The 49,979-nt window shown below is 72.6% G+C and carries 36 protein-coding genes (1 of these 36 only partly in view); 19 read left to right on the top strand and 17 right to left on the bottom strand.

Translation table 11 applies throughout. From position 1 onward, the window contains the following. Nucleotides 1-503, top strand: a 503-nt coding sequence (locus LNK82_RS33875) for an IS30 family transposase (RefSeq protein WP_230570987.1), incomplete at its 5' end; no start/stop codon positions are given. 223 nt (nt 504-726) lie between these two features. Here the strand turns inward: LNK82_RS33875 and LNK82_RS33870 are convergent. Beyond that, nucleotides 727-5,172 carry a hybrid sensor histidine kinase/response regulator gene (locus LNK82_RS33870; RefSeq protein ID WP_372470716.1) on the bottom strand — a complete coding sequence of 1,482 codons (4,446 nt, stop codon included), beginning with the start codon at nt 5,170-5,172 and terminating at the stop codon, nt 727-729. A 95-nt stretch (nt 5,173-5,267) separates the two neighbouring features. Between LNK82_RS33870 and LNK82_RS33865 the strand changes: the two genes are divergently transcribed. Further along, entirely contained in the window at nt 5,268-6,668 is a 1,401-nt protein-coding gene (locus LNK82_RS33865) for a PP2C family protein-serine/threonine phosphatase (protein ID WP_230570986.1), read from the top strand. 8 nt (nt 6,669-6,676) lie between these two features. Here LNK82_RS33865 and LNK82_RS33860 read toward each other — a convergent pair whose 3' ends face one another. After that, on the bottom strand, nt 6,677-7,510 hold the full coding sequence (locus LNK82_RS33860; protein WP_230570985.1) for a septum formation family protein: 834 nt from the start codon (nt 7,508-7,510) through the stop codon (nt 6,677-6,679). A gap of 101 nt (nt 7,511-7,611) precedes the next feature. On the opposite strand from LNK82_RS33860, the gene LNK82_RS33855 reads away from it, so the two are divergent. Next, nucleotides 7,612-8,298, top strand: coding sequence for a maleylpyruvate isomerase family mycothiol-dependent enzyme (locus LNK82_RS33855; RefSeq protein ID WP_230570984.1), 687 nt, complete (start codon nt 7,612-7,614; stop codon nt 8,296-8,298). A 19-nt stretch (nt 8,299-8,317) separates the two neighbouring features. On the opposite strand, the gene LNK82_RS33850 is transcribed toward LNK82_RS33855, so the two are convergent. The 3 genes from LNK82_RS33850 to LNK82_RS33840 form a co-directional block, all read right to left on the bottom strand. Continuing rightward, nucleotides 8,318-9,661, bottom strand: a complete 1,344-nt coding sequence (locus tag LNK82_RS33850; RefSeq protein ID WP_230570983.1) for a nickel/cobalt transporter — start codon at nt 9,659-9,661, stop codon at nt 8,318-8,320. Then, a complete protein-coding gene (locus tag LNK82_RS33845; RefSeq protein WP_230570982.1) occupies nt 9,658-10,920 on the bottom strand; it encodes a tetratricopeptide repeat protein in 1,263 nt (420 codons plus the stop codon). Before LNK82_RS33845 ends, LNK82_RS33850 begins: the two co-directional genes overlap by 4 nt. Nucleotides 10,921-10,981: 61 nt before the next feature. Further along, on the bottom strand, nt 10,982-12,550 hold the full coding sequence (locus LNK82_RS33840; RefSeq protein ID WP_230570981.1) for a DUF4331 domain-containing protein: 1,569 nt from the start codon (nt 12,548-12,550) through the stop codon (nt 10,982-10,984). Between the two features lie 186 nt (nt 12,551-12,736). Between LNK82_RS33840 and LNK82_RS33835 the strand changes: the two genes are divergently transcribed. From LNK82_RS33835 to pcaC, 7 genes are read left to right on the top strand one after another with little or no spacing between them, the layout of a single operon-like run. Next, the gene (locus tag LNK82_RS33835) at nt 12,737-13,534 is read left to right on the top strand and encodes a CoA transferase subunit A (RefSeq protein ID WP_230570980.1); all 798 of its coding nucleotides are present in this window, start codon (nt 12,737-12,739) and stop codon (nt 13,532-13,534) included. Nucleotides 13,535-13,557: 23 nt separating this feature from the next. Next, nucleotides 13,558-14,280 (top strand): CoA-transferase subunit beta, encoded by a 723-nt coding sequence (locus tag LNK82_RS33830; RefSeq protein ID WP_230570996.1) that lies wholly within the window; start codon nt 13,558-13,560, stop codon nt 14,278-14,280. Nucleotides 14,281-14,316: 36 nt separating this feature from the next. Continuing rightward, nucleotides 14,317-15,039, top strand: coding sequence for a protocatechuate 3,4-dioxygenase subunit beta (gene pcaH / locus LNK82_RS33825; protein WP_230570979.1), 723 nt, complete (start codon nt 14,317-14,319; stop codon nt 15,037-15,039). Continuing rightward, on the top strand, nt 15,032-15,604 hold the full coding sequence (gene pcaG / locus LNK82_RS33820; RefSeq protein WP_230570978.1) for a protocatechuate 3,4-dioxygenase subunit alpha: 573 nt from the start codon (nt 15,032-15,034) through the stop codon (nt 15,602-15,604). The genes pcaH and pcaG overlap by 8 nt, the downstream gene beginning before the upstream one ends. Continuing rightward, nucleotides 15,579-16,967, top strand: a complete 1,389-nt coding sequence (pcaB, locus tag LNK82_RS33815) for a 3-carboxy-cis,cis-muconate cycloisomerase (protein WP_230570977.1) — start codon at nt 15,579-15,581, stop codon at nt 16,965-16,967. Before pcaG ends, pcaB begins: the two co-directional genes overlap by 26 nt. Then, nucleotides 16,964-17,713, top strand: a complete 750-nt coding sequence (gene pcaD, locus LNK82_RS33810) for a 3-oxoadipate enol-lactonase (RefSeq protein WP_230570976.1) — start codon at nt 16,964-16,966, stop codon at nt 17,711-17,713. The genes pcaB and pcaD overlap by 4 nt, the downstream gene beginning before the upstream one ends. Beyond that, nucleotides 17,710-18,072 (top strand): 4-carboxymuconolactone decarboxylase, encoded by a 363-nt coding sequence (gene pcaC, locus LNK82_RS33805; protein ID WP_308257386.1) that lies wholly within the window; start codon nt 17,710-17,712, stop codon nt 18,070-18,072. The genes pcaD and pcaC overlap by 4 nt, the downstream gene beginning before the upstream one ends. An 85-nt stretch (nt 18,073-18,157) precedes the next feature. On the opposite strand, the gene LNK82_RS33800 is transcribed toward pcaC, so the two are convergent. The 9 genes from LNK82_RS33800 to LNK82_RS33760 all read right to left on the bottom strand — a co-directional run bounded on the left by LNK82_RS33800 (nt 18,158) and on the right by LNK82_RS33760 (nt 26,825). Then, complete coding sequence (locus tag LNK82_RS33800; protein WP_230570975.1) at nt 18,158-18,856, bottom strand: DUF3618 domain-containing protein; 699 nt, start codon at nt 18,854-18,856, stop codon at nt 18,158-18,160. Further along, nucleotides 18,832-19,347 carry a phage holin family protein gene (locus LNK82_RS33795; protein ID WP_230570974.1) on the bottom strand — a complete coding sequence of 172 codons (516 nt, stop codon included), beginning with the start codon at nt 19,345-19,347 and terminating at the stop codon, nt 18,832-18,834. The genes LNK82_RS33800 and LNK82_RS33795 overlap by 25 nt, the downstream gene beginning before the upstream one ends. Then, a complete protein-coding gene (locus LNK82_RS33790) occupies nt 19,334-20,008 on the bottom strand; it encodes a hypothetical protein (RefSeq protein ID WP_230570973.1) in 675 nt (224 codons plus the stop codon). Before LNK82_RS33790 ends, LNK82_RS33795 begins: the two co-directional genes overlap by 14 nt. A gap of 205 nt (nt 20,009-20,213) precedes the next feature. Continuing rightward, the gene (locus LNK82_RS33785; RefSeq protein ID WP_230570972.1) at nt 20,214-20,588 is read right to left on the bottom strand and encodes an SSI family serine proteinase inhibitor; all 375 of its coding nucleotides are present in this window, start codon (nt 20,586-20,588) and stop codon (nt 20,214-20,216) included. Nucleotides 20,589-20,712: 124 nt separating this feature from the next. After that, entirely contained in the window at nt 20,713-21,462 is a 750-nt protein-coding gene (locus LNK82_RS33780) for an SDR family NAD(P)-dependent oxidoreductase (RefSeq protein ID WP_230570971.1), read from the bottom strand. A 28-nt stretch (nt 21,463-21,490) separates the two neighbouring features. Then, complete coding sequence (locus tag LNK82_RS33775) at nt 21,491-23,101, bottom strand: vWA domain-containing protein (protein WP_230570970.1); 1,611 nt, start codon at nt 23,099-23,101, stop codon at nt 21,491-21,493. After that, nucleotides 23,098-24,159 carry an AAA family ATPase gene (locus LNK82_RS33770; protein ID WP_230570969.1) on the bottom strand — a complete coding sequence of 354 codons (1,062 nt, stop codon included), beginning with the start codon at nt 24,157-24,159 and terminating at the stop codon, nt 23,098-23,100. The genes LNK82_RS33775 and LNK82_RS33770 overlap by 4 nt, the downstream gene beginning before the upstream one ends. 140 nt (nt 24,160-24,299) lie before the next feature. Beyond that, the gene (locus LNK82_RS33765) at nt 24,300-26,180 is read right to left on the bottom strand and encodes an ATP-binding protein (protein ID WP_230570968.1); all 1,881 of its coding nucleotides are present in this window, start codon (nt 26,178-26,180) and stop codon (nt 24,300-24,302) included. Nucleotides 26,181-26,285: 105 nt separating this feature from the next. After that, nucleotides 26,286-26,825, bottom strand: coding sequence for an MOSC domain-containing protein (locus tag LNK82_RS33760; protein WP_230570967.1), 540 nt, complete (start codon nt 26,823-26,825; stop codon nt 26,286-26,288). An 84-nt stretch (nt 26,826-26,909) separates the two neighbouring features. Here LNK82_RS33760 and LNK82_RS33755 point away from each other — a divergent pair, with 84 nt between their 5' ends. From LNK82_RS33755 to LNK82_RS48420, 4 genes are all read left to right on the top strand, one after another. Further along, the gene (locus LNK82_RS33755; protein WP_230570966.1) at nt 26,910-27,146 is read left to right on the top strand and encodes a hypothetical protein; all 237 of its coding nucleotides are present in this window, start codon (nt 26,910-26,912) and stop codon (nt 27,144-27,146) included. Between the two features lie 157 nt (nt 27,147-27,303). Next, nucleotides 27,304-28,290, top strand: a complete 987-nt coding sequence (locus LNK82_RS33750) for a LacI family DNA-binding transcriptional regulator (RefSeq protein WP_230570965.1) — start codon at nt 27,304-27,306, stop codon at nt 28,288-28,290. Nucleotides 28,291-28,392: 102 nt separating this feature from the next. After that, entirely contained in the window at nt 28,393-28,542 is a 150-nt protein-coding gene (locus LNK82_RS33745) for a hypothetical protein (protein WP_230570964.1), read from the top strand. 130 nt (nt 28,543-28,672) lie between these two features. Then, nucleotides 28,673-28,993 carry a hypothetical protein gene (locus LNK82_RS48420; protein ID WP_372470714.1) on the top strand — a complete coding sequence of 107 codons (321 nt, stop codon included), beginning with the start codon at nt 28,673-28,675 and terminating at the stop codon, nt 28,991-28,993. Between the two features lie 185 nt (nt 28,994-29,178). Here the strand turns inward: LNK82_RS48420 and LNK82_RS33735 are convergent, their stop codons facing one another. Both LNK82_RS33735 and LNK82_RS33730 read right to left on the bottom strand, forming a co-directional pair. Continuing rightward, complete coding sequence (locus LNK82_RS33735) at nt 29,179-30,906, bottom strand: ABC transporter ATP-binding protein (protein ID WP_230570994.1); 1,728 nt, start codon at nt 30,904-30,906, stop codon at nt 29,179-29,181. A gap of 70 nt (nt 30,907-30,976) precedes the next feature. Then, a complete protein-coding gene (locus tag LNK82_RS33730; RefSeq protein WP_230570963.1) occupies nt 30,977-32,653 on the bottom strand; it encodes an ABC transporter ATP-binding protein in 1,677 nt (558 codons plus the stop codon). 140 nt (nt 32,654-32,793) lie between these two features. On the opposite strand from LNK82_RS33730, the gene LNK82_RS33725 reads away from it, so the two are divergent. From LNK82_RS33725 to LNK82_RS33710, 4 genes are all read left to right on the top strand, one after another. Then, nucleotides 32,794-34,122 (top strand): lysine N(6)-hydroxylase/L-ornithine N(5)-oxygenase family protein, encoded by a 1,329-nt coding sequence (locus tag LNK82_RS33725; protein WP_230570962.1) that lies wholly within the window; start codon nt 32,794-32,796, stop codon nt 34,120-34,122. Between the two features lie 82 nt (nt 34,123-34,204). Next, nucleotides 34,205-35,215: an iron-siderophore ABC transporter substrate-binding protein gene (locus LNK82_RS33720; RefSeq protein WP_230570961.1), complete on the top strand. Its 1,011-nt coding sequence runs from the start codon at nt 34,205-34,207 to the stop codon at nt 35,213-35,215. Nucleotides 35,216-35,302: 87 nt separating this feature from the next. Beyond that, the gene (locus tag LNK82_RS33715) at nt 35,303-48,619 is read left to right on the top strand and encodes a non-ribosomal peptide synthetase (protein WP_230570960.1); all 13,317 of its coding nucleotides are present in this window, start codon (nt 35,303-35,305) and stop codon (nt 48,617-48,619) included. Further along, complete coding sequence (locus LNK82_RS33710; protein ID WP_230570959.1) at nt 48,616-48,810, top strand: MbtH family protein; 195 nt, start codon at nt 48,616-48,618, stop codon at nt 48,808-48,810. The genes LNK82_RS33715 and LNK82_RS33710 overlap by 4 nt, the downstream gene beginning before the upstream one ends. A gap of 169 nt (nt 48,811-48,979) precedes the next feature. Here the strand turns inward: LNK82_RS33710 and LNK82_RS33705 are convergent, their stop codons facing one another. After that, nucleotides 48,980-49,552 carry a snapalysin family zinc-dependent metalloprotease gene (locus LNK82_RS33705; protein WP_230570958.1) on the bottom strand — a complete coding sequence of 191 codons (573 nt, stop codon included), beginning with the start codon at nt 49,550-49,552 and terminating at the stop codon, nt 48,980-48,982. Between the two features lie 150 nt (nt 49,553-49,702). On the opposite strand from LNK82_RS33705, the gene LNK82_RS33700 reads away from it, so the two are divergent. Then, nucleotides 49,703-49,979 carry the 5' portion of a GNAT family N-acetyltransferase gene (locus LNK82_RS33700; RefSeq protein ID WP_230570957.1) on the top strand. It continues 209 nt past the right edge of the window, so only the first 277 of its 486 coding nucleotides appear in the window; its start codon is at nt 49,703-49,705; the stop codon falls past the right edge of the window.

The following is a 49,979-nucleotide window of genomic DNA, read 5'->3' as shown; positions in this document are numbered from 1 at the left end:
GCGACCGGCCGGCCGAGGTCGAGGACCGCGCCGTCCCCGGCCACTGGGAAGGCGACCTGATCATCGGCGGCGGCCGCACCTCCGCGATCGGCACCCTGGTCGAACGCGCCACCCGCTACCTGCTGCTGGTCCACCTGCCCGCACGCCACGACGCCGAGACCGTCCGCGACGGCCTGGTCTCGACCATGACCACCCTGCCCGCACACCTGCGCCGCTCGCTGACCTGGGACCAGGGCTCGGAGATGGGCCGCCACCACGAGTTCACCCTGGCCACCGACATGCCCGTCTACTTCTGCGACCCGCACAGCCCCTGGCAACGCGGCAGCAACGAGAACACCAACGGCCTGCTCCGCCAGTACTTCCCCAAAGGCAGCGACCTGTCCGTCCACACACTCGAACACCTCGCCGCCGTCGCCGCCCAACTCAACCGCCGCCCACGCAAGACACTCGACTGGGACACCCCAGCCGAGCGCCTCACTAAACTCCTCACCGACAGCAGTTGACCACCGTGATGCGACGACCGCTGGAATCCACCTGTCAAATCGAGCCGGACAGGACCACCCGCCCCGAACGTTCAACTCGGCTATCCCGAACGTAGGACTCTCGCGCCCTGAACGTAGGACTCTCGCGCCCTGAACGTAGGACTCTCGCGTTCTGAACGTTCGACACGCGGGACCTGAGCGTTCGACACGCGGTACCGGAAGGTTCGACACGCGCGGGTGCGGGTTAGTCGGATTGGTCGACGCCCAGGTAGAAGGCGATCAGGCGCAGCAGGTGTTCGGTGTCCACCGGCTTGGTCACGTAATCGGTGGCGCCCGAAGCCAGCGACTTCTCCCGGTCACCCTTCATCGCCTTGGCCGTCACCGCGATCACCGGCAGGTCGGCGTACCGCGACATCGCCCGGATCGCGGCCATGGTGGCGTTGCCGTCCAACTCCGGCATCATGATGTCCATCAACACCAGCGTCACGTCGTCGTACTGCTCCAACGCCCGCACACCGGTGATCCCGTTGTCCGCGTAGATCACCTGCAACCCGTGCAGCTCCAACACGCTCGTCAGCGCGAACACGTTCCGCAGGTCGTCGTCGACGATCAACACCTTCTCGCCGTGGAAGCGCATCGGCGCGGGCGGCAGCTCCGACGGCGCGACCAGTTGCTGCGCCGGGTCGTCGGCGGGCGTCAGCAGCTCCGGCACGACCTCCGGCTCCACCGGAACGGGCGGCACCAGGCCCTGCTCCGCCAACGGCAGGTACAGCGTGAACGTCGACCCGACGCCCGGCTCGGACCGCACGTCCAACCGGCCGTCGAGCAACGCCGCCAGCTCCCGGCTGATCGACAGGCCCAACCCGGTGCCGCCGTACTTCCGCGACGTCGTGCCGTCCGCCTGCTGGAACGCCTCGAAGATCACCGACAGCTTCTCCGACGGGATGCCGATGCCGGTGTCCTGCACGTCGAACGCGACCGAGCCCTCGACCACCCGGATCCGCAGCTTGATCTCACCGTCGTGCGTGAACTTCACCGCGTTCGACAACAGGTTCCGCAGGATCTGCTGCAACCGGTGCTCGTCGGTGTGCAGGGTGGGCGGCACGTCCGGCTCCACCACGACCTCGAACGCCAGCCCCTTCTCCGCGGCCAGCGGCGAGGTCATCGCCTCCACGTACCCGACGACGTCGGACACGTGCACCGGGTCCGTCTGCACCTGCATGTGACCGGCCTCGACCTTGGTCAGGTCCAGGATGTCGTCGATCAGCTGCAGCAGGTCGGTGCCCGACGAGTGGATCGTCTTGGCGAACTCCACCTGCTTGGGGTTCAGGTTCCCGTCCAGATTGTCCGCCAGCAGTTTCGCGAGGATCAGCAGGCTGTTCAACGGCGTGCGCAGCTCGTGCGACATGTTCGCCATGAACTCCGACTTGTACTTCGACGCCGACGACAGCTGCCGCGCTCGCGCCTCCAGCTCGACCGACCCGGCCCGCAGCTCCTCGGTCAGCCGCTGCGACTCCACCAGCAGGGTGTCCGTCCGCGCGTTCGCCAGCATCGTGTTCAGGTTGACGCCGATGTTCTCCTTGAGCTGGTCCAGCAGGTCCAGGTGCACCTCGGTGAACTCGCCGAACGACCCCAGCTCGATCACGCCGAGCGTCTCGCCCTGGAACACGATCGGCAGTATCACCAGGTTCGCCGGCGGCGCCGAACCGAGCCCGGAGCCGATCTCGATGTACCCCGGCGGCACGTCGGTGACCAGCACCGTCTTCTTCTCCACCGCGACCTGCCCGACCAACGACTCGCCGCGCGTGAACCGCGTGGGCCGACCGCCGCGCGGCGTGTACCCGTAGGACGCGGTCAGGTCCAGGGCGTTCGACTCGGGGTCGGCCAGGAAGAACGCGCCGTGCTGCGCCGACACCAGCGGTGTCAGCTCGCTGATCACCAGCGACGCCATGGCGTTGAGGTCCCGGTGCCCCTGCATCTGGCCGGACAACCTGGCCAGGTTCGTCTTCAGCCAGTCCTGCTCCTGGTTGGCGCGGGTGGACGCCCGCAGGTTGCCGATCATCCGGTTGATGTTGTCCTTGAGGTCGGCGACCTCGCCGGAGGCGTCGACGGTGATCTGCCGGGTCAGGTCGCCCGCCGTCACCGCCGTCGCCACCACCGCGATCGCGCGGACCTGCCGGGTCAGGTTCCCGGCCAGCTCGTTGACGTTCTCGGTCAGCCGCTTCCAGGTGCCCGAGACGCCTTCCACCTCGGCCTGGCCGCCGAGCTTGCCCTCGGTGCCGACCTCCCTCGCCACGCGCGTGACCTCCTGGGCGAACGAGGACAGCTGGTCGACCATCGTGTTGATGGTGGTCTTCAGCTCCAGGATCTCGCCGCGCGCGTCGACGTCGATCTTCTTCGACAGGTCGCCCAGCGCCACCGCCGTCGTCACCTGGGCGATGTTGCGCACCTGCGACGTGAGGTTGTTCGCCATGAAGTTGACGTTCTCGGTGAGGTCCTTCCAGGTGCCCGCCACGTTCGGCACGCGGGCCTGACCGCCGAGGATCCCTTCGGTGCCGACCTCGCGCGACACGCGGGTGACCTCGTCGGCGAACGCGCGCAGCGTGTCCACCATGCCGTTGATGGTGTCCGCCAGCGCCGCGACCTCGCCCTTCGCCTCGACCGCGATCTTCTTGGACAGGTCGCCGCCCGCGACCGCCGTCGCCACCGCCGCGATGGACCTGACCTGCGTGGACAGGTTGTCGGCCATGACGTTGACGTTGTCCGTGAGGTCCTTCCACGTGCCGGCGACCCCCGGCACCCTGGCCTGACCGCCCAGCCGTCCGTCGGTGCCGACCTCGCGAGCCACGCGGGTGACTTCGTCGGCGAACGAGGACAGCTGGTCGACCATGGTGTTGATGGTCGACTTGAGCTCCAGGATCTCGCCGCGCGCGTCGACCGTGATCTTCTGGGACAGGTCGCCGCCGGCCACCGCCGTCGTCACCTGGGCGATCGACCGGACCTGGGCCGTCAGGTTGTTGGCCATGAAGTTGACCGAGTCGGTCAGGTCCCGCCAGGTGCCCGCGACCCCCGGCACCTGCGCCTGACCTCCCAGCCGTCCGTCGGTGCCGACCTCGCGGGCCACGCGGGTGACTTCGTCGGCGAACGAGGACAGCTGGTCGACCATCGTGTTGATGGTGTCCTTCAACTCCAGGATCTCGCCCCGCGCGTTGACGGTGATCTTCTGCGACAGGTCACCCCGCGCCACCGCCGTCGCGACCTGCGCGATGTTGCGGACCTGCGATGTCAGGTTGCCGGCCATGAAGTTCACGGAGTCGGTCAGGTCGCGCCAGGTCCCGGCCACCCCGGGCACCTGCGCCTGACCGCCCAACCGCCCGTCACTGCCGACCTCGCGCGCCACCCGCGTGACCTCGGCCGCGAACGACGACAACTGGTCGACCATCGTGTTGATGGTGGTCTTGAGCTGCAGGATCTCGCCGCGCGCGTCGACGTCGATCTTCTGGGACAGGTCGCCCTGCGCGACCGCCGTCGTGACCTGCGCGATGTTGCGGACCTGCGATGTCAGGTTGCCGGCCATGAAGTTCACGGAGTCGGTCAGGTCCCGCCAGGTGCCCGCGACGCCCGGCACCTGCGCTTGACCGCCCAGCCGTCCGTCCGTGCCGACCTCGCGGGCCACGCGGGTGACTTCGTCGGCGAACGAGGACAGCTGGTCCACCATCGTGTTGATGGTCGACTTCAGCTCCAGGATCTCGCCGCGCGCGTCGACCGTGATCTTCTGCGACAGGTCGCCCTGCGCCACCGCCGTCGCCACCTGCGCGATGTTCCGGACCTGCGATGTCAGGTTGTTCGCCATGAAGTTGACGTTGTCGGTCAGGTCGCGCCACGTGCCGCCGACGCCCGGCACCTGGGCTTGACCGCCCAGCCGTCCGTCCGTGCCGACCTCGCGGGCCACGCGGGTGACCTCATCCGCGAACGACGACAGCTGGTCCACCATCGTGTTGACGGTGTCCTTCAGCTCCAGCATCTCGCCCGCCACCGTCACGGTGATCTTCTGCGACAGGTCGCCCTGCGCCACCGCCGTCGCCACCTGCGCGATGTCGCGGACCTGCTTGGTCAGGTTGTCGGACATGAAGTTGACCGAGTCGGTCAGGTCCTTCCACGTGCCCGCCACGCCCGGCACGACCGCCGTGCCGCCCAGCCGCCCGTCGGTGCCGATCTCGCGCGCCACCCGCGTGACCTCGCCCGCGAACGTCCGCAGCGTGGCCGTCATCGAGTTGAAGCTCTCCACGAGCACGGCGACCTCGCCGCGCGCGTCCACCACGATCTCCTGCGAAAGGTCGCCCTCGGCGACCGCGGCGAGCACGCGGCTCAGCTCGGCGGTCGGCCTGGTCAGGTCGTCGATCAGGCCGTTCACCGAGTCGGCCGCCGTGGCCCAACCACCGGTCGCGGTGCTCGGGGCCAGCCGCTCGCCCAGCCTGCCCTCCTGGCCGACGGACTGCCGTACCCGGACCAGCTCGCCCACCAGCCACTGGTTGCGCTCCGCGATCTCGTTGAAGACCTCGGCGATCTCGGCTGTCACCCCGTCGCGTGGTACTACGAGACGACGGCGGAAATTGCCGTCCTTCATCTCACGCATCGCGGTCAGCAGTCGGGACAGGGTCACGTCCGTGTCGTCCTGGGCGGTCGTCACACGAGCCTCCGATGTCAGCGGAACTGCGCCAAGCCTGCCACTGTTGGAGGCAACTTGTCCGATAGGTTGGGTCGACCCGACACACAGGAGCCGTGATGGCCCAGGGCTACCGGCAAGGCGCCGACACGGGCCTCGACCTCGACGCGTGGCGTCGTGTGGTCGACGGCTTCCACGAGGCCGTCGTCGTGCTGGACCCGGAAGGTGTCGTCCGGTTGGTCAACCCTCTCGCCTCCGCCCTGTTCCCGCAGGTCCGAACGGGCTCGGTGCTGGCCGACGACGGCACCGGTCGCGGGCGGCGCCACGACCTCGGCGACGGCTGGGTCGCCCTGTACCGGGGCGTGGACGACTTCCTGGACGACGCCGCGCGCCGGCTGGTGTCGCTCACGGACCGCGCGGCGACGCTGCGCGCCGTGGTCGAGCTGGCGCCCGCCGAGCACACCGTCCTGGTGCTGCCCGGCCTCCGAAACCGTCTCGAATGGTGGCGGCGCACGCCCGCGGGGGACGTGGCCGTGGCCCGCACCACCCGCCAGGTCGCCGGCACCGCGCCCGGCCTCACCGCCGTGCTGGAACGGCTGGTCGAGCACGCCGAGCTGACCGAACTGGGAGAGGGCCCGTGGGGCGCGTCCGGTGTCGGCGTGGCCGTGCCGCTGACCGAGGGCGCCGCGCTGGTGTGCTTCGGCGGCACGTGGCAGGTCGACCTGCTCAAGCGGTACGCGGCACGGGCCGCCGCGGCGGTCGAGGCGAGCACCCGGTTCAGCGAGCAGCAGCAGACCGTGGAGGCGCTGCGGGCTGACCTGCTGCCCGTGCCCCTGCCCGAGGTCCCGGGCGTCCACCTGGCCTGCGTCTACGAGCCGGCGCACCGGCGGGTGCTGGTCGGCGGCGACTTCTACGACGTCCACCCGCGTGAGGACGGCAGCGCGGCGTTCGTGCTCGGCGACGTGGCAGGCAACGGGCTGGAGGCCGCCGTGCACAGCAGCCGGGTGCGGCGCAGCCTGCACACCCTGCTCGTGGTCGAGCAACGGCCCGCGCAGCTGTTGTACCTGCTCAACGCCGCTCTGCGCGCCGCTGGCAGCCGCCTGTTCACCACCCTCGTCGTCGGCACGGTGATGCCGGTCCAGACCGGCGGCCTGCGGCTGACCCTGGCCGCCGGCGGCCATCCCGCGCCGCTCGTGCTGCGCGCCGACGGCCGGGTGGACGAGATCGCCGTGCACGGCGGGATCGTCGGCGTGCTGCCGGAGGTGCGGTTCAACCAGACGTCGGTCGCCCTGGCGCCGGGGGAGACGTTGCTGCTCTACAGCGACGGGTTGACCGAGGCGCGCCAGCACGACGACCGGCAGGAGCTGTTCGGCGACGTGCGGCTGAAGGCGGCGCTGGCGGACTGCGCCGGGCTGTCGGCCGAGGCGGTGTCGGACCACCTGCGGCGCGTCGTGTTCGACTGGCTCGGGCAGGGGGAGCACGACGACCTGACCCTGCTGGTGCTGCAAGCGGCGTCCTGAGGGAGCGGCTAGCGCGCGCCGAGCGTGCCGGTCACCGGTTCGGCGCTGATGGCGTAGCAGACGGCGTAGGTGGCGCCGGACGACCAGTACTCCGGGGCCGGCATGACCGAGTGCGCCGTGACACCGGGCCGTGACCCGCCCAAGTAGGCCTCGACCGCCCGGGTGCAGGGGGCCAGCGACAGCTCCATCATCGTCCGGTAGCTCGGCACGGGATCGGTGTGGGAGCCCAGCCGGACCACCCCGGGCACGGCCTCGCTGCGGTGCGGCTGGTCGCAGGGCACGACCCGGGCCGGTTCGTCCAGCGGCTCGCCGGCGTAGCACCGCCGCAGCGCGCCGAGACCCGCCGAGAGCGCGCCCTTGAGGCTCCCGGTCCGCGTCGCCGCCTTGTTGTCCGGCCCGCGTTCCAGCATCGCGCAGGCGAACCACCGCTCACCGGCGGCCCACTGCTCCCGGGTCGGCCACAGGACCCGGTGTTCCAGCCGCGTGGCCTCGGCGTCCGGACCGGCCAGGTACGCGGCCAACGCGGTCCGGCACGTGGGCGAGATCGTCGTGCCGACCGGCGGGAAGTCGGCCGGGAAGCCGTGCGGCAGGTGGTCGGACAGCACCACCTCCGCCTCGTGCTCCCGCTCGCAGCCGACGGGCTGGAAGGCGTTGTCCACGATGGCCAGGCAGTCTCCGGGTCCGTAGGTCCCCACCCGCTTCGGCGGTGGCTCGGCGGACGTCGTGGTCACCACCGACGGCACCGCTCTCGGCGTGCCGGGCACGGGGTCGCTGCCGCAGGCACTCGGCAGCACGAGCGCGAGCACCCCGGCAACGCCGCGCCACCACAGGGAATCCACCACCGGGCCAACGTAAGGTCCCGCCACCCGCACCGGCGCTGTCGTGGCAGCAACCTGCCTGCGGCACGGCGCACCCGGCCTCCCGGGTCCCTAGGATCGGTGCGGTGGAGCCACCCCTCGACGAGATCGCGCGAGCCCACCGCCGCCTGCTCGACGCGATCGCCGACCTGACCGACGCGCGGGTCGCGGAGCCGTCGCTGCTGCCGGGCTGGACGCGCGGGCACGTGCTGGCGCACCTCGCCGACGCCGCCCGCGCGCGCAGCCGGGTGATCGAGCACCGTTCCCGTGGCGAGCGGGTCGCGATGTGGGAGCCCGGAGAACGGGACGCGATCATCGAGGCCACCGCGTCCCGCAGCGCTGACGAGCACCGTGCCGCGACCGCCGAGCAGTCCGAACGCCTGGAGCGGGCGTGGGCGGGCATCGTGGACTGGTCGGAGCCGGTCGACCCCGACGAGGCCGACCCGGTCCCGCCGGTGTTCACGCGCTGGCGCGAGGTGTGGATCCACCTGCTGGACCTCGACCTCGGCGTCCGGCCCGCCGAGTGGGGCGCGGACTTCGCCGTGCACACCATCGGCGTGCTGCTGCCGCGGTTGCCCGCCGGCGTGTCCCTGCGGGCGACCGACGTGCCGAGGACGTGGGGCGCGGGGACGGAGGTGGCCGGCGGGGTGCGCGACCTCGCCGCCTGGCTCGCCGGCCGCGTGCCCGACGAGCCGCCCACCTCCGCCGCGCCGCTGCCGGAACTCGGCCCGTGGCCGGCGTACCCGGTGCGCCGTCAGGATCTGCCGGACTGATCCAGCGTCCGCGAGGTGCTCACAGCCCCGATCCCGCCCGCACGGCCAGCCCCACGCCGACGGTCAGCACGAGCGCCGCGGTGATCACGGGCAGGGCGGTCAGGCGGTCGCGCAGGCGTTCCACGGCGGCCAGCCGGTCCCGCAGGCGGACCAGGACGAGGCCGACGGCGGTCAGCGTGGCGGCCATGCCGAGGCCGTAGCCGAGGACGAGCAGCACGCCGAACCAGGTGCGGCCCAACGCCACCGCGCCGAGCAGCACGACCAGCGCGGACGGGCTCGGCACCAGACCACCGGCCACACCCATGCCGACGAGACCACGCGGCCGGACACCATGCCCATGCCCATGCCCATGCCCATGCCCGTGGCCGTGCCCGTGCCCGTGGCCGACGAGCACGGGCCGACGCTCCCTCAGCGACGTGCGCAGCAACCCGACGCCGATCGCCGCCACCAGCAGGCCGCTCGCCACCCCGGCCCACCGCAGCGCCGCATCACCCGCCACCGCACTGGTCGCGCTGATCAGCAACCCCACCACCAACACCCCGGCCGTGTGCGTCACGGTCACCGTCGCACCCACCACCAAGGCGTCCCGAGGCCTGCCCGCCCGACCCGCCAGGTACGCCGCGATCACGGTCTTCCCGTGCCCCGGCAACGCCGCGTGCCCCGCGCCCAGGACCAGCGACAACAGCACCGCCGACACCCCGACCAACGGCGTCAGGTCCCGAACGCCGGCGAACGACGTGAACGCCCGCGTGGCCGCACCCCACACCGACGACCCGCCCACCGCCGTGCCGACCACCGGCGCGGACGACCCCGCCCCGACCTCCAACACCACCGAACGCACGTCCAGCGGGTCCGCCAGCAGGTCGTCCGGGTACTCCCGCAACTCACCCGTCACGCTCACCGCCGGCACCGGCGGGTCGAGCAGCGCCACGCCGTCACCCACCGCCGTCATCTCCCGCCAGCCGACTCGGTCGTCCCGGTACCCGGACCGCACCGCCACCGTCGACCCCGACGCGCCTGCCTCCACCACGCACGTCAGCCGGGTGGTCGCCAGCCCCGCGTCACCGGGCGGGAACTCGACCGCGCTCGACCGCACGTCGACCGGCACGGCCCGGCCGTCCACCTCGACCGACGTGGCCCGCGACAGGGCGGTGCACTCGCGTGCCGCGTAGTCGGACACCTCCGCCGGCCGCTCCTGCACCGTGGGTATCTCGGCGATGTCCACCACCGCGCGCACGGTCACGCGATCCGGGTGCACGGTGATCCCGTGGTAGTGGTTGACCGTGAAGTTGCCCAACGGGTGCGCCCCCGCCTGCGCCGGGAACAGCAGCAACCCCAGCAGCACCAGGCCGAGGACCTTCACCGCAGACCGTCCAGCGCCGCACGCGCCCGCGGGGCGTCCACGAACGAGAAGTGCGGGTTGATCCGCAGCGCCTCGTCCAACACCCCCGCCGCCTCGTCACCGCGTCCCAGCGCGGCCAGGATCACGCCCCGGTGGTAGAGGAAGGCGGCGTTGTGCCACCCGGTCGAGACCGCGCGGTCGGCGAACGCCAACGCCTCCTCGTGCCGACCGTTCAGGTGCAACGCCCACGCCAGGGCGTCCGCCACCAGCACGTGCTGCCGCCGTCCCCACTCGGCCTCCGCCAGCCGCAACGCCGACACCGCGTCACCCCGGTCCGCCGCCACCGCGGACGCCGCCAGGTCGTCCGGCACCAGCGCGAACTGCCGTTCCAGCACGGCGTACTGCGGAGAGGGGTCACGTCCCGCCGCACGCAGCATGGTGGCGTACTCGTGCACGAATTGCGGCAACGGCGCGCGCTGCACCAGTTCCGAGTACAGCCGCAGCGCCTCGTCCACCGAACCGCGCGCGAACAGGACCTTCGCCTTGCCCTGCGACGACATCACGTCGCGCGGGTCCACCACCAGCCCCTGCGAGTACTGCGACAGCGCCTCGTCCAGGTCACCGTTGTCGAACGCCAGCTCACCGAGGTGGTAGCGGCAGAACACCACGTCCGGCGCCGCGCCCGCCGCGTCCAACGCCCGCTCCAGCGCCTCGCGCGCGCCCGGCACGTCCCCGCGTTGCTCCAGGTCGTAGGCGGCCCGCGTGAACGACGGGACGCCGGGCTCCAGGTCCAGCATCCGCTGCACCGCGGCGGTGGCCTCGGCGGGCATCCCGAGCTGCGTCAACGCGTCGGCCAGCACCCCGTACACCTCCGCGGTGCCTGGCAGCACGGCCTGCGCCCGTGACGCGTGGTCCCGGGCCGCCGCGAAGTCGTGCCGCGCGTTCGCCAGCGCGCCCAACCCGATCGACGCGAACCCGTTGCCCTCCGGCTGGTGACGCAACGACGCGTCCAGCGCGCCCTGCGCCTTCTCGTAGTACGACGGGTCGCCGGTGATCCGCGCCTGCTCGACGTACGCCGACCCCAGCGCGGCCCACGCGCCCGCGTCCGACGGCGTGCGGCGCAGCTTGTCCTGCAACGCCGAGACGGTCCGGTGCGCGGCGACCTCCGCCACCGCGCCGGCCGGTGGCGCCGGAGCGTCCGAAGTGGACAGCGAGGTCACGGTCGTGACGAGCAGGGCGATCCCGCCGACGACGGCGGTGACGGCGACGAGCCGGAGCATGGCGGCCTCCCGGGGGATGTCCCCCTTGGAGGGAGGGGAGACCCTCCAAGGGGGACGCGGACTACTCGGTCGGGGGGTCCTGCTGGACGCGGTGGCGCAGGACCCAGGCCCCGGCGCCGATCAGCAGGATGGCGAGCAGTCCGCTCAACAGGGGCGCGGTGGGTACGCCGCCACCCGCTGTCGGCTTGATCGCGACCTCGGCGCCGCCGGCGTTGACCGCGGTGTTGTTCGGCAGGGCCACGTACGGGAACTGCTTCTCGAATGCGTTCTCGTTCGCGTCGACCTTGTCGCCGGCGGCCAGCGCCTCGACCACGCCGTTCACCGCCGCGCCCTCCAGCGTCTGCAACCCGATGTCCAGCACGTCGTCGGACAGCCTGCGCCCGTTGGGGAAGCCCTGGTTGTCCTTGACGAGCACGCCGAGGCGGTTCGGCTCGGCCGCCGGCGGGACCGCCATGTTGAGCCGCAGCTGCTCGGACGGCACGAACTCGCGCTCGTCCACGTCGGCGTTCAGGACCTGTGAGTTCAGGTCGGCCTTGATCGGACCGCCGAGCTCCGTGGTGATGCCGGTCAGGAAGACCTCCACCAGGTCGTCACGGCGGCCCTTCGGCGCGGGGATCCGGTAGATCGCCTCCACCAGCGCGGGCAGCTCCGGGTTCGTCACCCGGTCCACGAGCTCCTTGACCTTGCCGTCCTGGTCCGGTGTCAGCGAGTTGAACCTGTCCTTCAGCCCCGCAGGCACCACCACCTCGTTGACCAGCGGGTTGCCCAGCCGGGACACCTGCACCCAGTCACCGTGCGCCCGGTAGCGGCCGGGGCTGAGCTCCATCGAGCGGCGCTCGGTGTCGCCCCACACCCCGATCACCGGGTTGCGCTTCGCGTCGCCCTTCAACGCCAGCCACGCCTTCGGCACCTGCAACGCGATGGTGTTGGCGTTGAAACCGCGCAGCGTGTCCTGCCCGACCTCGGACAGGTCGCCGCCGTAGAGCAGGTCGAACACCCGCAGGTCGAGGAAGAACGAGTCGTCCGCCTGCCCGACGTAGGCCTTCGCGCCGCCCTGGATCGGCGTGATGGCCTGGTCGCGCAACGCGCGGTAGTCGGGCATCGACTTCGGCCCGGTGTTGGACGGCGCGACCCTGCCCTTGCCCACCAGCTTCGTGGACGCGCCCCGCCGGTCCACCAGCTCCAGCGCGTAGGTCTGCCGGAACAGCAGGTTCTCGTCGTCCAACGACGTCACGGCGCCGTTGTTGTACAGGAACGTCGACTTGCCGCGCCGGTCGTCGTTCTGGAACGTGAAGCGGTAGGTGAGGTCGGCCCGGGCGTCGCCGTCGTTGTCGACGTTCAGGTCGTAGCGCGCGTCGGTCGCGAACGGGTAGAAGTTCGGGCCGCCGTTCGGCTCCTGGAACGGGGAGAAGTTCGCGATCAGCGTCACGGTGTCCGGGTGGTCGGGGCTGACGAACGCGTAGACGTCGGTGTTGTCGACCGCCGGGTCGCCCGCGATCAGCGGCGCCTCGCGGTGGCTCGACGCGCCCGCACCGGACGCGCCGAGCAGACCGGTGGCCAGCGCCGTGGCGCCGACCGCGGCCAGCGCGACCGCCTTGGCGGCACGGCGGCCGGTGAGCGGTGTGGACATGCTCGATCCCTCCAACGGGTGCGCGGGCTGACATGAGGGAGTTCGGCCCGCGGGCACGTCCGGTTCAGAAGGTAGGGGGTCGGTGCTTCCGGTGAGTGGAAGATCCCGTTGACCCGTTCCGGACGGCCTACCTAGCGTTCGCCGCACGTCGAAGCCGGTTCACGGCGGTCGGAACGGGAGGTCGGATTGGCCACCATCGCCCCCCTCGCGGAGGCCGTCGCGGAGGTCGTGCGCGACGGCGACACCGTGGCTTTCGAGGGGTTCACGCACTTGATCCCCTTCGCCGCCGGGCACGAGGTGATCCGGCAGGGCAGGCGCGACCTGACCCTGGTCCGGATGACGCCCGACGTGCTCTACGACCAGCTCATCGGCGCCGGCTGCGCGCGCAAGCTGGTGTTCTCGTGGGGCGGCAACCCCGGCGTCGGCTCGCTGCACCGGTTCCGCGACGCCGTGCAGCACGGGTGGCCGCGCCCGCTGGAGCTGGAGGAGCACAGCCACGCGGGCATGGCCAACCGGTACGTCGCCGCCGCGTCCGGGCTGCCGTTCGCCGTGCTGCGCGGCTACACCGGCACCGACCTGCCCGCCCAGACCGCCAACATCGCGTCGGTGACCTGCCCGTTCACCGGGGAGGTGCTGACCGCCGTCGCCGCGCTCGAACTGGACGCCGCCGTCGTGCACGCCCAGCGCGCCGACCGGCACGGCAACGTGCAGCTGTGGGGCATCACGGGCGTGCAGAAGGAGGCGGTGCTGGCCGCGACCCGCTCGCTCGTCACCGTCGAGGAGGTCGTGGACGAGCTGCAGCCCCGGCCGGGTGCGGTGGTGCTGCCGTCGTGGGTGGTGGACTACGTCGCCGAGGCGCCGGGCGGGGCGCACCCGTCCTACGCGCACGACTACTCGGTGCGGGACAACGACTTCTACGTGGCGTGGGACGAGATCAGCCGCGACCGGGACCGGTTCGCGCAGTGGTTGGAGAGCGTCGCGTGAGCGCGCGGTACTCGTCCGACGAGATGATGACGGTCGCGGCGGCACGGGCGCTGCGCGACGGCGCGGTGTGCTTCGTCGGCATCGGCCTGCCCAGCACCGCGGCCAACCTGGCCCGCCGCACGCACGCGCCGGACCTCGTGCTGGTCTACGAGTCCGGCACGATCGGCGCGAAACCGGACCGGCTGCCGCTGTCGATCGGCGACGGCGTGCTGGCCGACACGGCGGTCAGCGTGGTCGGCGTGCCGGAGATCTTCAACTACTGGCTGCAACCGGGCCGGATCGACGTCGGCTTCCTCGGCGCGGCGCAGCTGGACCGGTTCGGCAACATCAACACGACCGTGATCGGCGGCGACTACCGCAACCCCGGCGTGCGGCTGCCCGGCGCGGGCGGCGCGCCCGAGATCGCCGCGTCGTGCCGCGAGGTGGTCGTGGTGGTGCGGCAGACCAGGCGTGCGTTCGTGGAGCGGGTCGACTTCGTCACGTCGTTCGGCTTCGGGTCCGGGCCGGGTGGACGGGAGGAGCTCGGCCTGTCCGGCGCCGGGCCGCGGCTGGTGATCACCGACCTCGGCGTGCTGCGGCCCGACCCGCGGACGTGCGAGCTGGTGCTGACCGCGCTGCACCCCGGCGTCGACCTGGCGACCGCGCGCGAGCGCACCGGGTGGGACCTGAAGGTCGCCGACGAGCTGGACCGCGGCGAACCGCCGACCGACCACGAACTCGCCGTGCTCCGCGAGCTGACCCGCTAGGCCATTCCCCCTCGGCACGACGAACAGGAGAACCCGGTGCCGACCCACCTGCCGCACACCTACCGGCCGGACGCGCCGGCACACCCGCCCGTGGCCTTCCCCGAGTACCGGTCCAACGTGCTGCGGGCGCCGCACCGGCCGTTCGAGCTGCTGCCGCAGCGGATCGGCGAGATCACCGGGCCGCTGCTCGGCGAGGGCCGCGTCGGTCCGCACGACAACGACCTGACCCTCGGCCACGACGGCGAGCCGCAGGGCCAGCGCATCATCGTGGCCGGTCGCGTGCTCGACGGCGACGGCCGGCCGGTCGCGGGCACCCTGCTGGAGGTGTGGCAGGCCAACGCGGGCGGGCGGTACCGGCACGACGCCGACCGCCACCCCGCGCCGCTGGACCCGAACTTCACCGGCGTCGGCCGCGTCATCACCGACGCCGAGGGCCGGTACTCGTTCACCACGATCCAGCCGGGCGCGTACCCGTGGCGCAACCACGACAACGCCTGGCGGCCCGCGCACATCCACTTCTCGCTGTTCGGCACCGCGTTCACCCAGCGGCTGATCACCCAGATGTACTTCCCGGGCGACCCGCTGTTCGCCCAGGACCCGATCTTCAACTCGGTCCGCGACCCGAAGGCCCGCGAGGCGATGGTGGCCCGGTTCGACCTGGGCACCACCGTGCCCGAGTGGGCGTTGGGCTACCGATGGGACATCGTGCTGCGGGGCAAGAACCCGACACCGCTCGAAGAGGAGGACGACGATGAGTGAACTCCGGACGACGCCGTCGCAGACCGTCGGCCCGTTCTTCTCGTTCGGCCTGGTGTGGTCCGACGGCCCGTTCGTGGTGCCCGAGGGCACGCCGGGCGCGTTCTGGATCGGCGGGACGGTGTACGACGGCGCCGGCGCGCCGGTGCCGGACGCGGTGGTCGAGACCTGGCAGGCCGACCCCGACGGCCGGTTCGACCACCCCGACGACCCGCGTGGCGCGGTGCGGTGGAAGGATTTCCGCGGCTTCGGCCGCAGCGCCACGGACCCCGAGGGGCGGTACTCGCTGCTGACCGTCAAACCAGGCCCGCTGCCGGTGGGCGGCGGCGGTGCGGCGGGCGGCTCGCAGGCACCCCACCTCGACGTGTCGGTGTTCTGCCGGGGCATGCTGGTGCGACTGGTCACGCGGATCTACTTCCCCGACGAGGAGGCCAACGCCGACGACCCGGTGCTCACCTCGATCGACCCGACCAGGCGGCCCACGCTCATCGCCGAGGGGGAGCCACCTGGCTACCGCTTCGACATCCACCTGCAAGGGGAGCATGAAACCGTCTTCTTCGACCTCTGAGCACGGCGGCCGGTCGTCCGGGCCGCGCGAACCGGGCACGCGGTCGCTCTGGGGCACGCTGTTCACCGACCCGGACGTGGACGACGAGACCTGCGACCGGGCGTGGCTGCGCGCCATGCTGGACTTCGAGCGCGCGCTGGCGATCGTGCAGGCCAGGGCGGGCATCGTGTCCGAGGAGGCCGCCCGGATGGTCGTCACCGCCATCGACGTCGGCCACTACGACCCGGTCGTCCTCGGCGAGGGCGCCCTCACGTCGGGCACACCGGTCGTGCCGCTGGTCCGGGCGATCGGCGCGCACGTCACCGCGGAGGGGCGCGCGGCCGTGCACAACGGCGCCACCAGCCAGGACGTGCTCGACACGGCGCTGTCGCTGGTCGCGTTCCGCGCGCTCGGGCCGATCCTGGACGGGCTGCGCGGCGTGGCCGACGAGTGCGAGCGGCTCGCGCGACGGCACCGGGACACGCTGATCGCCGGCCGCACGCTGACCCAGCACGCGCTGCCGACCACGTTCGGGCTCAAGTGCGCGGGCTGGCTGGTCGCGGTGGACGAGGCCGAGACCGCGCTGACCCGCGTGCGCACGCGGCGGCTGGCCGTGCAGTTCGGCGGTGCGGCGGGCACGCTGGCCGCGGTGCGCTCGGGCGGCGACCTGACCGCGCAGCTGGCCGCCCAGCTCGGCCTGGCCGCGCCGCTGATCCCGTGGCACACCAACCGGACCAGGGTGGCCGAGCTGGCGGGCGCGCTCGGCGAGGCGTCCGGGGTGCTGGCCAAGATCGCGCAGGACGTGGTGCTGCTGGCGCAGACCGAGGTCGCCGAGGTGGCCGAGGGCGACGGCGGCACGTCGTCGGCGATGCCGCACAAGCACAACCCGGTGCGCGCGGTCCTCGTGACCGCGTGCACCCGCCGCGTGCCGGGGCTGGTGGCCACGGTGCTGTCGGCGATGGCGCAGGAGCACGAACGCGCGGCCGGCGCGTGGCACAGCGAGTGGCAGACCGTCACCGAGCTGCTGCGGCTGGTCGGCGGCGCGGTGCGCGGCACCCGTGAGCTGCTGTCGCGGCTGCGGGTCGACCCGGAGCGGATGCGCCGCAACCTGGACCTGACCGGCGGGCTGCTGATGGCCGAGAACGTGGCCGTGCGGCTGGCCGGCGAGATCGGCCGGTCGGAGGCGCAGGAGCTGGTCGGCGAGGTGTGCCGGACCGCGGTGGCGGCCGGGCAGTCGCTGCGCGACGCGCTGCTGGCCGACCTGCGGATCGGGTTGTCGGAGAAGGAGATCGACGACGCGCTCGACCCGGCCGGGTACACCGGCAGCGCGGGCGAGTTCACCGACCGCGCCCTCGCGGCGCACCGGGGGAGGAGGCGGCCGTGAAGCCGCACTACGAGTTGAGCGGGCCGCCGGACGCGCCGGTCGTCGTCCTGGGCAACTCGCTCGGCACCACGACCGCGTTGTGGGACCGGCAGCTGCCCGCGCTGCACCGGCGGTTCCGGGTGCTGCGCTACGACCACCGGGGTCACGGCGGTTCCGGCGCGACGCCGGGGCCGTACCGGATCGACGACCTCGCCGACGACGTGCTGGAGCTGCTGGACGCGCTCGGGCTGGCCCGCGTGTCGTACTGCGGCGTGTCGATGGGCGGCATGGTCGGCATGTGGCTGGCCGGGCACGCGCCGGAGCGGATCGAGCGGCTGGTGCTGTGCTGCACGGCGGCCGGGTTCCCGAGCGCGCAGCCGTGGCTGGACCGCGCGGCGGCCGTGCGGTCGTCCGGCACCGGTTCCCTCGCCGCCGCGGCAGCCGGCCGCTGGTTCACCCCGGCGTTCCGCTCCCGGTCGCCCGAGGTGGTGGCCGCCTTCGAGACCGGTCTGTCCTCAGTGGACGATGAGGGGTACGCGGGGTGCTGCGAGGCGTTGGCGGCGATGGACCTGCGGTCCGTGCTGCCGGTGATCGAGGCGCCGACGGCGGTCGTCGCGGGTGCGGACGACGAGGCCACGCCGCCGGACTGGGGTCGCTTCATCGCCGACTCGGTGCCGGGCGCGTCGTTCCACCTCGTGCCGGGGGCGCACCTGGCGAACGTGGAGGCGGCCGACGAGGTGTCGGCGATCCTGGAGGGTCACCTGTGAGCTTCGAGGAGGGCATGCGCGTGCGGCGGGAGGTGCTCGGCGACGAGCACGTCGACCGGGCGGTCGCGAACACCGACGCGTTCACCGCGGACTTCCAGGACTTCATCACCCGCTACGCGTGGGGCGAGGTGTGGACCAGGCCCGGACTGGACCGGCGGGTGCGGTCCTGCGTCACGCTCGCGATGCTGGCCGCTCTCGGGCAGGAGCACGAGCTGGCGATGCACGTGCGCGCGGCGCTGCGCAACGGCGTGACGGCTGACGAGATCAAGGAAGTGCTGCTGCAGGTGGGCGTCTACGCGGGCGTCCCGGCCGCGAACCGCGCGTTCGCCGTGGCCCAACCGATCCTGGCGTCGGAGTGACCTGCTGTCGCGCCTCGGCCGGCTGCGGCTTGGCCTGCGCACGCCGACGGCGCCGACACTCGGTCGGCGCCGTCGGCCTGCCGGGTCACTGACCGCGGACCTCGGACTTCACCTGCTGCCCGGATTCGCGGGCGTGTTGGCCGACTTCCCGGGCGGAGCCCTTGGCCTGCTCCACGGTGGTCTGCTTGGCCTCCTGGGCGACCTGCTTGACCTGGTCCGCCGCCTCGCCCATGACGGTGCCCGCCTCGTCCTTCAGCTTCTGCGCGGACTCGGTGAGGGCCTCCTTCACCGGCTCCATGGCGCCGCCGGCGCGTTCGCTGAGCTGTCGCACGGCGTCCTGCTCGGCCCGCGTCGCCGGGATCAGGGTCGCGACCAGCGCACCCGCGCCGAACGCGATCAGGCCCGCCGCCAGCGGGTTGCCGCGTGCCTGTTGTCGTGCCTGCTCAGGCGCTTGCTGCACGGCGTGCGCGGCCTCCTGGGCCTTCTCGCCGACCGCGGACGCGGCGTGCTGCGCCTTGTCCCCGACGGTGGACGCGGCGCCCTGCGCCTTCTCGCCCACGGTGGACGCCATGCCCGCCGTGCGGTCCTGCACGGTCGAGGCGGTCTCCGGAACCGTGCCCATGACTCGCTCCTTCAACGTGCTCATCCGGTGTCGGACCCGGTCGGCCCGGCGGTGCGCGATGTTGCGCGGCCTGGCGTGGTCGACGATCCGGTTGGCGTCCGCCACCAGCTCGGCGCGGGTCCGGTCGATGTCGTGCCTTATTTGGTCGGGTGACGGGCCCATTCCGCGTCCTCCTTCAAGGTCTCGATGGTGCGCTCCGGCTTCGGGTTCACCTGGCGCAGCCGGGAGCGGCCGGTGGAGAACAGGGCGAACCCGGCGATGCCCCACAGCACGGCGACGACGAGGGTCGCCCAGCCCAGGCCCATGAACGTCGCCAGGCCGAACGCCAGCGCGAGGCTGAGCAGGACCGCGGTCATGTACCCGGCGAAACCGGCCGCGCCGAGCATCCCGGCGGCCTTGCCCGCCTTGCCGGCTTCCTGCCGGATCTCGGCCTTGGCGAGTTCGAGCTCCTGGCGCATGAGCCGGGACAGGTCTTCGGTCAGCTCGCCGACGAGCTGGCCCAACGAGGGCTCGTCCTCGATCGGCGGCACGGCTCCCGGAGGCGGTGTCGCACCGCTCGCCGGCATCGCACCGCTCGGCGTGCGGCTCTCCGGCACGTGGCCCTGCACCTGCGGCACCCGGCCATCGGTCAAGCGGGTCTCAGCGCTGGACATACGGCGATCCCTCCGGCTGGTAAGGGGCGCGCGGCGACGGCGTGCCGTACTCGGACGGCACCGGCGACGGCGAGGACGGCGTCGAGCTCGGCGTCGGCACGGCGGTCGGCGTGGTCGAGGACGTGGTCACCGGCGTCGTCGTCTGGTCGGCGTAGCCGCGCTGGGGGTACCGCGGCTGCTGCTGGTCGCCGGCGCTCATGCTCTTCGCCGCGCGTGCGACCAGGAAACCGGCCACCGCCGCGCCGATCAGGAACGTCCCCGGCTTGCGCCGCGCGAAGTCCTGCGCCGAGTCGAGCAGCCCGCGCGCACCCCGTTCGTCGAGGTACCGCGCCGCCTGCCGACCGGCGTCGGAGACCTGGCGCAACGCGCCCGCGGTCAGCGAATCGGGACCCGAGCCGTCGGCCATGGTGCCCAGCTCGTCGGCGATCCGGTCGATCTGCCGCGACACCCGCCGCGCCTGCTCCTCGGCCTCGGTCGCGACCCGTTCCCGCATGTCGTGCACCGCGTGCTTGGCCTGGCCCGTCGCCTCGTGGGCCACCTGCCCGACCTGCTCGCGCGCGGTCGAACGCACGTCCCCGGCCGCCTGCCTGGCGTGCTGCGCCACGGCCGCGCCCTCCTGTCCGGCGGTCTCGCGGACCGCACCCACCTGGTTCTCGTCCACGACTGACTCCTCAAGGTCGGCGTGCTCTCCCTACCCAGCTACCCCCGTGGCCGCGGCCTAACCTCCTTCTCAACGACAACGATCCCGGCCCGCGCCCGCCGTTCGCGCGGTGGCGCGGAATAGGTGAAAAATGTATGACGACCCCGCGGCCGGTGTTTCGGCCGCAGGGTCGTCGTGGTAGTCGGTTGATTATCCGGTCAGCCGGTCAGAACGAGAAAACGGTGCCCGTCTCCTGCTCCATCACGCACCGGTTCGGGAATTCCTGCACGTACTGCACGGGAGTGCCGCGCCACGAGCCGAACGCGACCGCGGTCACCGGCCGGTAGTCGAAGGTGCACACCTGCGGCTCGGTGCCCGCCAACTGCGTGAAGTCGCCGTCGGCGGCCTCGATCTCACCGCACGCCGCCTGCGCCGCGCGGTGGTCACCCGCCGCCGGGTCGCAGGTCAGCCGGGTGCTGTCGACGCCGGTTTCCTCCTGGTAGACCGCCAGCACGAGGTCCGTCTCCGGTGGCGCGGCCGACGCCGTGCCGGTGGCGATCAGCGGAGCGGCCAGCAGGCCGGACGCGAACAGGGAAGCCATGAGGGTTCGTGTTCGTCGCATGGCCCCGGGGTGACCCGATCGGGTGGCACGTATTCGGTCGGATTCCCATCTCACTGGGATGTCGTAATCTGTGAATTAACGTTTCCACTGCGCCGGGAATGGCTCACCAAGTGGGTCGCGCGCTGATCCCGCCGTCCACCACCAGGTCATTCCCGGTGATCCACGACGCCATCGGGGAGGCGAGGAAGACGCAGGCGTCACCAACGTCCTCGGGTCGACCGAGCCGACCGAGCGGCGCGGCCCTCGTCCACCGCTCGACCCCGTCGGGCCAGTCGTCGGCCAGCCCGGGACGGTCGACGAGGCCGGGGGAGACGGTGTTGACCCGGATGCCACGCGGCCCGTACTCCAGCGCGGCCGACCGCGCGTGCATGATCAGGGCGGCCTTGGACGCGCTGTAGTGCGCGTGCCCGGCGGCGGGGCGCGTGCCCTCGATCGAGGCGATGTGGGTGACCGAACCGCCCGCCGGCAGCACCTCCGCGGCGGCCTGCGTGCAGCAGAACGCGCTGGTGAGGTTCACGTCCACCACCGCGCGCCACTGCCCGGCCGTCATGCCGGGCAGTTCCTGCACCGGTTGCACGCCCGCGTTGTTGACCACCGCGTCCAGCCGACCGCCCCACTCGGCCGCCTCGCGCACCAGCCGCCGGCACTCGTCCTCCTCGGCGAGGTCGGCCCGGATCCCGACCGCCCGGCCGCCGCTCGCGGTGATCTCCGCGACGAGCGCCGACACGTCACTTCGCCGGCTGTGGGCCACCACCGCCGCACCGGCCTGCGCGAACCGCACCGCGATCCCGTGCCCGATGAGCCCGCCGGCCCCGGTGACGAGCGCGACCGTGTCGGCGAGAAGTCCTGTCACGGGCACGGAGAGTAGCGCTGCGCGCGCATCAGGTCATCCGGAACACGGGGCCGCGTGGCCGGAACGGGAGGCGCGCGCCCTTCGGCACCAGGAACGCGTGCTCCCGGCGCACGCGGACGTAGTCGCACCGGCCGTCGGTGATCACCAGGATCGGGCCGTCGTCGGGGAAGTCGGCCGCACGCTCCAGCAGGTCGACGCCGGGCTGGAGGATCGTGCCGCCGCGGCCCCGCACCCGCACCCGGCCCGCGATCTCCTCCACCGCCACGTACCCCGCGTCGTAGGCGACCGCGTCGCAGAACACCACCCGCGCCGCCGGGACGTCCCGGGCCAAGGCGTACGAGGCGATGGCGCCCAGCGCCTTGCCGAGCACCTTGGGGTCCATCGATCCGGACGTGTCCAGCACGACGCCGAACGTCGACCGCCGCTCGAGCTCCTCCGGCCGCACCCAGCCCGGCCGGGGGATGTGCGGCGTGGCGGACTGGCGGCGCGACGCGCGGGCGTACGTGCGGCGGCGTCCGACCGACGGCACGTGCTCCTCGAACCACCGCGCCAGCCGGGCGTCCCAGTCCAGCGCCGGCTGCTCCAGGGCGCGGATCTCCTCCACCAGGCCCGCGGGCAGCAGGCCGCGCTCGGTGGTGTGGTAGCTCAGGCCGGTCAGCAGGGCACGGCGGTAGAACGCGTCCAGGTCGGCGGTGTGCCGGGGCACCCGGGCGGGATCGCCGAGCAGGTCCGAGCCGCGACCGCGCAACGTGGCGAGCTTGCGGTAGCGGCGCAGGTCGGTGGTGATCCGGTCGTACACCGACTCCACCGACAGCCCGGCCAGCTCGGGGTCGTGCAGGACGCCGTCCGGCGCGACGCCGACCCCCATCTCCACCAGCCAGCCGTTGACGACGAAGTCCGCGGCGACGTTCCACAGGTACGGGTCGCGCCCGTCCGCGCGGTCGCCGTGGCGCAGCGCGGCGTGCAGCATCTCGTGCGCCAGCACGAACCGCCACTCCGCCCGGGACAGGTGGGCGCGGGGGTTGACGTAGATCTCGCCGACCGACGCGTCGACCGCGGCGATGGAGATGTCCCAGGCACGCGCCAGGTCCGCGTCCGCGACCACCTTCATGCCCGACGCCAGCGCGCCGAGCAGGGGGTACGACGAGACGAACCAGCTCAACGCCAGCTCCCACACCGAACGCGCCGGACGTGGGTCGGTGAGCTGCCTGCGCGCGCCACCGGCGATGTCCACCGCCGCCACTGCCGCGTTCGCGAGGCCGGCGGCGAACCGGTCGGTCCACCGGGTGGGGTTCGGGCCGGGAGGCGTCACGTCGAGGCAGTCGAACTCCTCCCACGAGTCCGGCCGCCTGCCGAGCTTCACCGCCGCCTGGAACTCCACCACCTCGCGGCACGCGACCACGTCGAAACCCAGGTGCAGCAGGCAGTGCGCGAACACCCACACCCACTCGTCGCGGTCGGCGATCCGGGTAGGGTGCGCGTGCAGGCGGCCGTTGGTCCCGATGGTGGCCCACGGCCGGTCGCCGTCGCGGACGACGGTCGCCCTGATCGCCATCGGCTCGAACAGCGGGTGCCTCCGGGTGAGCTGCCACGCGTCGGCGAACGCCTGCGCGCCCGGGTCGACGCGGGCCCGCTTCACGCGCGTGCGGCGACCAGCCGGGGCAGGTCGCGGGTCACTTCGACGAGGAACCACGCGGGCAGCACGGAGTTGCCGTGCTCGTCGGCCGCGATCACCATCTGCGCGATCTCCAGCGACAGCTCGGCCAGCTCCACGAGCAGCGCCTTGCCCCGGTGCGCCAGGAGCTTGCCGTTCGCCGGCGCGTGCGCCTTGTCCGCGGGCAGCTCCTTGACCAACCGCACCCGGAACGCCTCGGCCAGGAAGTACAGCAGGTCGCGGTCCTCGGGCGCGTGCGGCCAGCGGACGTCGCCGCGCAGCACGGCCTCCAGCCCGTACGCGTGCCGCACGGTCTTCACGTACGCCTTGAACGTCGACGCGTGCGACGACGTGAGCGTGCCGAACGCCAGCACGCCCAGCACGTCGTCGGTGACGTCGTCGCCGTACGAGTGCAGCGCGTCGGACAGCATGTGCCAGCCGCGCGGCGTGGAGAACGGCTCCTCGACCTTCGGCGGCGCGCTCCAGAGGTGGTCGGGCCGCTGGGTCAGGTAGTCCAGCACCCATGGGTGGATGCCCGCGCCGCCGGCCCAGGCGAGCCAGTCCTTCGGCGACGCCGTGAGGTGGACGTGCACCATGCGGTTGACCAGCGCCGAGGCCATGGGCCGGGCGAGGGCGTTGTCGGTGGCCCGGTTGCCCGCGCCGATCACCACCGAGCCCTCGGGTAGCTCGTAGGCGCCGACGCGGCGGTCGAGGATCAGCGAGTAGAACGCCTTCTGCACCTCGGGTGAGGAGGCGTTCAGCTCGTCGAGGAACAGGCAGTACGGCTCGTCGCGGGCGATCGACTCGGGCGGCGCGAACCGCGACCGGCCGTTCACGAGCTCGGGCACGCCGATCAGGTCCTCGGGCGCGAGCTGGGTGCCGAGCAGCGTGACGCAGTCCAGGCCGAGGGATTCGGCGAACTCGCGCACCAGGGAGGACTTGCCGATGCCCGGCGCGCCCCACAGGAACACCGGGCGCACGACGGCGACGTGCAGCAGCACCTCGGGGAGCTGCACGGGAGTCACGGCCACGGCACTGCGCATGCCGGGAAGAATCCGCGTTCCGGCGGGGAAAGTCGATCTGTTTTCGCGCCGGGAGGCAGGGCGACCGACCCGGGGTGAACGCCGGTCGGACGGATGCCCCAGACCGGCACGAGCGGGCCGTGCGGGGCGAGTCGGGCCGGTCAGCCGCGTGCGCCGCCGAGGAGTTCGACCAGGACGCGGGCGCGTTCGGCCCGCCCGCGTCCGACGTACACCCTCACGGCGTGGCTCCACCACAAGCGCATGAAGGCGGACCGGCGTTGCGGCCCGTGCGCCGTCGCCGCCAGCACTCGCCGTTCGCGGCCGAGGTCGTGGTGGTCGAGGGCGAGTTCCAGCACCCGGAGGTAGTGGCCCACCGCCACCTCGTCGCGACCCCGCTCGCGCGCGAGCTTGCCCAGCAACAGCAAGGTGTCGACCTCGCCGCGCCAGTCCTTGAGGCGTCGGTCCAGCTGCAACGCGGCCGTCAAGTGGGCATCGGCGCCGCGCGGGTCCCCGGCCCTCCTGAGCACCGCGCCGAGGCGCCTCCGGGCCAGGGCCTCGCCGACCGGGTTGCCGGCCTCACGACTGACCGCGAGCAGATCGCCGTAGTGGGCACGGGCGCTGTCGTCGTCGTGGCGCTCCCACGCCAGCTCTCCGCTGTTCCTCAGCGCGTAGACCACGTCGAGGCGGTTGCCCACCGACCGCGCGGCGGTGAGCGCGATCGGGAACAGCACGTCGCAGTCGTTCAGGTAACCGTGCAGGAGCAGGAAGTCGGACAGCCCGAACACCAGGCGCATCGCCGACTCCGGTCGGCCGAGCTTGTCGGCGAGCAGGGCCACCCGGACCAGGGTGCCGCGCTCCGACTCCAACCACCGCGCGTACCGGCCCGACGAGTCCATGACGTTGCGCTGCTCGACCACCGCGATGTAGTAGGCGAGCAGGCGCACCTCGGCCGCCGCGCGTTCGGGTTCGTCGACCGCCTGCTCCTCGGCGTACAGGCGTAACAGGTCGTGGTAGCGGAACCACCCCCGTCGTTCACCGGGTTCGAGCATGTGCGCCCGCCGCAACGAGGTCAGCAGCTTCGCGGCGTCCCTCTCGCTCAGATCGGCCAGGGCCGCCGCGGCGTGCGTGCTGACCTGTTGGCCGGGGTCCAACGACACCATGCGGAAGAGCCGTGCCTCGTCCGGGGTGAGCCGCTGGTAGGACAGGTCGAAGGCGGCGCGGACGCCGAGGTTGTCGCCGAACGAGAGCTCGCTCAGCCGGGTGACGTTGTCGCTGAGCGCTTCGGCCAGCTCGGCCACCGGCTGGTCGGGGTCACCGGCCAGGATCGCGGCCACGATGGTGAGCGCGAGCGGCAGGTTGCCGCAGAGCCTGATGATCTCCTCGACCGCCTCCGGCTGGCTCGTGACGCGGTTGTCGTGCGGGTTGGCGGCCCGCAACGCCGTGCGCACGAACGCCTCGGCCTCGCCCTGCTCCAGCACGCCCAGGTCGATCAGCCGCGCGCCGGTGATGTCGGCGAGCGTGTGCCGGCTGGTCACCAGCACGCGGTGGTCGGCCGAGGGCAGCAGCGGCCGGATCTGCAACGTCGAGGACGCGTTGTCGAGGACCACGAGCGTCGGTTCGGCGTGGTTCAGCATCGAGCGGTACAAGATCTCGCGACCCGCTTGGTCCGGGGGGATCTGCTCGTGCGGCACGCCCATCGCGCGCAGGAGCGTCGCCAGCGCCACCTCGGGGTGCACGGCGTGGTGCGGGTCGTAGCCCCGCAGGTCGAGGAAGAACACGCCGCCGGGGAACCACTCCTTGGCGCGGGCGTCGTGCGCCGCACGGATGACGAGGGTCGTCTTGCCCACGCCCGCCAGGCCCGCGACCACGGAGACGGCCGGGGCGGTCGAGTCGGGCTCCAGGATCGCGGCCAAGGCCCGCAGCTCCACGTCGCGCCCGGTGACGGGGCCGATCGGCGGCAGGCCGGACCGGGCGTGCGACGCGCCCGGAGCGAGCACCACGTCCCGTGCCTGGATCAGGGGGCCCGACACCGTGCCGCTCACGTCGTTGTGCGTATCGACCACGAGGCTTTCTACACCACGCGGTGACCGGCCGACCGGTCAACCGCCGCACCGGCTGCCGGCGATCGAGGGGGAGTTCGCCGCCGCTCAGACCGGCACGAGTGGGCTGTGGGGAGCGGCGGGCAGTTCGACGCGGATCTCGTCGCCGGGGCGGATCTCTCCGCCCACGAGGACGATCGACATGATGCCCGCCTTGCGGACCACGTTGCCGTGCTCGTCGCGGCCGACGACCTCCTTGAGCAGGCCGTCCTGGAACGCCTCGATCTGCGGGCACGGGTTGCGCAGGCCCGTCACCTCGACCACGGCCTGGGCGCCCAGGTGCAGGCGGGCGCCGGTCGGCAGCGCGAGCAGGTCGACACCGCGCGTGGTCACGTTCTCGCCCAGTTGGCCGGGCTCGACGTGGAAACCGGAGGCGTTCAGCTCGTCGTGCAGCTCGGCGTGCATCAGGTGGACCTGGCGCAGGTTCGGCTGCGTGGGGTCGCGCCGGACGCGTGAGCGGTGCTTCACCGTGACGCCCTGGTGCACGTCGCCCTCGACGCCGAGCCCGGCGAGCAGGGTGATCGAGTCCTGGTTGGGCTTGGTGAACGTGTACTCCCCGCTCCGGCTCACGGCCGTGATCGTCCCCATGCGCCTGACCCTACCGAAGTAAGACTTTCGGGTGCCGCGGCGATATGAGTAGCGCACACCTTTCTGGGGACGATGGTGAAGATCATGGATGACGAGTTGAACCACCGGGCACGCGCACTGCTGCGCGCGATCGCCGCGGGACGCGCCGAGGTGACGCGCAGCAGCGAGCCGGACCTGAAGGTCGACGGGCTGCTGTGCAGCGACCAGTGCGCGGCGCGGGAGCTGGCGCACGCCGGGTTGCTCCGCCCGGCGCAACGCGACGGGGCCGGGCCGTGGGTGCGGGCCGAGCTGACGGCCGCGGGCCGTGCGGTGCTCTCCTGACCCGGGTCGTGGTCTACGCCCGAACGGGGCGCGCCTGACCGGCGTCCTGCGCTTCCCGACTCTTGACGCTGCGTGCACGGAGCGGTTGACTGCGTGTCCGTAACCGGTTTCGGTACCGGTTCCGGGGTCGCTGTCGACCGGAGTCGAGGAGTGCACTGTGCGAGTCACGATCGCCGAAGTCGCCCAACGCGCCCAGGTGAGCAAGGCGACCGTGTCCCGCGTCCTCAACGGCAAGCCGGACGTCGACGCGGCGACGGCGGCACGCGTGCGCCAGGTGATCGCGGACGTCGGGTACGTGCCCAGCGCGCGTGCGGTCGGGTTGGCGCGCGGGCGGGCGAGGACGGTGGGGATGCTGGTCCCGTCGTTGACCTGGCCGTGGACCGGTGAAGTGGTGCAGGGTGCGGTGGACGAGCTGGAGGCCGAGGGGTACGGGCTGCTGCTCTACACCGTGAACCGGGGCGCCGAGTCGTTGGCGCAGTTCGCCAGCCACGTGTCCGCGAAGGCGTTCGACGGGCTGCTGGTGATCGAGCCGCCGGACACGTTGAGCTACATCGAGACCTTGCACGACCAGGGGCTGCCCGTCGTGATGATCGACGACCGGGGCAGCCGGCCCGGGTTCCCGTCGGTGTGCACGACGAACCGGGAAGGCGCGCAGGCGGCGGCGCAGCACCTGGTCGCGGCCGGCCGCACGGGGTTCGCCGTGGTGACCGGGCCGGCGAACTTCGGGTGCGTGCGGGAGCGGTTGGACGGGTTCCTGGACGCGCTCGGGGACGCGGGCGTGCACGTCGACCCGCGGCTGGTGGTGGAAGGTGACTTCGGCACCGACCGCGGCGCGGTGGCGACCGAGAAGCTGATGGCCACCGGGTTGCGCTTCGACGCCGTCTTCGCGCAGAACGACCTGTCCGCGCTCGGCGTGATCAGGGCGCTCACCGCCGCCGGGCGGAAGGTGCCCGACGACGTCGCGGTGGTCGGCTTCGACGACATACCGATCGCCGCGCACGCCGAGCTGACGACGGTGCGCCAGCCGATGAGGGAGATGGGCGAGGCCGCCGCGCGCCTGCTGCTGTCCCGGCTCGAAGGCGCGGCGCCGACGCGGGAACCGGTCGTCCTGCCCACGACCTTCGTCGCCCGCCGCACGGGCTGATCGGCGTTTTTCGTCGTCGAGGACACGTTTCGGCTTAACGGCAGGGCTTCCCGGGTACCACCCCCGTGATCGTCAAGGGACGAAACGACGTTGGGAGCCGACATGCCTTGGGTTGAAAGACATCGTCGCCGCCTGCCGCACAGCTGGTTCCGCACCACGTCGGTGGAGCGGCACTACCGCAGGTCGCCCGCGACCATCCCGACCGTGATCGCGGTGGTCCTCGCGATCATCCTGGTGATCGTGCTGTTCTGACCCGGTGTTCATGTCCGACCCGGTGTTCATGCCCTGTTGATGGCGGCCGGTGTTCACTGGCGCCTCCTGGCAGGGAGGGCGTCGGTGAGGGTGCTGGACCGGTCCCGCCGGAGGTGCGCGGCGACGAGGTGTGCCGCGCCGTGCCGTCGTCGAACGGTGGCAGGGCGCGGTGCGCGTGCTGACCGGCGCGGTGGACGTGCGGTCGCGCGTAGCGGGGCTGGACCTGGGCGCGGACGACTACCTGCCGAAGCCGTTCGCGTTCGAGGAGCTCGTGGCCAGGGTGCCGGCGCCACGGCACCGGTCGGGCCCCGCCGCCCCGCCGGGGTGGCCGCGACCGCACCGGTTCGGGCGCGGGCCGTCGTGGACACGATCATGGCCGCGCACGGCGGTGCCCTGCGCCTCCAGCCGCGCGAGGGTGGCGGAATCGTTGCCACGGCGGCATTTCCGTTGAAGTCCTGTTGATGTCGGCTTTCGCCTCGCCGGCGAGCGCGGTCGTGACGGTGTTCAAGGTGACTGACGACGTCGGCACCTCGCCGTGGGTCGCGACCACCGAGACGGTCGTCATCAAGGTCGGCGTGCCGGTCGGCGCTGAAGGTCGTGGTGCACGACGCGGCGTGACCCGGGCCTGGCCCGGCACTACGACCGGGTGCCCGACCAGGCCGCCCACAGCTCGGCGTAACGGCCGCCCGCGGCGAGCAGCTCCTCGTGCGTGCCGCTCTCCACGACCCGGCCCGCGTCCATCACGACCACGCGGTCCGCCGTCACGGCCTGGGTGAGGCGGTGGGCCACCAGCAGGCCGGTCCGCCCGTCCAACGCCCGCGCCGCCGCCTCCTCCAGCTCACGCGCGCCCGCGCTGCCCGCGTCCGCGGTCGCCTCGTCCAGGATCGCCACCGGCGGGTCGGCCAGCACGAGCCGGGCCAAGGCCAGCTGCTGCGCCTGCGCCACGGTCAACCGATGCCCGCCCTCGCCGACCACGGTCTCCAGGCCCGACGGCAGCGCGGAGGCCCAGCCGAGCGCCCCGACCCGCGCCAACGCCGCCGTGATCTCGTCGTCGGTGGCCTCCGGGCGGGCCAGCCGCAGGTCGTCGGCCAGCGGACCGGCGAAGACGTGCACCTCCTGGGTGATCAGCGCGACCGACCGCACCGCCGACGCCAGCTCCACGCCGCCGATGCCGATGCACCCGGTGGTCGGCTCGTGCACGCCCGCGATCAGCTTCGCCAACGTGGTCTTGCCCGCGCCGGAAGCGCCGACCAGCGCGACCCGCTCACCGGCGGCCAGCTCCAGGTCGACGTCCCGCAACACCGGATGACCGTCCACATAGGAGTAGGAGACGCCGGCCAGCTTGATCGTGGTGTCCGCCGGCCGCACCCGGCCCTCCAGCACGGGCATCGGCTCGTCGGACACGCCCACCAGCCGGGACAGCGACGCGGTGGCGGCCTGCGCGTCGTCGGCCAGCGCCAGGGCGGCGTTGATCGGGTTGAACAGGCTGTGGAAGTACAGCGCCGCGGCGGTTGCCGTGCCCACCGACGCCGAACCGGCGCCGACCAGCCAGAACCCGGTCACCAGCACGCCGGCCAGCCCGATGAACTCGGCCGCGTTCAGCCGACCGTAGAACCGGGTCAGCAGCCGGATGCCGCGCAACGCCAGGTCCACCGCCGCCTGCGACCGCGACCGGACCTGCGCCACGTGCGCCGAGGCCAACCCGAACGTCCGCACGGTCGCCGCACCGCCGATGGAGTCCAGCAACTGCTGCTGCTGCACGCCGACGGCCACGCGCTGCGCCGCGTACAGCTTCACCGCACGCCCGCCGTACCAGCGCACGGTGTGCACGTGGATCGGCATCGCCAGCAGCACGGGGATCAGGAACCGCCAGTCCAGCACCGCGATGCCGACCACGGTCAACCCGATGGTCAGCGCGGAGCGCGCCATCACCGGCAGCGCGTTGCGCACCGCGTCGGCGATCACCTGCACGTCCCGCGTCACCCGGGAGGTGAGGTCGCCGGAGCCCGCCTTCTCCACCCGCTCCAACGGCAGGTGCAGCGCGCGTTCCACGAACTTCTCGCGCAGGTCGGCGAGCATCCCCTCGCCCAGCCGCGCCACCAACGACGTGCCGAACGCCGTCGACACGCCCTGGACGACCGCGACCAGCACCAGGACCACGACGAGCCACGTGATGGCGGACGACCCCGCGCCCACCACGTCCACGATCCGACCGAGTACGGGCGCGGTGAGCAACCCGACCGCGGTGCCCGCCAGCAGCACCAGCGGCGCGCCCAACGCCAACGCGCGGCGCGGTCGCACCAGTTCGCCGACCGCGGCCCAGGTCCGCGCGCCGGACGCGGTCGCCAACAACTCGCGCATCAGCTCGACACCGCCAGTTCGGTAGTTGTGGTCGGGAGGTGGTCGGCGCCACGGGTCGTCGGGCTCGTGCCCATCAGCTCAACACCACCAGTCGGTAGTCCTCGTCCGCCACCAGGTCCGCGTGCGTGCCATCGGCGACCACCGCACCGGAAGCCAGGAACACCACGCGGTCCGCCGCCGCCAGCAGCGCCGGGCTCGTGGCCACCACGATCGTCGTCGACCCGGCCCGCACCCGCTTGATCCCGGCGGCCAGCGACACCTCCGTCACCGCGTCCACCGCGGTCGTCGGGTCGTGCACCACCAGCACCGGGGGAGCGGCGGCCAGGGCACGCGCCAGCGCCACCCGCTGCCGCTGGCCGCCCGACAGCGACCGGCCACGTGCCGAGATCACCGTGTCCAACCCGTCGGGCAACGCCCGCACCACGTCGTCCACCCGTGCCGCGTCCAAGGCTTCGTGGAGCCTCGCCCCACCGGCCGCGACGTTGTCCCGCACCGACCCCTCGAACAGGTCCGCGTCGTGCGCCGCGACCAGCACCGCCGCCCGCAGCGCCGAACCTTCCACAGTGGACAGCGGCACGCCGTCCAGCGCCACCGTGCCGCCGGAGGGGTCCACCTCCCGCGCGAGCACGGCCAGCAAGGACACGGCGTCCGCCGGATCACGCGCCACCACACCGAGCAGCTCGCCGGGTGCCGCGGTGAACGACACGCCGCGCAACGACCCGGACACCACGTCGGTCAGCTCCACCCGCCCGGCCACCGGCGTCGGCAGGGACGACGAACCCGGCGGCACGTCCGGGGGAGCGGCCAGCACCTCGGCGACCCTCGCGGCCGACGCCCGGCCCTGCGCCAGCAGCCCGTTGACCCACGAGAAGATCGACAACGGCCACAGCAGGAACTGCGCCAACCCGACCGCGGCCACCAGCTGGCCGACGGTGATCGTCCCCGACGCGGCCAGGTGCCCGCCGACCAGCGCCACGATCGCCAGGAACACGCCGGTCATCGCCAGCATCGACCCGTCCAGCCACGCCCGGGACCCGGCCGCGCGGATCGCGGCCTCCATGGACGACCGGCTGGTCACCCGGTACCGCCGCGCCGCCGTGGCCTCCGCGCCGATGCCCTTCAACGCCCGCAGCCCGGCGACCAGGTCGGCCGCGACCCCGGACGCCAGCGCGGCCCGGTCCTGCTCGGCGTCGCTGCGCCGTTCGAGTGGTTTGCCGAGCACGTGCGCCAAGCCGAGCAGGACCGGCGCGGCCACCAGCACCAGCAGCCCGAGCACCCAGGACACCCGCAGCAACGCCACCGCGCCCACCAGCACGCCGATCACCGCGGAGAAGGCGATGGGCAACGCCAGGTTCACCTGCCCGACGCGCTGCGCGTCGCTGGTCGCGATGTTCGCCAGCTCCCCGGACAACCGGCCGTGCGCCGCGCCGCCGTCCGCCGACAGCACCCGCGCGGCCAACGTCGACCGCACCTCGTGCGCGGCCTGGTGCGACGCCTTCTCCCCGCTGCGCAAGGAGAAGCGGAAGCTCAACGACAGCGCCACGAACACCGCGGCCAGCACGCCGATCCAGAGCACCAGCCGCTCGCTCGCGCCGGTGCGCACCGCCTCGTCGATCACCACGCCGATCAGGAGCGGCACGGCGGCCTCACCGGTCTGGTGCGCCGCGCCGAGCGCCGACGCGACGGTCACCGACCTCCACTGCCCGGTCACCGCGCCCTTGAGGACGTCGGTCCTGAGGTCGGTTTTCACCCCTGTGCCCGCCTTCCGCTGAGTGCTAGGTGAGGCTACCCTAATCAGAAGAGAGGCCTGGATCACTCCCGCGGAGGATCAACTTAGGTTAGGGTAACCAAAGTTCGATCACGCCTTGTTCTCGCACCGATGGGACAGCCATGCCACAGCCACCAGTCTTCGACGTCCTCGGCGTCGGCTTCGGGCCGTCCAACCTGGCCCTCGCGATCGCCGTCACCGAGTACAACGCCAACGCGCGTGCCGAAGACGTGGTGACCGCCCACTTCCTGGAACGCCAGCCCCGGTTCGGCTGGCACCGCGGGATGCTGATCGACGACGCGACCATGCAGGTCTCGTTCCTCAAGGACCTGGTGACGCTGCGGAACCCGAACAGCACCTTCACCTTCCTGAGCTACCTGCACAGCAAGGACAGGCTGGTCGACTTCATCAACCACAAGAACCTGTTCCCGCTGCGGGTCGAGTTCCACGACTACTTCGAGTGGGCCGCCGGCCGCGTCGACGACCTGGTGTCCTACGACCACGACGTGGTGGACGTGCGGCCGGTGGCCGAGGACGGCGTGATCACGCACTTCGACGTCGTCTCGCGCACGTCGACGGGTGAGGTGGAGGTGCGCCGCGCCCGCAACCTGGTGCTGGCCACCGGCCTGCGCCCGGCCCTGCCCGAGGGCGTCCGGCCGTCCGAGCGGGTCTGGCACAACCGGGACTTCCTGCACCGCGTCGAGTCGCTGGCCGACCCGCGCCGGCTCGTCGTGGTCGGCGCCGGGCAGAGCGGCGCCGAGGTCACCGCGTTCCTGCACGAGCGGTTCCCGACCGCCGAGGTCTGCGCGGTGTTCGCCCGCTACGGCTACAGCCCGGCGGACGACAGCCCCTTCGCGAACCGGATCTTCGACCCGGCCGCCGTCGACGACTACTTCGCCGCGCCCGAGCAGGTCAAGCGCAAGCTGATGGACTACCACGGCAACACCAACTACGCGGTGGTCGACAACGAGCTGATCGCCGAGCTGTACCGGCGGGTCTACCGGGAGAAGGTGCTGGGCGAGCAGCGGCTGCGGCTGCTCAACCTCTCCCGCGTGGCCGAGCTGGACGACCGCGGTGACGGTGTGGTCGTGACCGTCGAGTCGCTGAGCACCGGCGCGCGCGACGTGCTCGACGCCGACGCGATCGTCTACGCCACCGGCTACCGCGAGGCCGACCCGACCGGGCTGCTGGGCGAGCTGGCCGGGCGCTGCGCCCGCGACGCGCACGGCAGGCTCAGCGTCGGCCGCGACTACCGCCTGGACACCGACGACGACCTGCTGGCCGGCCTCTACCTCCAGGGCGGCACCGAGCACACCCACGGCATCTCGTCGTCGTTGCTGTCCAACACCTCCGTGCGGGTGGGGGAGATCCTCCGGTCCGTGCTCGGCCGCCGCACGACGGCAGTGCCCTCGCCGCCCGAATACGCGATCAGCGTCTCACGGGTGAGCTGAAACGCCTCGCAGTTTGTTAGGTTACGCAAACCTAACCTGGTACAGCGGCGCGCCGCCGCGCCTCCGAAAGGGAAACCCTGTGATGTCCACGAAGTTCAAGCTGGTCGCGGCCGTGTCGGCCGCAGCGCTGGCGCTGGCCGCCTGCGGGGGCGGCGGCGACGCCGGCTCCGGCGGGACGAGCCCGACCAACGCGGCCTCCACCGGCGCGTTCCCGGTCTCGGTCGAGCACAAGTACGGCACCACCGAGATCAAGAGCGAGCCGAAGAAGGTCGTCACCCTCGGCCTGTCCGACCAGGAGCCCGTGCTGGCCCTGGGCGTCAAGCCGGTCGGCGTCGTGGACTGGTTCAAGGAGCGGCCGTTCGGCAACTGGCCGTGGACCAAGGACCTCTGGGGCTCCACCCAGCCGGAGATCGTCGGCGAGCGCGACGAGTACAACCTGGAGAAGGTCGCCGCGCTCAAGCCCGACCTGATCCTCGCGGTCTACTCCGGCATGAAGCAGGAGCAGTACGACACGCTGTCCAAGATCGCGCCCGTGGTCGCGCAGCCCAAGGCGTTCCCGGACTACGCCGCGCCGTGGCAGGACCAGACCCTGCACATCGGCAGGGCGCTGGGCAAGGAGAAGGAAGCGCAGGCGCTGATCGACGGCGTGGCGAAGAAGTTCGGCGAGGCCAAGGCCGCGCACCCGGAGTGGGCGGGCAAGACGATGGTGGTGGCCGACAGCTTCAAGCCCGGCCAGTACTCCGCGTTCGCGCCGACCGACCCGAAGGCCATCTTCATGAAGGAGCTGGGCTTCACCCTCGTCGACGAGATCGGCAAGCTCGCGGGCCAGATGAACGTGGCGGAGTTCAGCGAGGAGCGGTTCGACCTGCTCGACGCCGACCGCCTGGTGTGGATCATGTTCGACCAGAGCGCCTGGGACCGGATCAAGTCCGTGCCCGCCTACCAGCGGCTCAAGGTCGTCAGCGAGAAGCGCGACCTGTTCCTCACCTACATGGACCCGCCGATCGGCGCGGCCATGTCGTTCAACACGGTGCTGAGCGTGCCCTACGGCATCGAGCAGGTCGTGCCGCTGCTCGAAGCGATCAAGAACTAGTCGACGGTCCACCGCGGGTGGGGGTGCCGTCGTGCATCCCCACCCGCGGTGTGTGTGCGGGAAGTCGGGAAGGAACAGGAGTTGACCATGGCGCTGCCCTTGACCGGTGCTCAGACCGGTGTCTGGTTGGCACAGCAGCTGGAGCCCGACAACCCCGTCTACAACGTCGCCTGGTACCTGGAGCTGCGCGGACCGGTCGACCACGACCGGCTGGAGGCGGCCGTCCGGCAGGTGATCGGCGAGACCGGCGCGCTGCACGTCCGGTTCACCGAGGCCGGGCAGGTCCCCGTCGCACCGACCACCGACGTGACGCTGCTGTCGTTCGACTCGCTCGCCGACGCGCGGGCGTGGATGGACGACGACATGGCGCGGTTGACGGACATCGCCGCCGGCCCGCTGTTCCACCACGCGCTGCTGCGCATCGCCGACGACCACGTGCTCTGGTACCAGCGCTACCACCACCTCGTGGTCGACGCCTACGGCTGCGTGCTGATCACCCGCCGGGCCGGCGAGCTGTACGAGGGCGGCGCGGAGCCACAGCCCAAGCCGGTCGAGGCGCTGGTCGACGCCGACCTCGCCTACCGCGACTCGGCGGCCCGCGAAGAAGACCGGGCGTTCTGGCACGCGAAGATGGCCGACCACCCCGAGCCGGTGCGGCTCGTGCCGCGGGCGGCCGGGCAGGTGCGCGAGGTCATCCGCCGCACCGTCGAGCTGCCGAACCCGTTGACGTCGCGGCAGGTCATCGCCGCCGTCGCCACCTACACCCACCGCGTGACCGGCGCGTCCGACCTGGTGCTGGCCATGCCGGTGACCGGTCGGCGCGACGCGGTCAGCCGGGTCACGCCCGGCATGGCGTCCACCGTGCTGCCGCTGCGCGTCACCGTACGGCCGGACAGCACCGTCACCGGCCTGATCGCCGACGTCGACCGCGAGATCCGCGAGGTCGTCCCGCGCAGCGCGTACCGCGGCGAGGACCTGGCCCGCGAGCTCGGCCTGCGCGACGGCATCCCCGAGCTGGTCGGACCCACGGTCAACTACCTGGGCTTCGGCCGCGAGATGGGCTTCGCCGACCTCGACCCCGCGTTCCACATGCTGTCGCTGGGCCCGGTCAACGACCTGACCACGTCGTTCCTGCAACGCGCCGACGGCAGGCTGGTCGTGACGTTCGAGGCGAACGCCGCCGTGTGCACGCCGGAGGAGCTGGCCGACCACCAGCGCCGCTTCCTGCGCGTGCTCGACGCCGACCCCGACCAGCCGGTGGCGTCGATCGACCTGGTGGACGACGAGGAACGCGCGCGGCTGCTGGACCTCGGCACGTCGCCGCGCGAGGTGGACGAGGTGACGTGGCCCGGCGCGGTCGAGCGCCAAGCCGCGCTGCGCCCGGACGCCGTGGCGGTGGTGTGCGAGGACGTCACGCTGACCTACGCCGAGCTGAACGTCGCCGCGAACCGGCTCGCCCGCGCGCTCGTCGCCTCGGGCGTGGGGACCGAGGACGTCGTGGGCGTGGCCCTGCCCCGGTCGGCCGACCTGGTCGTCACGCTGCTCGCGGTGATGAAGGCGGGCGCGGCCTACCTGCCGCTGGACCTCGACCACCCGCGCGACCGGGTCGACTACATGGTCGCCGACGCGGGCGCGAAGCTCGTCATCACGCCGGACACCCGGTTCGAGCTGCCCGATGACGGCTCCGATCTGGGGCTGGACATCGCGCTGGACCAGGCGGCGTACGTGATCTACACGTCCGGCTCGACCGGGCGGCCCAAGGGCGTCGTGGTGACGCACGAGGGCATCGGGAGCCTCATCGCGACCGCGCTGGACCGGATCGGGATCACACCGGACAGCCGGGTCGTGCAGTTCGCGTCCGTCGGGTTCGACGTGGCCGTGTGGGACCTGTGCATGTCGCTCGGCGTCGGCGGGCGCGCGGTCGTCGTGCCGTCGCACCGGCGGGTCGCGGGCGAGGAGCTGACCTCCTACATCGCCGCGCACGGGGCCACGCACATGATCCTGCCGCCGTCGCTGGTCGCCGCGCTGCCGCCGGAGTGCGAGCTGCCCGAGGGCGCGGTGCTGATCGTCGGCACGGAGACCGTGCCGACCGAGCTGATCGCCCGGTGGGCGCGGCGGTTGCGCGTCGTCGCCGCGTACGGCCTGACCGAGGCCACGGTGAACTCCACGCTGTGGGCCGCCCAGCCCGACTGGACCGGGCCGGTGCCGATCGGCGTGCCGGACCCGAACACCCGCTGCTACGTCCTCGACTCGGCGTTGCGACCGGTGCCGGTGGGTGTCGAGGGCGAGCTGTACGTCGGTGGGCGCGGGCTCGCGCGCGGGTACCGGGGACAGGCGGCGCTGACCGCGTCGCGGTTCGTGGCCGATCCCTTCGCCGGTCCTGGTTCCCGCATGTACCGGACGGGCGACCGGGCGCGGTGGCGCGCCGACGGGAACATCGACTTCCTGGGCCGGTCCGACGGCCAGGTGAAGATCCGGGGTTTCCGGATCGAGCCGGGCGAGGTCGAGAGCGTGCTCATGGCGCACCCGGGGATCGCGCAGGCCGCCGTGCTGGTGCGGGAGGACCACCGGCGGGTGAAGCGGCTCGTCGCGTACGTGGTCGGCACGGCGTCGCCGGTCGACGCGCGGGAGCACGTCGCCTCGGCGCTGCCGGAGTACATGGTGCCGTCCGTGGTGGTGCCGGTGGCCGGGCCGCTGCCGTTGACGCCGAACGGCAAGCTGGACCGCGCGGCGCTGCCGGAGCCGGACTGGACCGCGCTGGCCGGCGACGCCCCGGCGACGAACCCGGTCGAGCGGACGTTGGTGGAGCTGGTCGAGGCGGTGCTCGGGCTGACGCCCGGGATCCACGACAACTTCTTCGAGCTGGGCGGCGACAGCATCGTCACGATGCAGCTGGTGTCGCGGGCGCGTGCCGCGGGCCTGGAGTTCACCCCGCGCGAGGTGTTCGAGCACCGGACCGTGGCCGGGTTGGCGCGGGTCGCGCGGGTGGCCGGCGCCGACGAGGTCTCGCTGGACGGGTTCTCGTCGGACGTGCTGCCGGCGTCGCCGTTGCAGGAGGGCTTCTTCTTCCACGCGCAGTACGACGAGGACGACTCGTACGTGGTGCAGGAAGTGCTGAGCCTGGACGTCGACCGGGACGCCGTGCAGGGGCTGCTGGACCGGCACCCGTTGCTGCGGGCGGGTTTCCGCCAGACCGATCGCGGGCGCGTGGAGCAGGTGATCGCCGAGAGCCTGGTCCTGCCGTGGCGCGAGTACCCGGCGGGTGACGACGTCGAGGCCGTGCTGGCGGCCGAACGGGCCGAGCCGTTCGACCTGTCCCGGCCGCCGTTGATGCGCGCGGCCCGGCACGGTGACCGGCTGGTGCTGACGCTGCACCACATCCTGCTGGACGGGTGGTCGGTCGGGCTGCTGCGGCGTGAGCTGGTCGGCGGCCGGGTGGAACCGGTCGACCACCGGCGATACTTCGCGTGGCTGGCGAGCCGTGACCGCGACGCGGCGCACGAGGCGTGGCGCGCGGCCCTGTCCGATGTGGACGAACCGACCAGGATCGCCGGCCTGTCCACAACCTCACCCGCGCGGCCCGGAATCGTCGGACCTGGCCGGCAGAATGAAAGCAGGGGTCCCCTGGGAGGGGACGCCCGCGAAGCGGTGCCGGTCGGCGAGTTCGAGGTCTCGCCGCGCCACGGGCAGCACCGCGTGCGGCTGCCCGCCGAGCTGAGCGCGGCGCTCCTGGGGGAGGCGCGGCGGCGCGGCCTCACGCTCAGCACCGTCCTGCACGGCGCGTGGGGCCTGCTGCTCGGCGGTCTCACCGGACGGGCCGACGTCGTCTACGGCACCACCGTGGCCGGGCGGCCGGCCGAGGTGCCGGGCATCGAGAACGCCGTCGGCCTGTTCATCAACACCGTCCCCGTCCGCCAGCGCTGGCAGGGGGCGGACAGCCTGGCGACCACCTTCCAGCACCTGCAGAGCGAGCAGGCGCGGCTGCTGGACCACCAGCACCTCGGCCTCGCCGAGATCCAGCGCGTCACCGGGCACGGCGAGCTGTTCGACACCCTCGTCGTGGTCGAGAACTTCCCCGACGTGGTCGACGACGTCGAGATCCGCGACCAGCTGCACTACCCGCTGGCCCTGATCGCCCTCCCCGGCGAGCGCATCGAACTGCGCCTCAAGCACCGCCTCCCCGACGCCGAGGTGGCCTCCCTCGCCCAACGGCTGGTCCGGCTGCTGTCCTCGTTCGCCACCACCCCCGACCGGCCGGTGGCGAGCCTCGACCTCGTCTCCGACGCCGAAGCCGAGTGGCTGGCGCGGCTCAACGCGACCGCCGCCGACGTGCCGGAGGGCACGCTCGTCAGCCGGATCGCCGACCAGACCGCCCGCACCCAGGACGCCGTCGCGGTCGTCTACGACGACGTCACCCTCACCTACGCCGAACTCGACCGGCGCTCCACCGCCCTGGCCCGGAGGCTCCGCGGCCACCACGTCGTCGGCGTCGCCGTGCCGAGGTCCGCCGAGCTGCTGGTGGCACTGCTGGGCGTGCTCAAGGCGGGCGCCGCCTACCTGCCGCTGGACCTCGACTACCCGGCCGAACGCGTCGAGTTCATGCTGGCCGACTCCGGCGCGACCACCGTCGTCCGGCCCGAGGACTGCGCCGACAGCGCGGCCCCGCCGGTCGACCTCCCCGCACCGCACCCCGACCAGCCCGCCTACCTGATCTACACGTCCGGCTCGACCGGTCGGCCCAAGGGCGTCGTCGTCACGCACCGCGCGATCGTGAACCGGCTGGCCTGGATGCAGCACGAGTACGGCCTCACCGCCGACGACCGCGTGCTGCAGAAGACGCCCTCCAGCTTCGACGTCTCGGTGTGGGAGTTCTTCTGGGCGCTGTGCGAGGGCGCGGCCGTTGTGCTGGCCAAGCCGGACGGCCACCGCGACCCCGCCTACCTCGCCGACCTGATCCGCCGCGAGCGGATCACGACGCTGCACTTCGTGCCGTCGATGCTGGCCGCGTTCGTCGGCGTCCCCGAGGTGCACGAGGACGCGGCGTGGTCGGCGAGCCTGCGCCGCGCGTTCAGCAGCGGCGAGGCGCTGACCGGCGACGTGGCCGCCCGGTGGCTCGCGCTCACCGCCGTGCCGCTGCACAACCTCTACGGCCCCACGGAAGCCGCCGTCGACGTCACGTACTTCGAGTACGACGCCGCACCGGACCCGGCCGTGCCGATCGGCCGTCCGGTCTGGAACACGCAGCTGCACGTGCTCGACCCGTTCCTGCGGCCCGTCCCGACCGGTGTGCCGGGCGAGCTGTACCTGGCGGGCGTCCAGCTCGCCCTCGGCTACCACGGCCGGTTCGGGCTCACCGCCGAGCGGTTCGTCGCCAACCCGTTCGGCGCGCCCGGCGAACGCATGTACCGCACCGGCGACCTGGTGGTGCGCCGCCCGGACGGCGTGCTGGTCTACCTCGGCCGCACCGACCGGCAGGTCAAGGTGCGCGGCAACCGGATCGAGCTGGGCGAGGTCGAGTCCGCGCTGGTCGCGCAGCCCGGCGTCCGGCGGGCCGCCGTCATCGCCCGGGACAACCAGCTCCTCGGCTACGTGACACCGGCCGACGTCGACCTCGACGCGGTGCGGACCGGCATCGCCGCCGCCCTGCCCGCCGCGATGGTCCCGCACGCGATCGTGGCGTTGCCCGACTTCCCGCTCACCCCCAGCGGCAAGCTCGACCAGAACGCGCTGCCCTCGCCGACCCTGGCGAAGACCGAACGCCGTGCGCCGGGCAACGACCGGGAACGCCTGCTGTGCGAGGTGTTCGGCGACGTGCTCGGCCTGGCCGACCTCGGCGTGGACGACGACTTCTTCGTGCTCGGCGGCGACAGCATCACGTCCATCGCCGTGTCCAGCCGGGCCCGCAGGCTGGGCATCGAGATCAGCCCGCGCGACGTGTTCGAACACCGCACGGTCGCCGCGCTGGCCGCCGTGGAGACCACGGCGGACACCGCCGACGACGCGCCGCTGCTCGTGCTGACGGACGAGCAGCGCGCCGCCCTGCCCGAGGCGGAGGACGTCTGGCCGCTCTCGCCGTTGCAGGAAGGCCTGTACTTCCACTCCAGCTACGACACCGGCGCGCTCGACGTCTACCTCTCCCAGGAGACGATGGACTTCGCCGGCCGGCTGGACGTCGAACGCCTGCGCCGCGCGGGCGCCGCGCTCCTGGAGCGCAACCCGAGCCTGCGCGCCGGGTTCACCAGCGACGGCGTGCCGTCACCCGTGCAGTTCATCGCGCCCGGCTTGGAGATCCCGCTGCGCGTGGTCGACGCCGAGGACGCCGACGTGCCGCGGCTGCTGGCCGCCGACCGGCGCGAGCGGTTCGACCTGGCCGCGCCGCCGCTGTGCCGGTTCCTGGTGCTGCGCCTGCCCGACGGCCGCGACCGGCTCGTCATCACGCACCACCTGATCCTGTGGGACGGCTGGTCGGCGTGGCTGTTCCTGGAGCAGCTGCTGGAGCTGTACCGCGACGTCGACGCCGAACTCCCGCCGCCCGGCACCTACCGCGACTACCTCGCGTGGCTGGCCCGCCAGGACCACGACGCGGCGCTGCGGGCGTGGCGCACCGCGTTGTCCGGGCTGCGCGAGCCGACCCTGGTCGCGCCCGTCGACCGCTCACGCGAGCCGGTCATCCCGGCCGAGTTCCACCAGGAGCTGACCGAGGAGCTGACCGACCGCATCCGGGCGCAGGCCCGGCGGTACGGCCTGACCGCGAACGCGGTGTTCAACGCCGCGTGGGCGATGGTGCTCGCGAGCCAGGTCGGCCGGGACGACGTGGTGTTCGGCACCGCCGTCGCGGGCCGCCCGGTCGAGGTCGACGGCGTCGAGCACGTGATCGGCATGTTCCTCAACACCATCCCCACCCGCATCGCGGTCGACCCGCGCGAGACCGTGCTGGAACTCCTGCGGCGCATCCAGGCCGAGCGGACCGCGCTCATGGCCTACGAGCACGTCGGCCTCGGCGAGATCCAGCAGGAGGCCGGGCACCGGCAGCTGTTCGACACGCTGTTCGTGCTGCGCACCGGCGACGGCGACGACCGCCAGGGCGAGTTCGCGGCCCGGCACGGCGTGCTCGAAGTGTCCAATGTGGATGGCACGCACTTCCCGCTCACGCTCATCATCACGCCCGGCGCGCGCACCCGCGTCACGCTCGCGTCCCGCCCGGACATCTTCGCCGCCGACGCCGCCGAGGCGCTGCTCACCCGCTACACCACCGTGCTGCGCCGGCTGGTCGAGTCGCCGGACGCGCTGCTCGGCACGCTCGACGTGCTGCCGGACCGCGAACGGCGCGCGCTGGAGGCCGAGTGGGACGCCAGCGCCAACCCGGTGGTCTCCGAGACCATCGCCGACCTGCTCGTCGCGCAGGCCCGCCGGACACCGGACGCGACCGCGCTCGTGTTCGGCGACCAGCGGCTCACCTACGCCGAGCTCCAGGACCGGATCGACGCCCTGGCCCGGCTGCTGATCAGCCGGGGCGCGGGGCCGGAACGGGTCGTCGCGCTGGCGCTGCCGCGCACGATCGAGATGGTGGTGGCGTTGTTCGCGGTGCTCCGCACCGGGGCCGCCTACCTGCCGCTCGACCTCGACCACCCGGCCGACCGGCTGCTGCTGATGATCGAGGACACCAAGCCGCTGTGCGTGCTGTCGACCACGGCGGTCGGGCTGGTGCCGGACGCGGTGTGCGTGGACGACCTGCCCGACGCGCCCGACGAGGTCGAGTGGCCGACGTTCTCGCTGGACCACCCGGCGTACGTGATCTACACGTCCGGCTCGACCGGGCGGCCGAAGGGCGTCGTCACGCCGTACCGCGGCCTGACGAACATGCAGCTCAACCACCAGCAGGCGATCTTCGCACCCGCCATCGCGGCGGCCGGCGGTCGGCGGCTGCGCATCGCGCACACCGTGTCGTTCGCGTTCGACATGTCGTGGGAAGAGCTGTTGTGGCTGGTCGAGGGCCACGAGGTGCACGTGTGCGACGAGGAGCTGCGCCGGGACGCGGCGGCCCTGGTGGCGTACTGCGACGAGCACCTGGTCGACGTGGTCAACGTGACCCCGACCTACGCCCAGCTGCTCATCGAAGAGGGCCTGCTGGAGGGCCACGTGCCCGCGCTGGTGCTGCTCGGCGGCGAGGCCGTGCCGGAATCGGTGTGGCAGCGGCTGCGCGAGACGCCCGGCACGTACGGCTACAACCTGTACGGGCCCACCGAGTACACGATCAACACGCTCGGCGCGTCCACCGAGGACAGCGAGACGGCGACCGTCGGCAAGGCGATCTGGAACACCAGGGCGTACGTGCTGGACGCGCGCCTGCGACCGGTGCCGCCCGGCTCGCCCGGTGAGCTCTACATCGCGGGTGTCGGCCTGGCCCGCGGCTACCACGACCGGTTCGGCCTGACCGCCGAGCGGTTCGTCGCCGACCCGTACGGACCGCCAGGGACCCGCATGTACCGCACGGGGGACCTGGTGCGCGCGCGGGCCGACGGCAACCTGGACTTCCTCGGCCGCACCGACGACCAGGTCAAGATCCGCGGTTACCGGGTCGAGCTGGGCGAGGTCGAGTCGGCCCTGGCCACCCAGCCGGGCGTGACGCACGCGGCGGTCGTCGTGGACGCCGGTCCGGGCGGGGTGAAGCGCCTCGTCGGGTACGTCGTCTCCGACACCGATCCCGCAGCGCTGCGGGAGAACCTGAAGCGCAGCCTGCCCGACTACATGGTGCCCGTCGCGATCATGCCGGTGGACGCGCTGCCGCTCACCGTGAACGGCAAGCTCGACGTGCGCGCCCTGCCGAAGCCGGTGGTCTCCGGCGCGGCGTCGTCGCGCGCCGCCGCCACCCGGGAAGAGGACGTGCTGCGCGGGCTGTTCGCCGACGTGCTCGGCGTGCCGTCGGTGGGCGTGGACGACAACTTCTTCGACCTCGGCGGCCATTCGCTGCTCGCCACCCGGTTGGTCAGCCGGGCGCGGTCGGCGCTGGGGGTGGAACTCGCGATCCGCGACCTGTTCGACGCGCCCACGGTCGCGGAACTGGCCCTGCGGGCCGGCGGTGGGTCGGCCCGGCCGCCGCTGGCGCCGGTCGAGCGGCCCGCCGAGCTGCCGCTGTCGTCGGCGCAGCAGCGGTTGTGGCTGATCCAGCAGATGGAGGGCACGTCCGCCGCCTACAACTTCCCGCTGGTGTTCACGCTGAACGGCCCGCTGGACGTGGCCGCGCTCACCGCCGCGGTCGCCGACGTGGTCGATCGGCACGAGGCGTTGCGGACGGTGTTCGGCGAGCACGAGGGCACGCCGTTCCAACGGGTGCTGCACGACGTCACGCCGGTGGTGGTGGTCCGGGAGGCGTCCCGCGAGGACGTGCCGGGCATCGTGCGTGACGAGGTCGAGCGGCCGTTCGACCTGCGCACGGAGTTGCCGTTGCGGGTGACGATCGCGTCGTTGGCGCGCGAGGAGCACCTGGTCGTCATCCTGCTGCACCACATCACCACCGACGAGTGGTCCGACCGGCCGTTCCTGCGCGACCTGGCGACGGCGTACCGGGCACGACGGGCCGGTGAGGCTCCCCGGTGGGCGCCGCTGCCCGTGCAGTACGCGGACTACACCGTGTGGCAGCGGGACGTGCTGGACCTCGTCGGCGAGCAGCAGCTGGACTTCTGGTCGCAGGCGCTGGCCGGCGCGCCGGAGGAGCTGGAGCTCCCGGTGGACCGGCCGCGTCCGGGACGCCCGACGTTCCGCGGCTCGGACCTGGAAGTGGTGTTCACCCCCGAGCAGGCCGACGCGCTGCGGGCGTTCGCGCAGACGTCCGGCGCGTCGATGTTCATGGTGGTGCAGGCCGCCGTCGCCGCGCTGCTGGGCCGGCTGGGCGCGGGCGACGACATCCCGTTGGGCGCGCCGATCGCCGGCCGCACGGACGAGGCGTTGGACGACCTGGTCGGCTTCTTCGTCAACACGCTGGTGCTGCGGGCCGACCTGTCCGGCGACCCGAGCTTCGCCGAGCTCGTCGGGCGGGTGAAGGAGACGTCGCTGGCGGCGTTCTCGCACCAGGACGTGCCGTTCGAGGCCGTGGTCGACCGGCTGAACCCGACCCGTTCGGCGGCGCGCAACCCGCTGTTCCAGGTCATGGTCGGCTACCACAGCCGCGGCGGCGACGCGGGGTCGTTCGACGGCCTGCCGGTGACGTGGGTCGGCCACGAGACCACGACCGCGAAGTTCGACCTGGTGTTCAGCTTCACCGAGGTGGTCGGCGGTCCGGTGGTGTGCCGGCTGGAGTACGCGACCGACCTGTTCGACCGGGTGACCGTCGAACGGCTCGGCGCGCGGCTGACCACGCTGGTCGACGCCGTGCTGGCCGCGCCGTCCGCGCCGGTGAGCGCGGTGGACCTGCTCGCGCCCGACGAGCGCCGGCGCGTGGTGGACGAGTTCAACCGGACCGCCCGCGCGGTGCCGGAGGAGACGTTCACGACGATGTTCGCCCGGTGCGTCGCCGAGCGGCCGGACGCGGTCGCCGTGGTCGACCGCCACCGCTCGGTCGACTACGCCTGGCTGGACGCCCGGTCGAACAAGATCGCCCGGCTGCTCGTGGCACGCGGGGTCGGCCGCGAGTCCGTGGTCGGCATCGCGGTGCCCAAGTCGGCGGACATGGTCGCCGCGGTCGTGGCCACGCTGAAGCTCGGCGCGGCCTACCTGCCGTTGGACCTCTCGCACCCGGCGGACCGGATCGCCTACATGATCGAGGACTCCGCCGCGTCGCTGGTCGTGACGACCCGCGACGCGCCGGTGCCGGACGTGACCGGGACCCTGGTCCTGGACGCGGTGGCGGACGAGCTGACCGCCACGTCCGACGAACCTCTGGTCCACAGTGGACCGTCCGCGCTCGACTCGGCCATGTACGTGATCTACACGTCCGGCTCGACCGGTCGGCCCAAGGGCGTGGTGGTGCCGCACGAGGGGATCTCCAGCCTCGCCGCGACCGCCATCGACCGGATGGGGCTCACCGCCGAGAGCCGGGTGCTGCAGTTCGCCTCGGTCGGCTTCGACGTGGCGGTGTTCGAGCTGACCATGGCGCTGTGCGTGGGCGGGCGGCTGGTGTTCGCGCCGGACGAGGTCCGCGTGGCCGGACCCGAGCTGACCGACTTCCTGCGCGACCGGCGGATCACGCACATGATCCTGCCGCCGTCGCTGGTGTCCGCCCTGCCCGCCGACTGCGAGCTGCCCGAGGGCTCCACCATCCTGGTCGGCACCGAGACCGTGCCGCCGGACGTGATCGGCCGCTGGGCCGGGCGGCTCAACCTGCTCGCCGCGTACGGCCTCACCGAGGCCACGGTCAACTCCACGCTGTGGAAGGCCGTGCCGGAGTGGGACTCGGCCGTGCCGATCGGCGTCCCCGACCCGAACACCACCGTGTACGTGCTGGACGACCGGCTGCGGCCGGTGCCGCCCGGCGTGGTCGGCGAGCTGTACGTGTCCGGTCGCGGCCTGGCCCGCGGGTACATCGGGCAGGCCGCGCTGACCGCGTCCCGGTTCGTGGCCTCGCCGTTCGGCCCGCCTGGAGCCCGCATGTACCGCACCGGCGACCGCGCGCGCTGGCGTGCGGACGGCAACCTGGACTTCCTCGGCCGCGTCGACACCCAGGTCAAGATCCGGGGCTTCCGGATCGAGCTCGGCGAGATCGAAGCCGCCCTGACCAGGCACCCGGCCGTGGCGCAGGCGGCGGTCGTCGCCGACCGCACGGGTGACGTGACCAGGCTCGTCGGGTACGTGGTGGGCTCGACGGACGACGACCTGCGCGCGCTCGTCGCCGAACGGCTGCCCGAGTACATGGTCCCGGCCGCGGTGATCTTCCTGGACGGCCCGCTGCCGTTGACGCCGAACGGCAAGCTCGACCGCCGTGCGCTGCCGCGACCCGACTGGTCCGCGATGACCGGCGACGACCGGCCGGTGACGCCGGAGCAGAAGGCGATCGCGGAGCTGTTCGCCGAGATCCTGGGTGTGTCGCCGGGCATCCACGACAACTTCTTCACCCTCGGCGGCCACTCCATGGCGTCCATGCGGCTGGTCGGCAAGATCCGGTCGGTGTTCGGGGTCGACATCGCGTTGCGCGACGTGTTCGACTCGCCCACCGTCGCCGGGCTGGCCGGGCGGCTGACCGGCGCCACGTCGGCCCGACCGCCGCTGCGCCGCTTCGACCGGCCGGTGGACCTGCCGACGGCGCCCGTCCAGCGGGGTCCGGTGCGGCGGGGTCCGGTGTCGTGGGACCACGCGCTGGCGTTGAAGGCCACGACGCCGTTCGACGTGCCGGCCCTCGTCGCCGCGTACGCGGACGTGGTCGAGCGGCACGAGCCGCTGCGCACGGTGCTGGACGGTGACGTGCAGCGCGCCGTTCCGGCGTCCCCGTTGGCGGTGGAGCCCGTGGTGGCGCTGGACGAGGCGCTGCCCGCGTTCGCCGCCGAGCCCGCGGAGCCCGGCCGACCGCCCGTGCGGGCCCGGCTGGTCGTGGACGCGTCCGGCGCGCAGGCGTTGCTGCTGACCATGAGCTACCTCGCGGTGGACGAGTGGTCGGTCGTGCCGCTGTTCCGGGACCTCCAGCACGCCTACGCGGCACGCCGGCGGGGTGAGGCTCCACAGTGGACCGAGCTGCCGGTGACCTACGCCGACTACACGCTGTGGTCGGCGGAGGTCGTGGAGGCGGTGGGGGAGGAGCAGCACGCGTTCTGGCGCGACGCGCTGCGCGACCTGCCCGACCTGGCCCTGCCCCGCTCCGGGGACCGGCGGCCCGGCCGCCACCCCGCCGCCGTGATCCCGTTCTCCTTGCCCGCGGCGCTGCACGCGGCCGTCGACCGACTGGCCACCCGGACCGGCACCAGCATGTTCATGGTGGTGCAGGCCGCCGTGGCCGCCGCGCTCACGCCGTACGGCACGGACCTCCCGATCGGCACGATGGTCGCCGGGCGGACCGAGGAGGCGCTGGCCGACCTGGTCGGCTGCTTCTTCAACCGGATCGTGCTGCGGACCGACACCGCCGGCCGGCCGAGCTACACCGAGCTGCTGGCCCGCGTCCGCGCCACCGACCTGGCCGCGTTCGACCACGCGGACGTGCCGGTGCCCGTCGAGCCGCAGGTGATGATCGTCCACCACGAGAAGGCGGTCCTGTCGACCCTGGAGGGCGGCACGGGCTCGCTCGAAGCCGTGCCGACCGGCACGACACCCGCGGAACTGACCATCAGCTTCTACGAACCGCAGGACGACGGCCCGGTGCCGTGCTACCTCGTCTACGCGACCGACCTGTTCACCCCGACCACCGCCCAACACCTGGCCGACGCGGTGCTGCACCACCTGCACCGCGCGACGACCGACCCCGACCGGAGGATCGAGCCGTGACCAACCCGTTCGAAGACCCCGAAGGCCGTTTCCACGTCCTCGTCAACGACGAGGGGCAGCACTCGCTGTGGCCGTCGTTCGCCGACATCCCCGCCGGCTGGACCACGCGCTTCGGCCCCGACACGCGCGACGCCTGCGTCGCCTACGTCGAGGAGCACTGGACCGACCTGCGCCCCTTGTCCCTCCGCTGACTCGCGAGAGTCCTACCTCCAGGCCGCGCGTGTCCAACGTGCGGACCGCGCGTGTCCTACGTTCGCGCACCCCGAGTTGAACGCTCAGAACAGTTGATCTTGTTCTGAGCGTTCAACTCGGGTGTTCCGAACGTAGGACACACGCGACGTGAACGCAGGACTCACGCGGTCAGTAGACGAAGCACTCCGTGCTGCTGCCCGTGAAGCCCGCCGCACGCACGTCGGCCGGGGCGAACGAGCCGGCGAACCGGCGCTCGACCTCGGCGCGCTCGGCGGCGTTCGGCAGGTCGTTGCGGCACGACACCGGCGCGCTGGAGCCCGACATCAGGTCGGCGCACAGGCCGGTCCGCCGGTCCGGCAGGCCGAGGATGTGGCCGATCTCGTGCGTCGAGATCCGCGGCCGGTAGTAGCCCTGCTGGACGGCCTGCCGTCCCATGTAGACGGTGCCGTTGCCGAGCGACGAGACGTAGGCGCGCGGCCAGCCGTTGTCCGCGAGGATGCGGATGTTGACGCCGGAGGTGGACGTCCGGCGGGCCAGCTTGACGTTCGACACCGAGTTGTTCCAGTTCGTCGCGGCACGATCCCAGTCCGCCACGAACTCCTGGGCCTGGCTCACGTCGTAGTACAGGGTGCGCACCAGGGCCTGCGGCTCCGCCGACGCGGCGGGCGCCGCCACCGCGACCAGCGGCAGCAGCAGTCCCAGCACGCCGGCGAGGACGCCGACGGCCTTTCGTACGAGCATGGTGGTCTCCTTGGGGTACAGGGAAAGGGAGCCGTGTGACAGGGGAGGCTCCCACCACCCAACGAACCAGTGCGTAGCCGGTTGTCACCAGCCCCATACGTAGGGTTGTTCGGCTGTGATCGGGGGCGTCCGCCGTGTGAAGCTGCGGCCATGACAGCCGAGACCACTGTTTCCCGGTGGCGTGACCAGGCGCTGGCGCCCCTCCTGCTCGCCTACCACCTGCGGACCGAGGCCGAGAAGGGCGTCGCGGTGTCCGCCGTCGGGGACCTGCCGCCGCGCTACCGGGCCGAGGTGCTCGACCCGCGGGCCGCGTTCGCCGCCGACACCGTGTGGGTGGCCGAGACCGGCGGGAACGCGGTGGGCTGCGTGGTGGCGTCCGCGTCGACCGGCGGCTCGCTGGAGGTCAAGAGGCTGTGGGTGGACCCGG

Origin of the sequence: Saccharothrix luteola (assembly GCF_020859565.1) — a bacterium.
In the GTDB taxonomy this organism is placed as follows: domain Bacteria; phylum Actinomycetota; class Actinomycetes; order Mycobacteriales; family Pseudonocardiaceae; genus Actinosynnema; species Actinosynnema luteola.
The sequence above is the reverse complement of the archived record's forward strand: the minus strand, read 5'-3'. Positions and strand labels throughout refer to the sequence as shown.

Excerpts from the sequence above, each read along its gene's own strand:
- LNK82_RS33865 (WP_230570986.1), top strand. The coding sequence starts at position 5,268 with ATGGCCCAGGGCTACCGGCAAGGCGCCGACACGGGCCTCGACCTCGAC.
- LNK82_RS33845 (WP_230570982.1), bottom strand. The coding sequence starts at position 10,920 with ATGCTCCGGCTCGTCGCCGTCACCGCCGTCGTCGGCGGGATCGCCCTG.
- LNK82_RS33840 (WP_230570981.1), bottom strand. The coding sequence starts at position 12,550 with ATGTCCACACCGCTCACCGGCCGCCGTGCCGCCAAGGCGGTCGCGCTG.
- LNK82_RS33830 (WP_230570996.1), top strand. The coding sequence starts at position 13,558 with ATGATGACGGTCGCGGCGGCACGGGCGCTGCGCGACGGCGCGGTGTGC.
- pcaG (WP_230570978.1), top strand. The coding sequence starts at position 15,032 with ATGAGTGAACTCCGGACGACGCCGTCGCAGACCGTCGGCCCGTTCTTC.
- pcaB (WP_230570977.1), top strand. The coding sequence starts at position 15,579 with ATGAAACCGTCTTCTTCGACCTCTGAGCACGGCGGCCGGTCGTCCGGG.
- LNK82_RS33800 (WP_230570975.1), bottom strand. The coding sequence starts at position 18,856 with ATGGGCCCGTCACCCGACCAAATAAGGCACGACATCGACCGGACCCGC.
- LNK82_RS33795 (WP_230570974.1), bottom strand. The coding sequence starts at position 19,347 with ATGTCCAGCGCTGAGACCCGCTTGACCGATGGCCGGGTGCCGCAGGTG.
- LNK82_RS33785 (WP_230570972.1), bottom strand. The coding sequence starts at position 20,588 with ATGGCTTCCCTGTTCGCGTCCGGCCTGCTGGCCGCTCCGCTGATCGCC.
- LNK82_RS33770 (WP_230570969.1), bottom strand. The coding sequence starts at position 24,159 with ATGCGCAGTGCCGTGGCCGTGACTCCCGTGCAGCTCCCCGAGGTGCTG.
- LNK82_RS33760 (WP_230570967.1), bottom strand. The coding sequence starts at position 26,825 with ATGGGGACGATCACGGCCGTGAGCCGGAGCGGGGAGTACACGTTCACC.
- LNK82_RS33755 (WP_230570966.1), top strand. The coding sequence starts at position 26,910 with ATGGATGACGAGTTGAACCACCGGGCACGCGCACTGCTGCGCGCGATC.
- LNK82_RS33745 (WP_230570964.1), top strand. The coding sequence starts at position 28,393 with ATGCCTTGGGTTGAAAGACATCGTCGCCGCCTGCCGCACAGCTGGTTC.
- LNK82_RS33725 (WP_230570962.1), top strand. The coding sequence starts at position 32,794 with ATGCCACAGCCACCAGTCTTCGACGTCCTCGGCGTCGGCTTCGGGCCG.
- LNK82_RS33720 (WP_230570961.1), top strand. The coding sequence starts at position 34,205 with ATGTCCACGAAGTTCAAGCTGGTCGCGGCCGTGTCGGCCGCAGCGCTG.
- LNK82_RS33715 (WP_230570960.1), top strand. The coding sequence starts at position 35,303 with ATGGCGCTGCCCTTGACCGGTGCTCAGACCGGTGTCTGGTTGGCACAG.
- LNK82_RS33705 (WP_230570958.1), bottom strand. The coding sequence starts at position 49,552 with ATGCTCGTACGAAAGGCCGTCGGCGTCCTCGCCGGCGTGCTGGGACTG.